The sequence below is a fragment of the Scardovia inopinata JCM 12537 genome, from assembly GCF_001042695.1.
Classification (GTDB): Bacteria; Actinomycetota; Actinomycetes; order Actinomycetales; family Bifidobacteriaceae; genus Scardovia; species Scardovia inopinata.
The window spans coordinates 1-57671 of record NZ_AP012334.1 but is presented as its reverse complement, the minus strand read 5'-3'; the positions used below and the strand labels follow the sequence as shown (position 1 = coordinate 57671).

The window sequence follows — 57671 nt, the reverse complement described above, 5'->3', positions numbered from 1 at the left end:
TCAAAGGAAATGTAGACAATCTGACGAACACCGGCAGCCAGGGCAGCATCGACAAATCCCTGATGCTCCTTGACCCGGTCAAGACTCTCCCGGGCAGAGACCATAAGAACCGTATCCACTCCCTGCAGAGCGGCACGAGTAGAAGGATCGTCTCCATAAACAAAGGGACAACGGGGGCAGCCCTCATACTGGGGAAGACGGTCCAGAGAAGCCTTACGGGCCAACATACGGAAAACATAACCACTGTCTGCCAAAAGACGGGCAACCATACTTCCTATGTGACCGCTGACCCCGGTTAAAGCCAGGGCAGGACGAGCAGTATCTGTCATAAAGATTCCTCCAGAGTAGTTTTATAATTATAAAATTTTATCTTTTTGTTATCCGTCTCAGAACCAGATCCAGTCCTTTAACAAGCCAGCACGCAATCAAGGCTCCGGCTAAAACCACCAGAATATTGCGGATTGACAGAAGGTAGCCTATTTTGGGTACATTGATAAAACCATAGGGGTATTCTCCTGTCTGCCAGCCGTAGAGAAAGATCCACCCTACCCACATCATGGGAATAAGTATACAGCGCGGAATGACCCCCTTGCCCGATAGGTCTCGAGGGCCCCAGATAAGCCATACAAACCAAGTCAGAGCCGGGGTCACTATGTGCTGCCAGGGATTAGTAATCCGCGACCAGCCCTGCAGGTGATTATAGGGGGCAATAACGGTTGCATAAACTACGGCTGTTACCAGAATCATGATCAGGGCAGACAGATGCAGCCCCTTGCGCCAAACTGTGCGTTTTGTCGGGTTTACTACCAGCATAAGGGTGACCAGGGCAACCATGATATTGGACCACATGGTGAAGTATGACAGCTGCTGGATCAGACGGCTACTCCATGTGGCTGTTACCTGAGGGTAGTAGCCGAAGAGACCAAAGCTGGCCTTTTCATCTTTAAACTTTCCCAGGGCAGACAGGGTATTGGTCAGGATAACCCCGCCCCAGGCAACTATGGTGTTAATCCACAGGGCAGGGCGGGTACCTGGGATCAAGCCCCGGCGACTGCCGGATCCTGATCTCCGTGAGGACTTTCCTGATGGTCTTCCTGTTGGCATAGGTTTCCTTCCACTGCCCCAGTTCCCCTTCCAGTTCCCCGTCGTGAGAAAGGCTTTGCAGGGGATGCCGGGAGCTGTTTCGGTCTCTGGCGGCTTGCTTGGTAGCCCTGCTTAGGCTTCCTGGATCTCCTGGCGGCCTTCCTGAGCCCAGAGAGTGTGGAAGGTACCGGGCTTATCAACCCGCTTGTAGGTATGAGCTCCGAAGAAATCACGCTGCCCTTGGATCAGGGCCGCAGGCAGACGGTCAGACCGCAGGCCATCGTAGTAAGACAGGGAGCTGGCAAAAGCAGGAACCGGAATACCGGCCTGAGCGGCCGCAGCTACCACACGGCGCCAGGATTCCTGGGCATTTTCAACAGCTTTCTTGAAGTAATCATCAAAGAGAAGGGAGCTGAAGGTCCTGCCAGAATCATATGCATCAGAAATCCGGTTCAGGAACTTGGCCCGAATAATGCAGCCTCCGCGCCAAATGCGGGCAACAGCCCCTAAATCAATATGCCAGCCATACTCCTGGGCGCCGGCATTGATCTCATCAAACCCCTGGGCATAAGCCACGATCTTGGAAGCATAGAGGGCCTGACGAACAGCCTCGACAAAGGCTTCCTTCTGATCATCTGTCAGGTCAATGGTTCCATCAGGACCAGCCAGAGGATTCCGGCGGTTCTCCTGACGCTGTTCTTTTTGTCCAGATAATCCGCGGGAAAACACGGCTTCAGCAATACCGGTCACAGGAGTGGCCAGGGAGAGAGCAGTCTGCACCGTCCAGGTGCCGGTTCCCTTCATGCCGGCCACATCAAGAACCACGTCCACAAAGGGCTTGCCGCTTGCAGCATCAGTGTGGTGCAGAATGTCAGAGGTGATCTCTACCAGATAGGAATTCAGCTCGCCCTTGTTCCACTGATCAAAAATATCTCCGATTTCCTTAGGGGTAAGTCCCAGGCCACGGCGAAGAAGATCATAGCTTTCACCAATAAGCTGCATATCAGCATATTCAATGCCGTTGTGAACCATCTTAACAAAGTGCCCGGCACCGTTCTCCCCAATGTGGGTCACACATGGTTCCCCTTCTGCCTTGGCAGCGATCGATTCAAAAATCGGCTTCAGATAGTTCCAGGACCAGTCGGTTCCACCGGGCATCATGGACGGTCCCTTCAAAGCACCTTCCTCACCGCCGGAAATACCACAGCCTACAAAATGCAGACCGTGCTCGCGCACATTCTTCTCCCTGCGCATGGTATCTTCAAAGTAAGCATTTCCTCCATCGATAATAATATCGTCCGGTTCAAAAATTCCCAGCAGATCATCAATAACGGCATCAGTTGCCCGGCCAGCGGTGATCATCAAGATAACCTTGCGGGGCTTGGCCAGAGAATCAGACAATTCCTGAAGAGTAGCTGCGGGGATAAATGAGCCTTCTGCCCCGTACCGCTTCATGAAGTCAGCAGTTTTATCAGTATGACGATTATATACGGCAACAACATTGCCCTGATGGGCCAAATTCCGGGCAAGACTGGCGCCCATAACTCCCAGGCCAATCACGCCAATATTTGCCTTCTCGCCGTCTGCAGCAGTGGATGTCAGTCTTGGTGCTGCACTTGTTTCTACCATAAGGACCTCCTACTAGTCGCTGTTCTCATTCTAATGAAAGCAGCGGAAACAGAAAACTCTTATTCTATTTTTCGGCTGTGAGAAATTTTATTCAGCTGCGGCAGACGAGCCGGCAGACGAGGAGTTGACAGCTGGGGAGCCGGCAGCTGAGGAAGTAGGCGAAACCTCATCCATTTCCTCGGTGTCGTTCTTGTGCTTCTGTGCCTTTCGGACAAGAATCTCATCCAAAGTAATCGGTCGCTTGGTTTTGCGCAGGGCAACCTGAGTCAAAGGAGGAATAGGCTGAACCTGAACGAAGAGGGGCTGAACCTCAATTCTGGGGTTAAAAGCAGCCAAACCAAACCACTTGACCGGAGAACCCGCCATATGGCGGATAGCATACTTGATTCTCAGAGACAGAGCTCCCCTGACATCCACTTTAGATTCAGGCATTAAGGCTTTGTGAATCAGCACATAGTTGATAGTGCCAATCTGTGGATCGTTATCTACCTTAGGATAAATGGTTTCCTGAGGAGGCAGGGTCCCCTGATCAATCAGCTCATGCATGATCTGATGCAGATAGGTGGATACATTTTGATTCACCTTGAATCCCAACCGCATTCGAACTCGGAAAAGAAAATCCGTGCCGAAGTTTTCTACCGAATATTCCCGGGTATAGGGAGCATCGGTCACCTGAACCGATACAGCCCACCAGGCGTGAGCCCTCTTGGGATGATCTGCAAAAATGGAGTAGAAAATATCGGTATCGAGACGACGGAGTTCGCTGTCCGAGGTTAGATAAACCAAATTATCTGCATACAAAGGAACGGATTTATCTTTATGCAGAATATTCAGGGCAGGCAGGAAGTCTTCAGGCGACATGTGCCGGCGCTGAGACCGCTCAATCCTGGTGCCTGTATCCCAGGTATACATGATGGTAAAAATCACGATAGTCAAGATGGTGGTAAACCAGCCGCCGGTGAAGAACTTAGAAAGGGAAGAGATGAAGAAGAGGGATTGAATAGCTAAGAAAACCACCCCAAAGATCAGGGCCAGGACCCGTCTCTTCTGGGCATACCACATGTAAGCCATGAGAAGAACGACAGTGGTAATCATGGTAACGGTCAGGGCCAGGCCGTAAGCGTTGGTGATACGTTCAGAATTCTGGAAAATCATGAGCACCACCAGGGTTGCCGCGCAAAGGACAAAATTCACTGTAGGGATATACAGCTGACCCCGGGTCCTGGCTGGGTACCGAACCTGCAGGTGAGGCATCCAGTTAAGGCCGGTAGCTTCCGAAACCATAGTGAAAGCGCCGGTAATCAAGGCCTGCGAAGCAATTACGCCTGCTGCTACTGACAGGATAACGGCAACGTAGCGCAGGGTGGGATTAATGGTCTGGAAGAAGGGGTTGACATTGGGAGCAGACCAGAGGGCCTTGTTGTTCTGGTTGCGGATCATCCAGGCTCCCTGCCCAAAATAATTGAAAATCAGGCAGATAAAAATAAAGGGCCAGGTGGCGTAAATATTTCCTCTGCCCACATGGCCCATATCGGAGTAGAGGGCCTCAGCACCGGTGGTTGCCAGAAAAACAGTTCCCATGATAGCCAACCCAGCCCTGTTGGCACCATTCAGATTCAGCAAGTATTCCAGACCATACCAGGGGTTAAGAGCAGCAAAAATAGACCAGTCGTTTCCAATGGCAATGATTCCCACCACAGCCATGAAGGTGAACCAGATAGCCACCACTACCCCGAAAACCCGGCCAATCCGTTCTGTTCCCCGGGACTGAACAGCAAAAAGAATAACAATAATGATTACAGTAATAGCCAAAGTTAGCTGGGGATTAACCGTAAACACATTTTCAAAAGCCCGCAGGGTCCTTAATCCTTCCACAGCAGAAGAAATAGAAACAGCCGGGGTCAAAACAGAGTCAGCTAAAAACGCAGCCCCACCAATCATTGCTGGGATCCACAACCATTTGGCAAAGCGTTTGACCATGGAATAGAGGGCAAAAATACCGCCTTCACCCCTGTTATCAATCCTCATGGCAATAAGTACATACTTGACAGTAGTGATAAGGGTAATAGACCAGAAAAGCAGGGAGAGCATACCCAAAACAGAAGTGCGGTCAACATAGCGGATCCCGCCCTGGCCGGAAACAAATGACTGAGCCAGGTAGAGAGGAGAGGTTCCGATGTCTCCGTAGACCACACCCATAGTGACAATGCACATTCCCAGAGAAATCTTATCGGGAGAGGCCTGAAGCTTATGCCACCAGCGGCCAAGGGGGGTGCGGGCCCGGGCATTCTTCAGTTCAGCTGATTTACGCGCTTCCTCCTTAGCCCGCTTTTTCTCCTCCACCTCCTCAGGAGAGATAGCCTGATCGGAGATGACAGGAGCGCTGGCAATCCCCTCACTAGGAATAATCGGTCCGGTCTCATCCAGGGCGGCGGCAACAGCCGCAGGCTTGGCTTCCTTGGAAGCCGGAGAAATCTTTTTGGATCCTGTTGAAGAACCCTCCTGAACCCCATCTCCTGTTGCGGAAGCGGTCACCGCCCGAGCAAGGCTGGTATCGTGCACCAGGTGGCGAAGACCCTTATCGCCAGCGTCATTCGAACTCACAGGAGAATCTGCCTGGTTCCGGGAATCAGACCCACCCTCACTGCTGCTGTCAGCAATAATCTGTTGGAAAGACTTCCTGCCCTGCTGCATCATATAAACTCCACCTATCTGCGCCAGACCATCCGGCATCTGTCAGCGTGTTTTGCACCTAGAGATAATCAACCCGCTACTTTATCACGGTATATACACAATCGGCAAAAATACTGCATTGCACCAGGTCTCCGGAAGTCAAAAACTCCCAATCACAGACCTCCAACCCACAGGCAACCCACAGGCAACCCACAGGAGTAATCAGCGGCCCTGGACAGGAAGATGATAGACTCTTCTGGTGTTCCCTTCTACCAATTCAGCCAGAGCTTCCAAGGGCATATCCACAGTATCCGCCATGGAAGCCAGGGTATAGGGGATCAGGTAGGGGGCATTGGTTCTTCCCCGATAGGGCATGGGAGATAAATAGGGAGCGTCTGTTTCTACCAGGATGTGATGCAGATCTATAGTTTGTAAAGCCTGACGAATCCGATCATTGCCTTTGTAAGAAACAGTCCCGGAAAAACTCAGGTACCAGCCCTGTTCCCGGGCAATCTGAGCAATTTCAGGGCCAGCGGAATATGAGTGGAAAATAGTGCCCTCAGGAGCCTTATCTTTCAGAAGGATTGAAACAACATCTTCATGAGCATTCCTGTCATGTATCTGCAGGGGCAGACCCAATTCTTTAGCCAGGTCTATATGGGCTCGAAAAGCATCAATCTGCAGGCGGCGGGCTCGGGGCCCCGTCCGGTAATAGTCCAATCCGGTCTCCCCTATGGCAACCACCAAGCCCTGATTGCTTCTGGCCAGCTGTTCCACCCGAGACAGAGCTTCATCGAAAGACAGATCATGCCAGGGCTGATATGTAATTTCCAGCCCATCAGGACCAGGGTCCCCATGATGCCCATGAAGAACAGCCTCATTGGGGTGAATCGCCAGGGCTGCATAAACCTGTCCAGAATGAGCCAGGGCCAGATCCACAGCTGCCTGCAGATGAGGGAGTTCACAGCCCACATCAATAATTCGGCCAACCCCTGCCGAAGCGGCCTGAGAGAGAAGCTGGTCAGGACTGTAAACGGGGACTGGATTCTGTCCCCGATCCCTGGCCTGCTCATCCATCTGCCGGGAAAACCCCACAACTGATACCAAGTGAGTGTGGTTATCCGTTACTGGGACAGGCAGGGCCGGGGGAGATGGGGCCCAGGATCTGTCCCTATGCTTTTTCTTAGACATGCTGATACTTCTTATGAGTTATGCCAGCGCAGATTATTCCTATTCTGCTCCTGAACCGGCAGGAATCCGGCCCCAGTCAGTAGGTCATCCCCATGGCTTCCCGAACCTGGTCCAGGGTTTCCTGAGCTATCTGATTGGCCTTCTTATTGCCTTCGTGCAGGATATCTCGAACATAATCCATGTCAGCAGCCAGTTCCTGCCGCCGCTGCCGGTGAGGAGCAAGGAATTCATTGACCGACTGGGTCACATACTGCTTCAGGGCCCCAGCACCGGCATTGCCGATATCTGAAGCAATTTCCCGAGGATCGCGGCCTGTAACCAGGCCGGCTGTTGTCAGCAGGGCAGAGACCTGAGGACGGTTCACCGGATCGAAAGTAATCATGCGCTGCGAATCTGTGGGACTTTTTTTAATAAGCTTGGCAGTCTCTTCAGCGGTAGCCCCCAAGAAGATAGCATTTCCGTATGATTTGCTCATTTTGCGGCCATCAAGGCCAGGAATCTCCGAGGCATCAGACAAAATGGCGGTGGGCTCAGTAAACACAGGTTTTGTGGGGGAATACCGTTCATTAAACCGGCGAGCTATGGTCCTGGTAATTTCTATATGAGGAAGCTGATCTTTGCCAACGGGGACAACGTTCCCCTTGCAGAATAGAATATCACAGGCTTGATGAACCGGATAGGTCAGGAGGAGACCGGTTAAAGCATGACCGGAAGCTTCCATTTCGGATTTCACAGTAGGATTGCGGTGCAACTCAGCCTCAGTCACCAGGGAAAGGAAGGGAAGCATAAGCTGATTCTCAGCGGGAACAGCCGAATGGGCAAAAATCATGGTTTTAGTGGGATCAATTCCAGCAGCCAGATAATCCACCACAAGATTAAGAACATTATCTTCAATATGTTCAGTAGTATCCCGGTCTGTAATCACCTGATAGTCAGCAACCAGAATATTAGTATGAACGCCCAAGTTCTGCATACGGACTCGCTCTGTTAAGGTTCCAAAATAATGCCCCAAATGCAGGCGGCCCGTAGGCCTGTCTCCGGTCAGCATAATGAATTTCTCTGGCTGAGCATTAAGTTCAGCCAGAGTCTGATCAGACCGCCTTTTAGCTGCTTCATAGCTGGCGCTGATTTTATTTCCCGCCGCAGTCACCTGTTTTTCCTTGTCTGCCATGAGTCAGCTCCTTATAAAATTATAAAATTAGGGCAGCAGAATAAATCCGACACCCTCAGAAACGTAAAAATCTGGTCAAGATGATGCTCTCATCATAAAAATTTCTGCAGACAACCATAGTTCGTGGTATCCTACTTGATGATGATTATATACGTATCACAGTAGCCAAGTTGGCAAAGGAGTTTTTTTATGGGCCGGGGACGTCAGAAGGCAAAACAAACAAAGATGGCTCGAAAACTCAAGTATATGACCACAGATACGGATTACAACGAGCTGGAGAAAGAGCTGTCATCCCAGGAAGCCGAAGAAACTGAAAAGGACGACAGGCAGGAAGACAGTATAAGCCAGACAGATAAGAACAGTCTGCGGGAAGATGACACCACTCCTGATTTGGATGATTATGCTGCCTGGGCAGCCGAGGCCGCCAAAAAAGCTGAATCTCAGGCTGCTAAAAAGCCTGTTCCGCATAAGCCCTTTCCCAAGATTCCTATGCCCAGTGCTTTAAAGCCCAAACCTAAGTCCAAGCCCAAGCAGGACTAAACTTTAGGTTTCACTTTAGGCTTCAAGCCTTTATACGTCGTACCGCCAGCTGCGGTCGGTCAGGATTCGAGCTAGAGCCAGGCCAATTGGTAGGCAAACTACCACGAGAACCGCCCTGAAAATCCAATTAAGAGCTGCCCCTGAGTTCAGCTGGCCCAGGTAATAGACGGCCTGATACATATACAGTCCCGGAACCATAATCACAATGGAGGGAACGGTCAGAGTAATACGGGGAAAGCCATACTGCGGCTCGATCAACCCATGCCGGACCGCAATCCTCCAGGCAGAAGCCAGGAGTCCTGCTGCCAAGGCTCCCAAAAAAGCAGCAGCTTCAATGGGAGTATGCCAGTAGTCAATGATTTCCAGGCGGAACGTGTCTGCCAAGGCACCAATCACTGCCGCTACACAGGCCATCCGCTGAGGAGAATTAAAGAGGACGGAAAACCCCCAAACTCCCCCAAATGCAGTGATGAAGCGCAGAATTAACCTCAGCCAGGGGTTCATGGAAAATTCGGCAAAACCTCCTGGAGTCAGATGAACAACGTCAGCCACAGCCCAGGCAGCTAAAGTAGCGGCAGTGATGATAGCCAAAAAATACACAGCCCGCTGAACGCCGGAAGAAATATCCAGTTTGGCAATATCCAGACCCCCGGTAATGAGAGGGAAACCAGGCACCACAAAAAGAATAGCCCCAATGTATGCAGTATCGTGAGCCAGGGCAGCTGGATAGAACATGCCCAGAAGACGCAGAGAACCAATGCTGACAAAGGCTGCGATTACTACTGCGAGGGCAGTCACAAAAAACTGATTCATATGGCGGCCGTTCAGCCGGCTGCGAACAAACTGACCACAGCCAGCTCCAATAAAGGCAGCGGCCATGTCTATTGGTCCTCCCCCCAGGAGAAAAGTAAAGGATGCGCAGGAGACCGCTGCCGCCAGTACCTGCAAGGCTAAGCTATAAAGGTGGTGACGGTACTCGATGGCGTCCAGACGCTCATGAATCTGGCGAACAGTGACAGGGGCGGGTCTAACGGTTCGGACAGATTGGCCGGGCTGAGCAGGATTGCAGCCTTCCGCAGCCGGAGCTGAAGCATCCCCCCTGTCGGCATCGCCGATAATATCAGGGATGGGGGCAATACTGCTTTTCTTTTCATTGGTCAGACGGGCAATAAAATTCTGGGAGGCATCAGCAGCCCGGTGGTACGTTCCCCGCCTTCCCAAGCTGACGCTGAGCCAATCGGTAAAATGTTCCATAAGCCAAATCCGCTCGGTATTAACCCCCACGGTAGGCAGATCAACCACCTCAGTTACCCTGTACGTCCCGTCAGAGCAAGAGGCTTCAATATCGGTTAAGTTAACATCTGCCCGCACGTAGACCCCCATTGTGGCAGCAATGCGATCCATGAGCTCTCGAACCCGGAAGCTCCCTGTTCCGCTGGCCAGGTCAAGAGCCCCTGCCCGTACAATCACGCTGGCTTTGGCGGGCAGGCCAGCTTCAGTCACCGATTTATCAAGGTCGGCTACCACGTCATCCATGTCGAGGGGGATGGAATGACTGTGAAATCTCCGGTTGTCGAGCAGTCCTCTCTGACGGATGTTTTCTTTGCTGTACTTCTGCCTATATTTTCTCGCAGAGTTGCTTATAAAATCCTTGAATCCCACTCCTTCATTGTGAAGCCTTGTGACGACAGGCCGGGAAGTGATTATAATGAGCTCTTATGACTCAGACACCAGCCTCTTTCGACCGGGCTGCAACCCGAAAGCAGCTGTTCCATCTGGCCGTTCCCACTTTTGGTCAATTGATTGCAGAGCCTGCTTTTGTTCTCATTGATACTGCCATTGTGGGCCATATTTCAACCAGTTCCCTGGCCGGTTTGTCTGTGGGATCGACCATTATCCTGACTGCTCTTGGCCTCTGCAATTTTCTTGCTTACTCCACCACCTCCCATGTGGCCATACTGATGGGAGCCGGCAAGGTCAGGGCGGGTCTACGATCAGGTATTAACGGTATGTGGCTGGCCCTGGGAATTGGGTTGATTCTTGCAGCCGGCCTCTTTGCCGGAGCCAGCCCCCTCTGTTGGGCGATTGGGGCGAGGGGCCAGGATCTGACTCAGGCTGTCATCTATACCAGGGCTGTAGTCCTGGGAGCTCCGGGAATGCTGTTGGTTTATGCGGTAAATGGTATTTTTCGCGGCTTACAGAAAGTAACCGTTACTTTGTGGGCAGCAGTGGGGTCAGCCGCCCTGAACACACTGCTTGATTTTGTCTTTATTTTTGGGGCTCACCTGGGAGTACTTGGTTCAGGTTTGGCCACCTGCCTGGCCCAGTGGGCTATGGGTCTCTTCTTGTCTGCCCTGGTCATCCTGCACGCCCGGGTTCGATCAGTACCGCTGAAACCATCAAAGGAAGGTCTGGCACAAAACATAGGCGATGGATTCCCCTTGTTTATCCGAACTCTAGCTCTGCGGGCAGCTATGGTAGCTACTGTCATGGCCGCTGCGGCCATGGGGACCCAGGTCCTGGCCAGCTATCAGGCTGTTAACTCTGCCTGGAATTTTGCCCTTAACACCCTGGACTCAGTTGCCATTGCAGGCCAGGCTCTGGTAGGCAGGTCCCTGGGAGAAAAAGATACGGTTACCACCCGTTATCTGACTTCTTTGATCGCTCAATCCGGTGCCTGGCTGGGGGTCCTGGTCGGTCTGATTTTTTTCTTCCTTGGTTTGTGGGGGCCAGCTTTCTTCAGCCCTGTTCCCCAGCTGCAGCATCTGATCAGTATCTCTATGATGGTCCTTGCCCTATTTTTCCCTCTGCAGGGCTGGATGTGGGCTTTGGATGGGATTCTCATTGGAGCCGGAGATTTTGTTTATCTGGCTAAGGCCTGTTCTCTGGCAGCTTTAGGCCAGTTCCTTGGCCTGACCCTTATGCAAGCCAGCCTGCGTCTGTTCCAGGTCCAGTCTGAAGAAATAAAGATTGTACTCCTCTGGCTGGTTTTCAACCTTATCTTTATGGGTCTGCGGGCTGGTACCAATGGCCTGCGGGCGAAGAAAGGTGTTTGGATGCTGTCAGCTATAGAAAAATCAGAAAAGAAGAACTATTAATAAACTGCTACCCAGGAAACAGCAGCCTGCCCGCTTAATCTCCTAAGATTCCATCTACGAATGATTCGGGATCGAAGTCAGACAGATCGTCCGGCCCCTCTCCCAGCCCGACCAGCTTGACAGGCACTCCCAGAGCCTTCTGAACAGAAATGACAATGCCACCCTTGGCTGAACCGTCCAACTTAGTCAGGACAACACCGGTGATGCCTATTGCTTGAGAAAAAACCCGGGCTTGTTCTAGCCCATTCTGGCCAGTAGTTGCATCCAAGACCAGAAGAACTTCATCGACAGGCAGGGTCTTTTCGGTCACCCGGCGGATCTTGCCCAGTTCGTCCATGAGATTAGCCTTATTCTGCAACCGGCCTGCTGTATCAATAATGAGCACATCGGCGTGACTATCCCGGGCTTTCTGCGCAGCTTCAAAGGCAACAGAGGCAGGATCGGCTCCCTCATGGTCACTGCGTACAACAGGAACATTGATGCGGCTACCCCAGGTTTCCAGCTGATCGGCCGCTGCTGCCCTGAAAGTATCGGCAGCGCCAAGGATAACGCTCTTCCCCTCGGCAACAAAAAGCCGAGCCAGCTTACCAGCTGTAGTCGTTTTTCCAGATCCGTTGACTCCTACCATGATGATGGCGGATGGGACAGTGGAATCATCCTTCTGCCGGTGGGCTGCAAGGGATCGATCCATGGTGGAGTCTACCAGATTCAGGAGTCTGGAGCGTAACATGGAACGAACCACTGCTGGATCTTTCTGGCCTGTTATACGGGCATCAGTTTTAAGCTGATTAACCAGGTCTTCGCTGGTATCAGCCCCCACATCAGCAAGAAGAAGAGTATCTTCCACATCTTCCCAGTCTGATTCAGACAGATTATCCCTGGTGAGGATAGAAAAGAGGACTTTTCCGAAGGGATTGGCGCTGGCCGCAAGTTCGGAGCGCAGTCGGACAATGCGAGACTGGGGTTTTTCAGGAGCTTCGAGTGTTTCTAAAACCGATGCTTCCTGTGGGGCTGCTGCTGACGGTGGATTAGCTGAGCTCTCAGAGGCCTCCGACTTTGCACCACCTGCTTCTGCTGGTACAGCGCCTGTTTCTGCTGGTAACTGAGACCCTGGAATTTGCTCTTGCCCTGTCTGCTGTTCTTTCTGCTTCCTAACGCCTGAATGCTTCACACCTACAATGATCCCGGCAGTAATAGCTGCCACGAGAAGAAGGGCCACCAGGGCTATGACAATAATTGTCTCAGTGCTCATTTCTCTGTCTCCTTACACTGTGCAGGTCTCTTACCTGGGAAATCGTGTAATATCAAAACTTATCCAGGTTATCATATCGGACAATTCTGTCGAAAGTGCTGGAGAATTCCTCATCAGCAGAAGCTGTGGACCCATCTGTACCAGAAGAAGCAGAGTCATCTGGACGGCTTTCCTTATCTGCCGATGCCCGATCGTGAGCCCCTGTTCCCGGCTCAACTGCCCTGACAGATACAGCTGTCGATCCCTTGCCTAAATAAACCGGTGACTCCATTGTTGACTCAGTCGATACCTGTTCCCGCTCCTGTCGGGCCCACTCATGAACCCCGGGCTGAGGAGCAAAAGACATTGGCTGTCCCGCAAGGCGGCCAACCTGGTTATCGGACTGATTGTCACTGTCATCGCTGTCTATATGCTCAACAGACCCAATACCGGAAGATAAACCGGTCCGCTTAGAATCACCCTGGGCTCGCCAGAGGACATAACCGAGTACTGCCACCACCACAAGCACCCAGAAGATGATTACAAAGAGACCGTTCATACTTTGTATTGTACCCACCTATCCATAAGTAATCCATAAGTAGGCGCCCATAAGGGGGATTCATCCATGAGACTTTTTACATAACCCCGCTGGAAGCGCCAATATCCATCAACCACTGGCGAATATCAGTGCACTCATCCAGGCTGACGGAGTGATCCAAAGGAGCATATTCTCTCATTTTCAGATACGTATTTTCCTCCAGAAAGGCGGCCAGAGCAGATGACTCAAATTTAGCAACCACCTCATCCTTCAGTCCATAACCATAGAAAACAGGCGGAGCCAGAGCCGTCAACTCCTTGTCTGCCGGAGCGGTACCATCAACTATAGCCGGGGCAAGGAAACCGGACAAGCAGACAGCAGCCGTATATCGCCGGGGATTGAGCCGTAAGAGGTGAACAGCCAAAGCCCCGCCCTGAGAGAAACCGAAAGGAAGAACTTTCCTCTCCGGGGGGATGGATTCCTCCACCCATAAATCAATGGCCCTGGCAGCCTGAAATATATCTCTATCCAAATCTTCTCCAGTAGGAATTGATTCATGAAACCAACTGTAGGCGCCTGGCTCATTATTCCAAGAAGAGGAAAGGTCAATCCCATCCATACCGGACAGAGGATCCTGATCGTGAGGATCCAGAAGTGTCAGAGGAGCTCGAAGGGAGGCATAGTCGCTGAAAGGAGAAATATAGCTGCTGAAAAAATCCGCAATATCCTGCTCGTTGGATCCCCACCCATGCAGGAGAAGAAAGAGAGGACGGCGGGGATTATTCAGGCCTCGTCCCCTGGACCAGAGCACATCTTCCACCCGGACCGGATCACCAAAATGCCCCCTGACCACATGTGATTCACCGCCGGGATCAATATCCCTGTAATCTGCCATAGTGCTACCATAGCAGTTCTTGACGATTGTCTTTGTCTAAAAAACTGGTCTCTCGGCTAACCATGACCGGCCTGAATACCGGAAGACAGGCGGCATAAACTCAGGCAAAACTTGGCACCGATGATTCCCGTTCATGGTTGCAACATAGCCAATTCAGAAATTTTCAAGCTTTTTCAGTAAACTAAAAGCAGAAAGTTTTTTAAGATAATGAAGCTACCGGCCTGAGTCCCCATTCAGCCGGAACAAGACAATCAAGGATACCAATTATGCTTCTTTCTGACCGCGATATTAAGCAAGCACATGATCAGGGCAGAATCAACCTCACTCCTTGGACTGAAGAAATGGTTCAGCCTGCCTCGATTGATGTTCGGCTCGACAGATTTTTCCGAATTTTTAATAATTACAAGTACACATATGTGGACCCTGCAGAAAATCAGGGGGATCTGACTCAGCAGTTTGAAGTTGACCCCGGCCAGCCCTGGATTCTTCACCCTGGCGAATTTATCTTGGGCTCGACCTGGGAGTATGTCAAGCTGGACCCAACTATCGCTGCTCGCTTGGAAGGCAAGAGTTCCCTTGGCCGTCTGGGTATTCTGACCCACTCCACAGCTGGTTTTGTGGATCCCGGTTTTGAGGGTCATATCACTTTGGAGCTGTCTAACGTGAGCAATCTGCCAGTCAAGCTGTGGCCTGGAATGAAAATTGGACAAATGTGCTTCTTCGATCTGTCCTCGCCTGCACAATTCCCTTATGGAAACGGAAAAAATGGTTCCCACTACCAGGGTCAGCGGGGACCAACTCCTTCCCGATCCTATGAGAATTTCTACCGGGCAGACGTGAGCAAATAAACAGACACCAGCAAGTAAACTGCTTGTGACATACTAAGAGCATGGCTTACAGGATTCACTATAGTCAGACCCGGGCAAAGTATCCTTCATCGGTACACCCTGTGCGCACCATTCTGCCACAGGCCATGATTACCGTCGGTCTGATTGTTGCTTTTATTGACATGTTAGCTTTGGGAACCTCAGCATCAAAACCGCTGGATACCGGAGTTGTCCGCACCGTTGCAGCTTTCCGTTTTGGACCTATGGTACTTCTGTCAAAAATCTTTACTTTCCTAGGCTCGACCACAATGACTGTGCTTTGGGTAGCCTTGGCTGCTCTCGCATTCTGGCTGACCAAGCATAAAGTTCAGGCTGCATTTATCGTCTGCTCCATCGTTGGATCGGGAATTATCACCTGGATTCTCAAGCATATCGTCAACCGGCCGCGGCCGGATATCAATTATCAGGTTGGCAAAGTGGAAGATCCCTACTCCTTCCCTTCAGGGCACACTCTTAATTCAACTGTTTTCTACGGAACATTAGCCCTTATTGCCCTGTATGCAACCATAACTACGGCACAAAAAATCCTGATTACTGTCCTCTGCACTGTGATGCCCCTCATGGTCGGTTTTAGTAGGATTTACCTGGCTCAGCATTGGGTAACAGATGTTCTGGGAGGCTTAGCAGTAGGTCTGGCCTGGTTGGGCTGTGTTGCCCTGGCTTATGCCTGGATTGCCAAACGCCAGGAGGAAAAACCTGAGGCAGACGCGCACATAAGCGGCCGACAGGCACCAGGCGGGCGCAATATAAACGGACAGAAGGAAGCGAGGCCGCATACTGCCCGGCATATTCACAGCAATCTCGAGCATTCTGGAGATTCCCACCACCCCCAGTATATTTCTTCGGGAAATACAAATAATTAAAAAATCCTTCCCCTGCGATGACCCCTGCGGCAACCCCTGCCAGAGAGCCGATCATAGAGGTTTGGACCAAAAAATATCCTCCTTCTATCTGGAAAGACAAAACTGAAAAGACAAGATTCGATAAAGGAAGACCAGCTATCTGCGACATCTGTTGGGAATATCGGAGAAAAACAAGAGCAAGCCGATCAGCAGAGAGAATATCAGGGATTCATAACTGACTGCCGAATCGAGTGGAAACTGCCAAAAAAGGAACTGTCGAATCGCCATTTAAACCGACAACAGAACAAAGAAAAATGTAAATAAAAGGGAATGCTTCACCAAGCCGGGGGCTGCTCCATCTTGAGGCCACAATGCCCATGCCGGCCAGGCAGAAGAAGGTTCGAGCCGAGGCAAAACAAGCGAGAGCAATTTCCTGATTAAAGGTGCATATTAACCCCTCCAGAACTATTACTGCCGTCAAAAAACAAGAGCAAGAGCATCAGCAATAAGAAGATTCCGGGCAGAGGTAAGCTCCAACAGCATATCTCTGCCAAACTCGTGGACAGAAACAAAAACAGATAGATTTTTTGCATTTTCCGGCCAAACACAAACCGTGACTGACTCTGCCCGCTGACAAACAGTTGCTGTCGTTCTTGCTTCCACTGGAAAATCTTCAAAATCTTTAACTAGACCATAAGCAGGGAATACTGCGATTAAACCAACGGCAGTAGCAATAGCAGCAGTCTTTCCTATCTTCAGCGCAGGTGCGGCTGTCCGTTGATTACGAATAACCGCCCAATCAATACATAAAAACCCCACAATACAATTGTGTTCCGCTTAGCCTCAACTAGTTATTAACTTAGGACATTTGTCCTGATACGCTCGCTATCTACCTCGCGGGGAGTGAAAGTCTCTGTCGTTGCGCCAAAAATAACCCCGCAGCAAGGAAGGAAGCCTTCCGGCAGCTCCAGAGCGGAAACCAGATCAGGATTCTGATTCAAGGCAGCAACGGCTCCCCAAATATAGCAGGCTCCTAGCCCCTGATTTTCTGCTGCTAACACCATATTGTGAGCAATAATGGCTGCACCTGAATAAGCCACATTCCCTTTCTGCTCAGGATCTTTAGCGCTGACCAAGACTAGTTCCGGAGCACCGTAAAGAGGATGAGCATCAGGCTTACCAAGCATTAATGCTGTTGCCAGCTCAATCTGCTTGAGTATCTGTGGATTTTTTATAACAGTCAGATGAAAATCTTCGAACCGCCCCATACCAACCGGAGCAAGCTCGGCAGCACGAAGAATCCGACTCTCCTGTGAACCAGGTACCGCTTCACCTGTGTATGTACGAACAGATTTTCTACTTTCCAATAATTCATATGCATCCATTGCATACCTCCCTATTGGCAATTTTATTAATGGTTTAGAGCTCAAGCTGCCAACCATAGTACCCTTATTGTAGTCGCTCTCTTGCGAGAGAACAACTTTTTTTCTTCTGCTTTTTCTCCTGCCTACTCTTCTCCAATCTGTCTAACCTATTCGGTTCCGCCAAATTATTTTAGGCTCCAACAGATGATGCCACTTTTTGTCAGCTGTAACCTCTTCCCCCTTGGACATATCAGCAATCATACGGATTAATATGCCTGCAACCTGGTCAAGTGGCTGCTCAGCAGAGGGGATAGAGAAAGCCTGCGCCAAGGACGAATTATCGAAACCGGTTACCACGGTTCTCTGCGGCAAGGGAATCTGAGGAGAGGTGCGCTCTAACGAAGCCATATAGCTCTGCTCAAAAAGCCTACCCATAGTAACAACTGTTCCTACGGCCAAGGTATCTGATGCGCAAACAACCGCATCTATGGCTTCATGTCGCGAAAAGAGTTCCAGAGCAGCCTGCGAACCAGCGTCAACTGATTCCTGAGTTCCAATTGACCACGAATCCAGCTCATCATCATAGAGGTGGTTGGCCAGCATAGCATCACGCCAACCGCTTTCCCGATCCTGAGCTGTACCAGTGCCGCTATCCCAGCCTAGAAAACTGATTCTCCTACAACCCTGGCGAATCAGCTTCTCCGTAATCTGCCTAATTCCCGAATAACCATTGACATCCACCCAGGGAATACGTTGAGCAGTCTCTTCAGGAAGACCCCAGGGACGGCCAAAAAGCACAAAAGGCTGATTGGTATCTAAAAGCCACTGCGGCCTGCCATCTTTCTTTTCCAGCTCATTAATAATAATGGCATCTATATCAGATTGTTCCCGAAGCTCTGCAATATGAGCAAGCTCGCTTTGTTCATCTTTACGAGGATAGAGCACAATTCTCTTATCCAACTCATTGGCATGTTCAGCGAGAAGATGCAAAAAAGCGTCGAAGATAGGAGACGGAGCGCGATTGCCTCCAATGGCAATCCCCAAAGCGATGGTGTCGGTTTGCCCGGATCGCAGACGCCGGGCAGAAGCATTGGGCCTGTAGCCCAATTCACGGATTGCATCCTGAATTCGCTTGAGCTTTTCACGAGAAACGACTTCCGGCGAATTAATGGCATTAGACACCGTCTGATGCGACACGTGTGCCAGCCGCGCTACATCCCGAATGCTCACCATATTCCCAAGCCCCGTTTCACAAAGTGCACAAGAGGTACATTGTACACCAGCAATCACTGCCGGATTGATAGTAAAAATGAACGATTTCCCCTTGTACGACATTCATCATTGCTGTCTTTTCCTATCCTAACAACATTGGTGAACGTACAAACCCCCACCCTCCAGCGTGTTGAATCTGAAGGATGGGGGTTGTCTGATCTTGGCTAATAAATCCTGGCTGATAACAACGGATTTATTAATTTATTACTACTCTTCTCTCTTCTTGGCTAGACTCCGCATAATCAGCTTATAAAGCTCAGAAGCAAGCAGCACACAAGCAGCCAGCCCTAGAGCCTCAAACCACTGATGCCAATGAAGAGGAGTTGTTCCAAAAGCAGTATTAAAAACAGGAATATAGATCACGGCAAGCTGAAGAATAATAGAGAGAGCGATAGCCCCCCAGAGCCATCTATTGGTGAACATGCCACTAAAAGCAGATTTTGTAGCTGACCGGGATGCCAGAGCGTTAAAAAGCTGAGCGAAGACCAGAATAGTAAAACCCATGGTTCTGGCCATGACCATCTGCTGCTCATGGGATCTGCCTGCAACTGTCGCCAGGGCGGGACCATCAGTGAATATTCCGCCCGGAAGATAGAGATCCATGCCGATCAAGGTAACAATAGCCATTACAATTCCAATGAAGGCTATATCTCCCCACATGGGTCCGTCGATAACTCTTTCCGTTGTTTTGCGCGGCTGACGGGACATGACATCATCAGTCTGTCCGTCAACCCCCATGGCCAGGGCAGGTGCTGCGTCAGTCAGAAGATTAATCCATAGAAGCTGGGTTGCTAACAAAGGAACAACCACACCTCGTGATTGAGGAGAGGTAATCCCCAGAAATCCTGCGAAAACAACGCCAAAGAAAACAGTGAAGACTTCACCTACATTGGAGCTCAGCAGATAGCGAAGGAATTTGCGAATATTATCAAAAATAACCCGTCCTTCCTTCACTGCCTCCACAATGGTGGAAAAGTTGTCATCAGCCAGAATCATCTTGGCAGATTCCTTGGTAACTTCAGTACCAGTGATTCCCATGGCCACACCAATATCAGCAGATTTGACAGCAGGAGCATCGTTCACACCATCTCCGGTCATAGCTGCTATATTCCCTTGTTTCTGCAGAGCTTCGACAATCCGCAGCTTGTGCTCCGGAGCAACCCGGGCATAGACAGACACTGTGCTGACAGCCTTGGTGAATTCTTTATCATCCATGGAATCAAGCTGATCGCCGGTAAGGGCAGGAGGATCATCAGCTGAAATGACCCCTAAATCGGTAGCAATACGGCTGGCGGTCAAGGGATGATCGCCCGTAATCATGATGGTCCGAATTCCTGCCCTATGCGCTTCAGCTATAGAGCTGGCAACCTCTGTACGGGGAGGATCAATGATTCCTACCATACCAGTCCAGATATATCCTTGTTCAATCACATCTGCCTGAAGGGAAATATCGGGAACATCGCCGGTGGAATCAGTTCTGATCCCCTCAATCTGCCCCAGGGACCGTACATGCAGAGGTCGGTAAGCCTGGCCTAGAGTGCGGTAGGCCTGGGACGACAGGTCTTCCACCCGGGCCAGTATGTCCTGTCTGTCTCCTTCGGTCATCCGCCGAACAGCACTGCCCACCAAAATATGAGAACAATGGGCCAGAAGAACATCAGGTGCCCCCTTGGCCAGGGCGGAGAGCTCATTGTTGCTGGACTTATCGCGGAAAATAACAGTCTGCATTTTGCGTTCAGAAGTAAAAGGAATCTCCCCTACCCGTTCATAACCCTGGAAATGATCCAAAGCTTTAATTTTACGGGCAGCAACAATCAGAGAAGCTTCCGTGGGGTCTCCAATAATTTCCCAGCCAGCATTACTCCCGGTCTGAGACCTATGAGCACCACGCAAATCAATGGAACCCTGTGTTCTGCCACCGTCTCTTGAATCACGGGACCTGCCGGAAGAAGAAGCCTCCTGAAGCCGGTCAGGTGACACTCTGCGAAGCTCGGCATTGTTGGCCAAAGCTCCGTCAGCCAGAGCCATCACAATTTCATGGTGGAGATCGCTGTTAGCAGGAATCTGCGAACCATCCACAGACGACAGCTGACCCACGGGCGCGTAGCCGGAACCGGTTAAAACGGCTTGGCCGCTGAGGGTGATGACCGTCTGCACTGTCATTTCATTACGGGTCAGAGTCCCTGTTTTATCTGAACAGATAACAGAAGCAGACCCCAATGTTTCCACCGATGAAAGCTTCTTTACAATGGCATGATGTTTGGCCATTCTTTGCACGCCCAGGGCCAAAACCACTGTCATAATGGCAGCCAGACCTTCAGGAACAGCAGCAACAGCAAGGGAAACGGCCAGGAGAAGAGAATCAATCACATCCTGACCCGACCTGAATCCTTCAATTATCCACAGGGCGGCCAAGACAACAACCGCAATGATCACGACAGCCAGTCCCAGGACTTTAGTTACCCGATCCATCTCCTTCTGCAGCGGAGTAGCATCTTCCTCAGTCTGAGAAAGCATATTGGCAATCTTACCAACCTGAGTCTGCATGCCGGTACTGGTTACAATAGCCCGTCCGGTGCCTTGAGTAACCGAGGTGCCGTTGAAGACCATATTGGTTCGATCTCCCAGGGCCTTTACCGCATCCAAGGCCTTGGATTCCTTAGCAATCGGCAGAGACTCACCGGTCAAGGAAGCTTCAGCAATCCGCAGACTAGCTGTGGTGAACAGGCGGCCATCAGCTGACACCGTATCGCCTTCGCCCAACACCAGCACATCCCCGGGAACGATTCTAGCGGTGGTAATGGTTTGTACCCGGCCGTCGCGCAGCACTGTCGACTGTGGAGCCGTCATCTTGGCCAAAGCTTCCACGGACTGTTCTGCCCGGGCTTCCTGAATATAACCCAAAATCGCATTAATAATAAGAATCAAAACAATAACAATACAGTCAAAAGGCGCTGGCTCTGCGGTCTGCGGGCTGGTTTTGGATTCCACAATCCAGGCTATAAAAGATATGACCGTAGCGGCCAAGAGCAGATAAACCAAAGGATCTTGAAACTGCTGCAAGAACTTCTTCCAGGCAGGATCTTTGGGAGCAGAAGCCAGCTGATTGGGACCGAATTTCTGCAGTCTTCGTGCAGCTTCCGCTGAGCTCAAGCCCCTAGTAAGATTGGTGTTCAGCGCTTCTTCAACACTCTGAACCTGCATAACAGAAGGATCAGAATCAAGGTGTGCTGCATTAGAATTGACAGACCCAGGCAAGGTATTTTCTAAAACCTTGTCCTCGAGTACGTCTTCATCACTGGGAATGCCAGCCATTGTTTCTCCATGGTAATGCCGCGGAGTAGTCAGCATCCAAGAGGTAAACCCATACCTGCATGCTGCGCGGATATGAATACGTAGGTCCCTATTCTAGTTGTTGACTGTGACTGTTCTCCCTCCATCGTTTCCAGTTTTAGGGTTCCGGGAGGCTCATTGCTACAATAGAAACAAGAAAAGAGGAACTATGGAACAGATCTACCCTATCTATCAGCACTATCAGGACCCCTGGGCGCCCAACCAGCCCATGATACCTGCGACAAGAGTCATGGTTCAGCAGCCCAGAAACAATAATCAGCTGCCTCGCGATCGTGGTATTTTTCATTTTACCAATCAAATAAATTATTTGCGCACAGTTAAGGGTTACCAGTGGTGGAGGCCTCTATTCACCCTCTTTCTTGTTCTGGGCTGGGTTGGTCTGGCCCAATATGTAAGCCTCTATCTGTTGATAAGTCTGAACTGGGATGTATCCGTCGCAAACCCTGATCTCTTCCGGAATATGACTTTAACTATGGATAATCCTCACTGGATAATTGTCCTTTCTACTTTTGGTACCACCGCCCTATCCTTCTTGCCCCCAGTAATCTTTGGAACTATTCTGGGAGATGGCCGACCTATAAATACTGTGACCAACCGCTTTGGGAAAATGCGATGGAAGGTGCTTTTCATTTGTGCAATCCCTGCATATTTCTGGACGTTCATCTTTATATGGGGCCCCAGTCTGCTGTCCGGCGGGTACCATGGTCTTCCAAAAGGAATAGATACAATAAATTTTATCCTTGATTTTCTTGTGATTATGACCATTATTCCTCTGCAGTGCGCAGCTGAGGAATACCTGTTTAGAGGTCTTATTTTACAAGCTTTCGGACGATGGATACCCCAGCGATTTGTGCTCCTTGCACCTATTGTTCCCGGTCTGTTTTTTGCCTCTATGCACACTCAGTATCATCTATGGGGTAAGGCCCAGATCTTTTTCATGGGATTAATCATGGGCTACCTGGTTCTTTTTACTGGGGGGTTGGAAGCTGGCATCGCTTTTCACAGCGCCAATAACAGCATGATAACTTTGGGATATCTTTTTGGTGTTTTCACCGCAGGCGGATCAGATGAATCCAAAATTAGTGTCCCCGAGCAAGCGGCAAATTTGGCTCAGGATATGGCCATGATCACCCTTTTTGCCCTCAGCGTTCTACTTCTTAACCATTTTTTGGGTTGGTATAAGCAGGCAACGGTTGCTCCCTATACATTGAAAGTGTTCAGGAAGGCCCCTCAGCTGCACCTGGCACAAACTCCTCTTCCTCCCTACCCTTACTACCCAGCGTATCAGGGAGCTCCTGCATATTCTCCGGCCTATCAGGGATATCAAAACTACCCAGCCTATCAGGCTTATCCGGCTTACAGCGGGTATCAACCCCAGTACCAACCCCCGTATCAGCAACCCCCGTACCAACAGCAGCCTTATCGGGCACAGCCTTACCAGGCCTACCAGTACTATCAGCCGTATCAGTCCTATCAGCCTTACCAGGGATAAATCTGCCCTCAGCAGCCTCCCGACTGCCCCCTCCCAGGTGCAAGCATAAAAGCCTCAAAACATAAAAAGAAATGGGCGTTGACGAGTACTATCTTTCGCGTACTATAAAGACTATGGTTTCACAACAAGGTCCTAAAAAAGGTTCAGGCGGCAAGCATCGTGCCAAGCTACGGGGGCATGGTCCCACACCTAAGGCGGAAGACCGCGTCTATCACAAGGCTTACCGTGCCAAAAAAGCCCTTGAGCGCCGCAAAGCTGCTGATCCCAGACTGGCTGCACGCAGACGGGTTGCCAAATTTACCTCTGATTCCGATGATTTTGTTATCGGCCGCAATGCAGTTCTGGAAGCTTTGAAAGCCCATGTTCCCTCCAGCGTCCTCTATATTCTCAACCGAATTGAGCATGATGACCGAACCCGCGAGATTATCCGTCTGGCCGGTCTGGAAGGGTTGAAAATTTTAGAGGCTGACCGTCTGGAAATGAATAGGATAGCCCGCAGCGTCAATCATCAGGGAGTAATCATCAAGGTAGCTCCTTACCACTATAAGTCTCTGCAGGAGTTGGTAGACAGGGCAGAGGCGAAAGCTCAAGCCCTGGGATCAGCATCAGCAAAAGCCAAAGCTCTGGCACAGCCGCTTTTTATTGCCCTGGACGGAGTTACAGATCCGCAGAATCTGGGTGCGGTTATCAGATCTGCCGCTGCTTTCGGGGCCAGCGGAGTCATACTTCCTGAACGCCGCAGTGCTTCTGTGACCGCAGCTGCCTGGAAGGTATCGGCCGGCGCTGCTGCGCATATGCCAGTTGCCCGGGTGGTTAACCTGACTAAAGCTATCGACAGTCTCAAGGAACGAGGCTTCTACTCCATTGGCTTAGATGGTGGCGGCACCGCTCAAGTGGGATACAGCGGATTCGAAACTGATCCTCTGATTGTTGTTCTGGGGTCTGAAGGCAAAGGAATCAGCCGGCTTGTGCGGGAACAGTGCGATGCCATAGTTTCTATCCCCATGACATCTCTAGTAGAGTCTCTGAATGCCTCTGTGGCAGCAGGAATTGCCCTCTTCAGCGTTCACACTACCCGCGCTCAAGCACAGTAATGGAGCGAATGCCAGCAGATATGCACAGACCATACCATACATTTAGCCAGCTGCTTTAGCCCATGACCACCATAGGTCAGCTGGCCGCCCAGACGGCTGCATCTGGGTCATCTTCCGGATTGTAACCGTCTTCGTTTTGCTGGTAGCCGTCAGCCCCATAATTGTCAGCGTCATCCACCACGCCCGAATCCTGTTCTTCAGTGATGGCCTTCATAACCTGAGTATCAATCTTATAATCAGACAGATAATCATCGATGTAACTTTGAATTGCTACCCCCATGGATACATCGTGGCCGGCTCTTTCGGCCAGATACCAGCGATGAGTCAAGACTTCATGGAAGAACTGAGCGGGCTCAATCTGATTGCGGTACTCAGCAGGAATCATACGGACAGTAGGCTCAAAAACCTCCCGCATCCAATCAGTAGCCACAATTTCTATAGGCTCATCCTGTCTCCAGGTTGATGCTCTGTAGGCATCCAGGTCATTTAGCAGACGCCTGGCCTGATTTTCCTGCACATCCAGGCCGGTCAACCGCAGAAGTTTTCGGGAAGCATAGCCGGCATCCACCACCCGGGGTCTTACATGAACATGGGCTCCATCCTCATCAGTGGTCACTTCCAGCTCATCAACATAAAATCCCAGTTCATTGAGGTCATTGACCCTCTTCTCGATTTTCCACATCTCATCAGGGCCAAAAGTATCGGTACCAGTCAGGGCTTGCCAAAGGCTGTGATAGCGCTCAACCAGGCGGTTTCCGACCTCTACCTCATCCACCTCGCTGGGTAAGAGGGCACCAGCCTGCAGATCCATCAGCTCACCAATAATATTGGTTCTGGCTAAGTCAATGTCGTATTCCCTCTGCCCTTCAGTTAAATTGCCATAAAGAGCACCGGTTTCCGCATCCACCAGTACTGCAGTGAAAGAGTCTGCATCTCGCAGAAAAAGTACGTTTGACAGGGAAACATCCCCCCAGTAAAAACCCTGCAAATGAAGACGAACCAGAAGAACCGCCAGGGCATCAATCAGGCGCTCAGCCGTGTCTTCCCTAATATTGCGGGCAAATAATGCACGGTACGGCAGGGAAAATTTGAGCTGTTCCGTTACCAGAATGGATTCCAACGGCTCCGACCGGGAATCATGCCTGCCGGAGACAACAGCCACGGGCTTAACTGCCGGCAAGTCAAGCTTTTCAAGGCTTCGCAACATCTCATATTCCCGTTGAGCCACGGCCATGTTGATTTCTTTCATAGCCATGACCGAATCACCCACACGAACAAAGCGGACAACATGCCGGGAAATTCCCCGGGGAAGGTTCACCAGAAGATCCTTCGGCCACTTCGCCAAAGGTAAGTACCAGGGCAGGGTAAACATCTGAGGATTAGCAGTTGCAGCTGTAATAGTAAGGGCCTTGGGCTCACCTGATGAACCCCTCCCTGCTGTGCCACTGGCAGAGGATGAGGTTGTACTGTCTGTAAGTTTGCCGGAATGAACAGAAGTAGCATTCATCAAACGGGGATCCAGGGACTTTTCCATACTATTTATCATAGCCTCATAGAAGATAATACGAACTTTGCTGATTCAATAAGAAGTCCCGGTCGCTCTTATAAGCGGCTGGGACTTCTTTTTCATTTGACAAACTGTCGTGAAAACTGGTGTAACTTACCTACTTGTTTAGTTCAATTTGTCTAGTTTAACAGACTTTCCTAGTTCAAACGCAGCTCAGTGGCCGGGGAGAACAGGTGCATCTTGGTAGGATCAATGTGAATGCGCACAGTGTCGCCTACCTTGGGCAGCTGGCGGGGGTTCACACGAACTGTTGTCATCTTATTCTGATCAGACATCATGGTGGCGTCAGAAGCATTTTTTTCACCAGTTACGATGTTGCCATAGATATAGCCGTCAGAACCCAGATCTTCCACGTTAACAACCTCAAGCTGGAAAGCATCGGGATCTGCTTCAGAAGCCAGAGAAGCATCTTCAGGACGGAAGCCAAGAACAATCTTGCCTTCATCCTCAGGAGTCAGCTTGTTAACAACTTCAGCTGGCAGGGTGATGGTGTCATCGCCAATCTGAGCCTTGCCATCAACTACTGGGTGAGTGTTGATATTCATGGAGGGAGAACCGATGAAGCCTGCAACGAAGACATTAGCCGGGCGATCATACAGCTCGGTAGGAGCACCGACCTGCTGAAGAATACCAAGCTTAATGACTGCGATGCGGTCACCCATGGTCAGAGCTTCGGTCTGATCGTGAGTCACATAAAGGGTGGTAACACCCAGCTGACGCTGCAGGGCAGCAATCTGTGTACGGGTCTGTACACGGAGTTTGGCATCCAAATTAGACAAAGGCTCATCCATCAGGAAGACCTTCGGCTTACGAACGATTGCACGGCCCATAGCTACACGCTGACGCTGACCACCAGACAGAGCCTTTGGCTTACGATCCAAATACTCAGTCAAATCAAGAATCTTGGCAGCTTCTTCAACGCGCTTGCGAATCTCAGCCTTGGGAGTGCCGGCGATCTTCAGAGCGAAGCCCATGTTGTCTGCAACTGTCATGTGAGGATACAGTGCATAGTTCTGGAAGACCATAGCGATATCGCGGTCCTTAGGCTGCATATTGGTGACGTCTGTATCCCCAATAGTGATGCGGCCCTTGTTGACTTCCTCCAGGCCGGCAAGCATACGAAGAGTCGTAGACTTACCGCAACCAGAGGGACCAACGAGAACGAGGAATTCGCCATCCTTGATATCCAAATTCAGATCATCAACAGATGGCTCTGTGTTGCCTGGATAAATTCGGGTCACATGTTCGAATTTTACTTCTGCCATAACTTTCCTTTCATAGGCAGGTACGTGCCTAACGATCCGTTGTGAGAGGTTTCACTTTGTTTGTTATGACCAAGACACACTCGTCCTAACGTCGGAGCACATCACTGGTCCGCTGGTTCACGAAAGTACTCTTCCTTGAGCCACTGTCCACTATACACGAGGAAGAAGAAAATGCAAAACGTTTCATGGTGAAATTGAAAATTTTATGCACTTTTTTAGCAGCCTGCCTCTTGACCTGCCCCCTCCTTTAGAATAGAAGAACTATGTCGGATTTAAATACTTTCAATCTGGAACCCGGAAATAATGTGGGTGGTTATACCCTGGTCTCACGCCTGGGAGGCGGAGCTATGGGCACTGTTTGGCGAGTCAGGGATGACGGCGGACAGATATACGCCATGAAAATTCTGCGCGATTCCTTTGCCCAAGAAGACAGTAATAATCCAAACTCAACCGATGCCAGGGAAAGAGCCACCGCTCGAGAAAGATTCCGCAGAGAAGGGCTGGCTCTGCAAAAAATCAAGCATCCAGGAGTCTGCCAGATTGTTGATATGGAACTTGACGACTCCCTTGCTTTTATTGTGACAGAACTGGTAGAAGGCTTAAATTTGCGCGATGACGTCCGCGACAACGGCCCCTATGTGGGAGAAGACCTAGCCCGTCTGACCAGTAAGCTTTTGGATGCGGTGGATGCGGTCCATGCTGCAGGTATTATCCATCGCGATATTAAGCCGACCAATGTGATGATTTCTTCCCGGGGTCCTGTTTTGGTTGACTTTGGAATCGCCATGGGAGAAGGCGAATCTCATGTGACCCGCACCGGCCTGGTTATGGGGACTCCCGGATTTATTGCTCCTGAAATTATTGAAGGAGCCGAGTCCGATGAAGCGACTGACTGGTGGAGTGTAGCTAGTGTTCTGGGATTTGCTGCCATGGGAGAGCCAATTTATGGAACCAAACCCATGATGGCAGTGCTGGAGCGGGAAGCCGCCGGAAACGCCAATCTGGCAGGACTGCCTCCCCGTACTACCTATATGCTTCGCCAGGCTTTGAACCCAGATAGAAACAAACGATGCAGCGCTCAGGAACTTCTGAGAGTTATACAAGAGGACGCTGCCCAGGGCGCTTGGGACAGTATGACTGATACAGATAGCGGAGATTCAGCCAGCACAGGTCCAAGAGAAAATTCTCAGGGACAGGTGGTGCCCCCTTTTTACACAAGGGGTAATGATGCCTCTCCCACTGAAGATGGCCAGACCCAGCCCCTTTATACCGCAGTTCCTCTGAATCCCCGGAAATTATGGACAGATCCGGTACCCAATCCTCAAGATTCTTCCAGAACCCAAGTCCTCCCTTCGGAACCAGATATGGCAGCTACCCGGATAATGTCATCCGCAACCCTGCCGGGCAGCACCCGCATTCTGCCTGCCTCTGCCCAGTCAGCCGATGTCACCAGTCCTCAGCTTCATTATTCTTCTCTGTCCTCTCCAGAATCCCAGGAGACTTCCGTCCTGCCTAATACCTCCTCCCTACCCGAGACTTCCGTCTTACCCGGGACTTCCATCCTGCCAACAACTCCACCAACCTCTGTTCTCCCTACAGTTTCTGGTCCAACAATCCAGCCAAATCCGGATCTTTCTTCCGCACTTGGGCTTCTGACAAACCCAGAAATTCCCACCATTCCTGCTTTCAACGTGCTCTGGTGGTACAGGCGCCACAGCTTCCTTCCGCTTGTACTAACTACTATTCCTATGACATTTCTGGCATCTGGAGCACCAATGGTAGCAGTCCTGATCGGTTTCCTTATTCTCTGGATTTTCGCTACCGTTGGTTATAGCGCCAGAGCCCGCGAGCGCAGACGAGAGAGGAACGGAGGAATCTTCAAAAAATCTGACTCGGCTCTTACCGCTTTGGGATTGCCCTGGAATATTATCAAAGGCTTCCTTTCTGCCGTAGGGTCAGCTCTGATAGGTTTTGTTGTGTCGCTTGCAGCAGGTCTGCTTTTGTCTCTCTTTTTTGGTCTCCCCTCCAGCGGTAGCAGCGCTCACCTGGCACTAAGTCTGCCTGACCGAAATTTTATCCTCCCTCTCCCTGGCGACTCAGCTTTCTCCTTGTCTGGACTGACTCTTACCCTCTCTTTCCTGACTGGATGGTTCTGCTGCCTGTCTAGTCATCTGGCTTCCATTATTCGCGTCGGTTTTGGCTCAACCAGAAAAGCTGACATTCCTGGATATCCCTCTAGATCGGGATCGGAGACCAGGAGATGGGAAAAGAAAACTCTTTTAGCCCTCGTTCTTCTTGCCATCCTGATTGTTGTTGCTATCATCTACGCTGGGTCCGGCTCTATTGACTGGACTCCCCTGACTGTGACCTATTAGATATAACTGTGACCTACTTAACCCCGGTTGCGGTCTGGCTCATAAAGTCTGTCTCATAAATACTGAACAAGTACAGAGAACTACAACAAAATTTTATATCATTCCTGACATCAACAATCCCTCCCAGCAATATTGAATGTTCAGGAGTCAGGTATCGTGTAGACTGAGGACAGATTGACATGACTGCTGACTGTCACCAGATTAACTATACAGATCTGATGGCTATCGAAGGACAATAAGGAGCAGCAATGGCACAGACCAATAACAACTGGCAGGAAACCAAGCGCAAGGAACGGATTAAATCCCGCCGTAGACAGCGGGAGGCGGCCCTGGAAAGGGAGCGACTCATTCAGGAGCAGCGGGACCGTGAGCGCAGACAGCAGACTATTATTGGCGCTGTAACCGTTGCTATTATTGTGATTGCTGCCCTGGTCATTGGCGGTGCCCTTATTTATAACAACTATAAGAAGAATCATCAGGATGTTGCCAGTGGTCGACAGGAAAGATATGCAGCCGTACAGGCTGTGAAAGTAAAGCCTTCCTATGCCACTTCCGAAGGGGGATTTGTTCTGTCTAAAAACGGGATTGGAAAGAAGGCCGCCGGTGCTCCCACCGTGGAAGAATATATGGACTTTATCTGCCCTGGCTGTGGCTCTGCCAATCGTGCCCTTGACGCCACTCTGATAAAAATGGTGGATGCCGGTCAAATCAACCTGGAAGTTCATCCTGAAGGATTCCTCGATGCCTCTTCCACTGACAACTATTCCACCCGAGCTGCCGCAGCAGTAGTTTATGTGCTGGAAAATGATCCTAATCACGCCCTGCAGTTTATTACGTCCCTCTTCAGTTCAGAAAATCAACCTGGGGAAGCAAGCAATTATGTACCTGTTACCAATGCTAAAATTCAGAAGATTGCCCGCTCTGCCGGAGTTGATGCCACAGTAGCCAAGAAGAGCACCAGCGGAAAGTATACTGCCTGGGTTCAGGCGATGGCCAAATACACTCCTTACCGGTCGGAACTGTGGAATGTCTCCGGTAGCAACAAGGGAGCCATGACCACTCCCACCTTCCGGATCAATAAGCATTTCTGGGATTACTCTGCTTCCAGCAAGAGCGGATCCGATTGGAAAACTCTTTTTCTGCATGCCATTGGCATGAATAAGGCAAATATTGGTGTGACAGGTAAGCTTCCTTCCATCGGGGCCAGTGGTAAGCCGATTGCCTAGCGCGTCCTGAACCATCCATCGAAGCATGGCATACGTTATACAGCAGTCGCATTTGTTGAGCCGTGTTCCTCTGTTGCGACATTTCTTTGTTGCGATATGAATGCAAGAGGTCGGCGTGTTTTCCTGCCAATCCGCTATTGTATATTAAGTCGCAGGGTTTAGCCCTCTAATCTAGACCCTGCGCACTGCCTCCTTAGCTCAGCCGGCTAGAGCAGCTGATTTGTAATCAGCAGGTCGACGGTTCGAATCCGCCAGGAGGCTCTTCTTTACTCTTTTTCTCCGCAGGAATAACGCTCATCCAGGTTAGATATCTGTTTCTGGTAGCTGAGAGAAATATCATCGCGCCGCTGCTCCACCGCACGGACTTGCTGACGATAATTTTCTACCTCATTGTCACACATATCCTGAAAACGTCTGACTGAAATACCAACTTCTGCCCGATCAGCCTCAAATCCTTGAGGCAGAAGGCCTTGATAGATGCGATCTCCTGTCCGATATATCTCCTGTTGAGCCATATCAATACCTAAAGATGCTTCCTCCATGAGTCTATGAAGATCGGATTTTATGCGGTCAGAGTCTTTTGTGCATTTTTCTAGTTCTCGATTTTTTTGATGAATAAGCTCATCGCGCCGCTGCTCGTAGTATTCTTTATTCACTGCTTTTCCTATTCTATTGAGCTTTTTCATTTTTACTTTATTTTTACTTTTTAACGAAAGGCCGCCATCTTATTTGGCAAATGCCTTGGCACTGTTCCGATCAGCCTCCTGTAGAGAGTTATCGATATCAGTAATCCCCTTGCCGTCCTTCGCAATGAGCTGAGAGAAAGTTGTCGCGGCAGTCATTATTTCTTTGGACAGTTTTTGGTAGGTCTCACTGCCAGGAACAGGCGCAAAAGTACTGAGCTTCTTGGCCTTAATATGATCATACCCACGTATTCTTCTGACTAAATTTTTTGATGCTTCCTCTGCTGAAGTTGTACTGCTTCTTTTAGTTCCGCCACCATGGCTATCAATCATACTTTTCATAAAGATGACTACCTCCATTCTTCAGCACTCGCGATAGGCAATGTACCTAATCCAGCTTGCACCACCAAAAATACTGATATCACTGAGCCAACTCCCAAGCATCAACAGACGAATCATGCTGATACTCTAACTTAAGAAACTCCCAATGAGTCCACGCTAAACTAACCTTCCCAGTACGCGTATTCCTCACACGAGCAGGCTTAGCAGTCCACGAGATAAAAGCAGACACCCATTGTGGCACCACTATTCTTCCAGGAAAACTCGTATACCGCACTTTAGAATCCAATTCATACGAAGGACGATATAACCACTCCACCAACCTATCAGCCGAAACATCCACACCAGAATACCGACCATACACAGAAACAATACCAGGAAGCAACCGCCTACCCTCACCAGTAAGCACAAACCCATAACAAGTAAAACCATCACCACAAACAAAAGAACGAACAGAGACCACATCACCCAAACCCGAACTCTCATGCCCATTCAACAAAGATCGAAAACCCCTCAACCCCTCAGTAAAACCATCAACCAGCACATCCACCTCACCCTGAACCCGGGCATGCTCCCGCGCAGCAACACTCCGAGACCGCACCACACCACCAACACTAACACCAACAACCACAGCACCAATCAACAACACAGCAACCACATACCGCCACCAACGAGACCACCACGCACCAGACACCATCACTTCACTAACTCCCAATCACTATACACAACAACACCTTTCTGCTTATCCTTCAAAAACATCCACCGAGAAATATCTAAAACCTGCACCTTCCCAGTACGCGTATTCCTCACACGAGCAGGCTTAGCAGTCCACGAGATAAAAGCAGACACCCATTGTGGCACCACTATTCTTCCAGGAAAACTCGTATACCGCACTTTAGAATCCAATTCATACGAAGGACGATATAACCACTCCACCAACCTATCAGCCGAAACATCCACACCAGAATACCGACCATACACAGAAACAATACCAGGAAGCAACCGCCTACCCTCACCAGTAAGCACAAACCCATAACAAGTAAAACCATCACCACAAACAAAAGAACGAACAGAGACCACATCACCCAAACCCGAACTCTCATGCCCATTCAACAAAGATCGAAAACCCCTCAACCCCTCAGTAAAACCATCAACCAGCACATCCACCTCACCCTGAACCCGGGCATGCTCCCGCGCAGCAACACTCCGAGACCGCACCACACCACCAACACTAACACCAACAACCACAGCACCAATCAACAACACAGCAACCACATACCGCCACCAACGAGACCACCACGCACCAGACACCATCACTTCACTAACTCCCAATCACTATACACAACAACACCTTTCTGCTTATCCTTCAAAAACATCCACCGAGAAATATCTAAAACCTGCACCTTCCCAGTACGCGTATTCCTCACACGAGCAGGCTGTTGACCCCAAGCAAGAATATGTTTAAGGTCATTATTAATGCCCTTTTTAACCACTAAACCTGGGCTATTCAACTGGTCAAGGAACCATTGAGCGTTATAATCAGACTGATTCGCCTGATTATACTGCTTAAGATAATGTGAGAGTAGGGTGGGGTCCATCCCCCACCTTAGAACTATTTTATGAGTCATATTGCTCTTCCCCTTAGTCCGTATGCTAAGATGAGCATCCTTAAACATGTCGTATTTATCAACCAAATTAGCTAAACTGGTGTACTTATTTGCGGCTGTCTGACCATTATATTCTTTAAGCTGCTTCTCATATTCATCAAAAGCACTTATAAAATTTCTTAATTCTTTAAAAGTTATACTAACAATTTCTGGTACACCTGTGAAGCTAAAAGCATCATCATAAAGATGATCAATTGTATCTTTTTCAATCTCTCCAACCAGTACATCTTCGAAAACCGGCTTCTTATGATCCGGATGGGCAATGTTGGATGCCAGAGTATAGCAGTCTTTCGGATTACCCGTCAGATGCATACCAGAACTATACACCTCGGGAAAATCATGAGAAGACCATTGCATCTCCCTGAGAACCCTGCTTGCCTTTTTATCATCTAATCCATTAACTGTTGCAAGCACCGCGCGTGCATTATTTTGCGAATATTGATTATTAGACGATTTTTGCCCGAATATTTCGACAGTAAATTTAAGCTTATTGCCAGCATTAACTTTAATTCCATGACTTACTAGCTGAAAACATTGCATCCAAACAGCATCAGTAGTATATTCATCTAATCGGATAGGCCTGCCATCAGCATTCACTGCTAATCTATTACGATTATCCATATAGTCATTAACCTGCGCCATAAAAGAGGAGGGCATATACTTAGTCCAATCCCAATTCCTCTTTTGAAGTACGGTCGCTTCTTTACCATCACTAGACCAGATTTTCTGGCTTTTTGCGTATCCAGAGGTTCCTCGCCCAGATTCATGCATTTGAGAGGCCAAAACAGCCTGCATATTCTTTGCACGCTGGGCAGCACTAGCATTCGGATCAGTACCAATCTTATTAAACGAATCCGCTGTAGCAATTATTATTTGTTGACTGAGCAAAGGCGCAGGTATGCGCCCCAGTGCACGAAAGAGCACAAGATTTGGTTTGTGCGTCGCCGCATCATATAGTTCATTCACTGTTATTTTTCCGTCCTTAACAGCATCCTGATATGCCTTTAGCCCTTTGCCATGTAAATAGTCAGCTAACAACATTTTAGTAGCTCCGGCACTGACCTTCATCAAATCATTCACCCATGTCATACTCGCGTAGCTATTATGAACAGCTGCTTTCTGTGATTTAGCCATGGCTATTAATGTTGGTTCTAATGAATTTGCTAGAGTATAAAAAGATTCTGATTTATGTATATACTCTTCAACAAGATGTAGTTTACGCTCATACTCGTTTATTTCATGCTGCTTAGACTGCACTATCGATTCACACATATTTTCCCACGCCGAACCTATGGAACCGCCCAGCACCTCAGTAAAAAAATGATTATGCGAACGTTCCTCCCACTTATTCTTCTCCTGAATGGCATAAAAACGGGCACTGTTTAATCTTCCAGTATCTACAGACCCATCCTGTTCTGACGGTTCTAGCTGCTCTGCAGCTTTTAAATTCTGAGCGCATCCTGATGACAAAGCTTGCATAAACAAAGCCTGCGACTGAACATATGCAGCATGCTTTTTTATACGCTGATTGATTGCTCTATATGCTTCTCCATCCAAGCCTGCAAAGGTGAGATCGAGATTCCCCATATATTCCGCAATACGACGTGCTTGTGCAGCTTTCGTATTCCACTCTTTCGTATCCTGAGATAAAGCTTCCTTCAAACCGTTAATATCAATCCTCATAAAAACATCTTCTCGCTTAAAGGTACCAGAACTTTTTGTGCAGTTTTTTGCTATTCCAGCATAGCTTCATCACTGGCATGCTCATAGAGATTGGAATCATTAAATTCGAAAGGTACAGAGCCTGATTCTCCTTATCTGTGTACAGTCTGGTAATAATTCTGCGCATATGCCGATAATTCTTTTAATGCTTCTACGATACCGCTTAGTACCAATCTGTCAACGTTGGTGTCAAATTGGTGACAAATCTAGTGAGTAAGACCCTGCAGATGGGATTCCATTTCTGCAGGAGTACCCACGGCCACAATATGCCTATTGTCAACAAGAATTACCTGATCCACATACTGCAAAATGTCAGAATCCAGGCGGTGCGACACATAGACAAAACCATCAAGCTCATCTGCCAGTCTTTTTTCAACTTGCTTCACTGTTTTCATATCTAACCCGGCAGTTATCTCATCAAGCAAGCCAAACCGAGACTTGTAAGCGAAGAATCTGGCCAAAAGAATGCGCTGTTTTTCTCCGCCAGAGAGAGAAGTCAAGCTGAGTTGTCACACGAATAAGGCTAAATGAATCCTCGAATTTGGCTTAGTCTCTAGAAATTAGGCCTGATTCCTGTAATGTCGGCTTTTCCTGCACTTCTCGATTTATACAATCTTTACATGAATTGTATTCTTGCACAATTCGTTATATATCCAATATTTTAATAATCCAAGAAAAAGATATATCTTCTTTTACCCTTCACCCAACTGCACACTTCGGAAGAAAATAATCATGAAAAACCGCAGAAACTAGCGGAAATTGAAAAAGCGATAGTGCAGTTGGGTGAAGGGCTTTTCCCTATAAATCCCACAATTCACATTTTTTCGTAAAAGTGGGCAACACTTGATTGTCTAAAACCTCATAAATCTCATAAAATATAACAAATCCATAAATTTCTTCTTATTTTTGGCCTAACCTTTATTTATTTTCCGCACATGTTTTTATTTTTTACGAATATTCCTTATCTCAATAATTGATAAACTCGATTTGTTTTGTATGTTTACGCAGGTATAGTGCATGAATACCATACTTTTTTCTGGTATTTATTTCAGAAAGTCTTTGACTTTCTGTTTAGATATTAGTGCAAAAGCAGGTAGATGTATATAAAATCAAACCATTTTGCTGGAGGTGAGCCTTATGAGCATAGTCATTCGTACTGCGAATGTATTTAATATCACGAATAATCAGGTATTAAAAAATACATTGTTCTGGGTAGGTGAATATGGTTTGATTTTTACCTTCTTACCTGAGCTGGCAGCATAAGCAGGAGAAGAAGAATTTTTATAAATTTTCTCACTTATCATACGATCAGGTATACGATCAGGTATCTTCACAGGGGATAAGAGCTTCACACGCTAACAAATCTCACAGGGTACCACGCGTCATACCTGATTTAGGGTGTATAAGTGTTTGATATTTGTCACACCTGGCATATCTGCCATATCAACAATCGAACCATTCCAAGATCTGAAGATCAGTTCAGAGTCAAGGTATACAAGAAAGAAAGGAATAAAAATGACAAACCTCTTGAGCTTTCTCTATGTTATGGTTACCCTCTTTATTGGCGAGTGGATATCCAAACGCACAAAATCGTGGGTCCCCTCCATTTTTGTAACCGCTATATTTTTTGTGATCGGTTTCTGGACCTTTATTCCCAAGACAGTGGTGACGGACGCCTCATACGGAACCGCCTTCGTGAATATAGCCATTGGCATGCTCCTGGTTCATCTGGGTACGCTGATGAACATCAAGAAGCTTATTCAGCAGTGGAAAGCCGTCTGTATTGCTCTCCTGGGAGTGGTAGGAACCATGCTTTTCACCCTGACCTTGGGTGTGCTCTTCTTTGGCAAACAGCTGGTTTTTTCCACAGTGCCCACGCTGACAGGAGGGTTAATTTCCGCAGTGCTCATGACCCAGGGATTAAAGGCAGCTAAAGCCGCTGCCATCGTTGCCTTCCCCGTGACCATGTTTGTCATCCATGAAATCATCAGCTTCCCCCTCATCTCTTCCTGCCTGAAGTCAGAAGGGCATCGGCTGCAAAAAGTCTATCGGAAGAATCCGCAGGAAGCCAAGGAAATTGTGGCTGCAGACACTACGACTACCTCCACGTGGTCCCACTTCTTCACACCCGGTGAGCAGTATGATACTCCTGCATTCGTGATGGCTAAGGTTGCTCTTATTGCCGTCTTCAGCTTCTGGGTGGGAAATCTGACTCACAATACTATAAATTCCAACGTTCTTTGCCTGATTTTTGGGGTGATCTTCCACGCTTTAGGTTTCCTTGACGATGATGCCCTCAATAAAGCCGGCGTCTTTAACTGGCTCATGTATGGTCTGCTGGCATACGTTTTCGCCCAGCTAAGTACGGCAACTCCAGGGACGATTGCTAATATTCTCCTCAAAGTTTTGGTTCTGATTGTTCTTGGCCTCCTGGGCATGTTCTTGGCCTCCTGGCTGTTGGCTAAACCCTTTGGCATGAGCCGACCCATGGCTTTTGCCTGCGCCCTCACTGCCCTCTGCGGATTCCCGGCCGATTATGTGCTGACTACTGATGTGGTCAATAACATTTCCACAGATGACGATGAGAAGGCCTTTCTGCTCAACAGTATGCTGCCTAAGATGCTGGTCGGTGGTTTTGCAACGGTTTCGGTGGCATCGATCTTTGTTGCCGAACTTTTCCTGAGATTTTTGTAAATATTTTATAAATTAGTAAGTAATGAGGTAGGCCCAAAGGTTAGATACAAAAAGTAAATCCGCGATTCCCTCCAATTGATGATTTGCATCTGGCCTTTTCGGGCCTACCTGCCATTGAGCGAGTCAACTTGCCATCGAGAGTGGAAATTAACCCCAGATTAATCCCAGATTAACCTCCAGGGGAATAATAATTAATCAATAATCAATAATTAATTTGAGGAGGAAGAGCATGTATATGCTTGGCGGTCCACGATGGTCGAGAAATATAAGGATTACCTACAATAATAAAACGACGTAACCGGTCTCTTTCATGGGAAATTCCAATGCGAGCAGTTGCAGCAACTTCAAAATCCGGAAACGCATTTGGCGGGTCAACGTGTACAGAGCCGGATGATGGCATGCAGCCAGAAAAATCCTGGATTACCTCAAGTGGAGCCATATGCAGATCATGCCCATAAAGACTCTTATCAATGCCCAAAGCCTGGCATAATTTTGCAGGACCGTTGGTAAGTCCCACTCCAGGAACAGGTCTGTTTCCACGCATAAACTCTATACCGGAAACCGGCTCAACTGCTCGGATCAAAGCCCCAGCTCCATATCCATCCTGTCCGCAGGAAATATTCATACAAAAATATCGGCCATGAATTTGATAAATATAGGCATGCCCAGAAGGCCCAAAGAGAGCCTTGTTCCGCTCACTCTTGCCATGAAAAGCGTGGCTTGCCTGGTCGTCCTGATCATAGGCCTCAGTTTCAACTATACGAACGACTGCCGCCGGATGCCGATTCTGATTATCATTATCAGGATAGCGAATCAGCAGGCAACCCAAAAGATGGGAAGCAACATAATCTGCATCGCGGTCAAGAAAATCAGGGAAAACACCGCATCCGGGGGAATCGACACTGACACCGCCAAAGGATGCGCGAGAATCAATTGAATCAGGAAAGGCTCCATGCCCTGAGGCGGCTGACATCAGTTAAACCCCACGAAATAATTGGTCAAGGCATATCCCCCGCGAACCATAGCCCTTCCCAGCGGTCCCGGCATATTGATCGCCCGGCAGAGGATAGTTTTACGAACGTCATGGCAAATCTGCGGTGAATATTCATACAAATTATCCCACATCAAGGCTTTGCGGGAATAATTATTCTTCTTCCTCGACAGGATCAGGAAAATCGATGTAACTACACAATTGATAGACAAAAAATGAATCATATATTTATACAAACCTCGGGAAACAGTGGAAGCGTCGGGAGTAACATGAACCATGAGTGAATTGACCCGAAGGAGCTGATCAACTCTTTTAATCATAGTTTCTTTGGCAACAGACTGGCCTTGGCGTCCAATAAAATAACGGTAAAAATCTACATTTAAATATGTCATCGTTTTGATATACGGCAAGGGTTGATAAGCATAAATAAAATCAACATAAAAAGTGTGCTCAGGCAGCTTTAATCCTGCCTGGCGGACAACTTCGGTCCTGTATATAATGGCATGCATCAAAAGATATTGATTCATATAAAAGGTTCTCAAATCATCCCAGGTAAGCACCTTGTTGGGAGTAATTGCATGTTTATAATTTATTACAGTTTGAATATCTTCAGATTTCTTCTCATAAACATAATTGGTTAATACCATATCAACCGGAGTCATATTCATAGTTTGCAGGCGCAGAAAGCTCAAAACCTTGGCGTAGGCTGTCGGATCCAGCCAATCATCTGCATCAACAATCTTCAGGTACAGTCCATGGGCGGCAGCGATACCAGTATTTACTGCCCCACCGTGACCCTTGTTCTTTTGGTGGATAACCCTGACAACCCCGTCTGACTGGCGGGCGAGCGCATCTGCGAGCTCAGGAGTAGAGTCTGTTGAGCCATCGTCCACAATGATGATGTCAATATCGGCTGTACTTTCGCAGTTCAGCAGAGAATTGACACAACGCCGTAGGCAACCCTCGACATTATAAGAAGGTACTACAATAGACAGGGTTTTCTGCCGAATAATAGGAATTTCAGGATGAGGAGTCAGATTTTGATCTGTCTGCTGAGAATCCGGTAAAGTCATATAAATTGTAGTCCCGTCGCCTTGTGCCATTCATGGCCTTTTATATGCTACGTCCCCGGCCAGACTAGATCTGGTATTCTAACCTCTACTTATCTCACAAATAAGCTGCGGAATAAGCATCCTGCTGGCAGCGGGGAGGTAGCATTTTTCTATTTTCCATGTAGTCCTAGTACCCCAGACAGCTCGGGTTGCCCGGGAATCCAGGTATCCAGTTGTTACCCAGAGCAGATCTATCTATCCCTGCTGCTCCAGAGAAGTAGATTGCTCTTTCGCCTCCTGCTGAGCTTTCTTGATCTGATCTTCATGCTCCTTGCTCTTGGGCATAATCCACCACTTGAGCAGGGGGTAAGAGACAATAACAGCGGCCAGAGTATTCACCACGGAAGCTACTGTGGAGGAAACGGCATCATTCCAGCCCCAACTGTGGCAGAGAGAAGTCACCCAGCTGGGAAGGGTCAGATTGACTACCACAATGATTACAGCCAGAATGGCATACTTCCAGGCAGCCTGCCTGAAGGAAGAATCAGACTTGAAAACCCACTTCATCTGAACAAAGAAGTTTACAACCTGAGCTGCCACTTCTGCAATGAGGAAGGTAATAAACCCTCCCAGACCATTGGATTTTGCATCACTGTAGTTGAAAATCAGGAAGCTGAAGGGCTGGGTCATATGCAGGCCGTGCACAAAAATGGCTGTACAGACCCACACCAAGACAAAGCGAGTGATGGTGGAAATATTAGACAAAATACTAAACAGAATGAATTCCCATAAATTGGGGTATGTGTCAATCCACCGCCGGAAAGGACCCTTAGCCTTGGCCTGATCAGACGGCTGGGCCTGTCCTGGTATCTTTCCCGGGTCAGACGCCCCGCCCACGTCAGTATGTGCATCACTCATTTTTCAATGTCCTCCTGAGTTTTTTTATTGTCTTTTTTGTTGCGGAAGTAGCCGGAAATAAGATGACCGATTCCCCTCCACAAATGTTTATTGGGTATGTCAAGGATTCCTCCGGTCACCATATCAGGACTGATTCTGCCTCCGGTCATTTTGGCCATGGCCCGGGGAGGCATATTCAGCACGAAAAGTATGTTCAAATCTGGTGAACCCGTTTTTTTAACAGCTTTATCTTCTTTGCTCTGCAAGACCTTAACCACCTTGCGGGCAAGCCAGGAACGGGAATAAGCCCAGGACGATATGGCGTCGTTGGACTGAAAAACCCCGCTGTTAGTGTGTTTGCTGACGGTATGTCCCAATAGATAAGAGACCTCAGAATCAGTTACATGCCTGATATCAGCACCGATATAATGTCCCCACTGCTCAGACAGATGGCCTGGTTCTATGGTTCCCTGAACGACATGAGTAGCATGCAGACAGAGAGTGTTGGCATCAGATCCGATCCAGATATCCCAGGCTCCTGCTTCAACCTGCCAGGATGCGGTTCCCGGATCAAAGTGGCGGAAAGTATAGAGATCAAAGTCAAAACGAACCTGCTTGCTTTCGCCCGGCTCCAGATGAATTTTAGAGAAGGCCTTGAGCTCCCGGGCAGGGCGCAGGATACCGGAGGTAGCCTGATTACGGCCAATATACATCTGAGGAAGAGCATCGCCTGCAATCTGAGATGAATTCCTGACAGTGAAGGTTACTCCATTACCATCCACCTGAAGCAGGCTGTACTCGAAAGTAGAGTAAGACAGACCATATCCGAAAGGATAGCGAACGGGAACATGGGCAGTGGTGTAATAGCGATAGCCAATAAAGGGACCTTCCTTATAGACCGAGTCCCTGTCTGTAACCGGAAAATTGCCAGCAGAGGGCACATCCTCATAATGCAGGGGCCAGGTCTCGGCCAAATGGCCGGAAGGATTGACTTCTCCGGTTAATACCTTAACAGCTGCAGAAGCACCGGCCTGACCCGACAGGCCAATATAGAGGGCAGCAGATGTCCCTTCCAGCCAATCAGCCTCTACGGCCGAACCAGCAACCACGACAGCAATCACCGGCTTCCCTACCCGTTTCAAGTCGGTCAGCAGATCAATCTGAGCCTGAGGAATCTTAAGGGTACTACGGTCCAGGCCCTCAGACTCAGAACGCTCATCCAAGCCCATGCAGACGACAACTTGGTCAACCGTATCCTGCCGGGCAAGCGAAACAGCCTGAGCAATCAGATCTCTTCTCAAAGCCCCCTGCCGGTCATAGCCCTGGGCATAGCCCATAAGAGAAACCTGACTGGATTTCTTCAACTCATCCAGAAGATTATCCACCTGGGTTGCATTAACCTTCGATGAGCCAGAACCCTGATATCGGGCAGTTTCAGCCATGTCTCCAATCACAGCCAACCGGCTTCCCTTCTTAAGGGGAAGAGCCCTCTGACCATCAGCTACTGCCTCATTTCGCAGAAGAACCAGAGATTTCTCTGCTATCCGCCTGGCCGCCTCATGATGATCCCTGATCTGCTGCTCACTCAGGTAAGATCCGGGAGTTGAAGTCTGAGTTTTATCAATCAGATCCATCACTTCCTGAGCGCGGGCTGTCAGATCGTCCTCACTCAGATCTCCCTTTTTCACAGCATCAACAAGTTCCCGCGTCGAAGCCAGGCCGGAAGCCGGCATTTCCAGGGAAGCTCCAGCCTTTGCTGACTTGACAATATTGTTAGAGCCACCCCAGTCAGAGACCACCATACCCTTGTAGCCCCATTCACCGCGGAGAATATCTTTCAGTAGATGGCTGTTTTCGTGAGCATAGACCCCATTAACCATGTTGTAAGAAGTCATCAGAGTCCAAGGATGAGCCTGCGTAACTGCTATTTCAAAAGCAGTCAAATAGATTTCCCTCATGGTTCGCTCATCAACAATGGAGTTGGAGGCCTGGCGGCGTAGCTCCTGGCTGTTGACGGCAAAGTGCTTGGGACAGGCAGATACCCCTTGAGACTGGACTCCTTTTATAAAACCAGAAGCCAGGTAGCCGGCCAAAAGAGGATCTTCAGAATAGTATTCAAAATTGCGGCCGCACAAGGGGTTTCGCTTCATATTGATACCGGGACCTAGCAAAACCTGGACACCCAGGGTTTTGGCTTCTTCCCCTAAGGCTGCCCCCATTTTTTCTACTTCTTCAGGATCCCAGGAATTAGCTACTGTTCCTGCTGTAGGAAAACAGGTAGCAGGTTTGGAAGCCCCCAGGCCCAAATGGTCTCCTTCCCCAGTCTGACGCCGCACTCCATTAGGACCATCAGAAAGGACGATGGGTTTAAGACCGACTTTCTTAATCCGACGGGTCTCCCATTCAGATTGACCTGACAGGAGGGCGGCACGTTGTACTACCGTCAAATCTTGTGCACGCAAGCTCATATATGTTCTACCTTTCATAAGCAGATTAAGCCTCAGCAGCTTAAGCTTCAGTAACCTGGACCTCAGCAACTTTGGCTGTCCTGCGGCGCTTGAAGAAGCGGCGGAAGGCCAGGAACTCAAGCAGGAGAACGAGCAGGGCCACAACCGCAATAGCAGCATACACAGCCTGCCTCCACCAAGAAGCATCCATGCTGGGCTGGCCGTTCTTGTAGAGCCAACTGTTAACGGCGGTGTAGAGAATGTTGTGAGAAGCTGTCCTCATCAGTTGAACAGTTGCCGGATCATCAGTATTGGTAATGAAATTGCTGGTCTTGGTTGTTGCCAACATGGCATCATTACCACCCCGGATGCCCTCATCACCGTTCATGTATCCACCCATGAAATAATCGGTTTCCACGAATCCACGGAAGCCCCATTCTTGGCGGAGAACATTGTTCAGCAGGTTGGGGTTGGAGGCTGCCCAGCGGGGACCAATGTAGTTGAAGGAAGACATGACAGCGGTGGCGCAGCCTTTCTTTTCGGCAAGCTCAAACTGTTTCAGATAAATCTCACGGATGGCCTGCTCATTGGACCAGGTGCAGATCATGCTGTTGCGGTTGGTTTCCTGGTCGTTGAGGGCAAAATGCTTCATGAATGAGTAGACACCCTTATCCTTCGCTCCCCTAATCTGGTTGGCAGCCATGGTACCGCCCAGAACAGGATCCTCAGAGAAGTACTCAAAGTTGCGGCCTGCAAAGGCAGAGCGATGAGTGTTCATTGCTGGTGCATACCAGCCTGTCACATGCATTTCCTGAGCCATCTGACCAATAACATCGCCGTAGCGCTTGGCCAAGTCGGAATTGAAGGTATTGGCAACTGTGGTAGATGAGGGGAAGCCAATGGACCCAACACCGGTAAAGTTATTATTCAGGGCCGCAGGACCATCAACATCGTTCTGACGGGGCTTCTTAATACTGGTAATTTCAGCATTATTATAGCCGGCCATGGCAATCAGATTATTCATATCAGAAACAGTCAGTTCATCCAGGAGTTTGTTCCACAGGGGGTCGTCATAAGACTTACCATACAACTGGTAAAGATATACACGGTTCTTAGCCCCGGTAACAGGCATAGTGGCAGAAGAGTTGTTTGTGGGAACCTTGTAGTTGGCACCCATAAACTGCTTCTTATACTTGTCTGGCATGACAGTGGACTTCGGCTTGGCAGCGGCAGTCTTGAAGTTGGCAAAATGATCTTTGCGGGACAGGTAAGTAACATCGCCAGCAGCATTGTCAAACTGATTAGTTACATCAGCCTTATCAGAGGACCGATGGTTCCCCTTGCCATAGGTTACCGTTGAATCCACAGTAATGGACTTTTCATCAATCTGATTGTGAGAATCTTTATTGATGGAAATTCCATACCTGCCGGATTCCAGAACATATGCCTTAGCTTTCTGATAATCATAGGAGACCATGTCTTCGAGCTTGAAGGAGATCTTCACCTTCTGAGACTCGCCTGTATTCAGCTTTCTGGTTTTGATGAACTTAATGAGATTGGTGGAAGATTTCTCAATTCCTCCGTTAGTGTAAGGGGGATTATAGTAAACCTGAACCGTATCCTTACCAGCAGTTTTACCTGTGTTCTTAACGGTGACAGTAAAAGAAACTGTATCATCGTTGACTTCAGGAGTAGTCATGGTTTGCTTAAAGGAGGTGTAACTCATACCATAACCAAAGGGGTACTGGACAAGGGAATCATAATTGATGGCCCCTTCTGCAGCAGCAGTTTCGTAATACCGATAACCCACATAAATTCCATCAGAATAATTGACATAGGAAGGAATGCCGTTGGCGAAAATGCTGGGGCTGGCGAATTCCTTCATGTTGCTGTACTGCATGTTGCCAAAATTGTTCCACCAGGGAGTCTTGGTAAAGTCCTTGACAAAGGTATCAGTTGTGCGGCCGGAAGGATTGATCTTACCGGTCAGGACTTCGCCCAGGGCCTTAAAGCCGGTCTGACCGGCCGGAGGGCACCAGAGGACTGACTTAATCTGGGGGTGAGAGGAAACAAAACTCAGGTTCAGGTCATTGGCTCCGTTGTAGACTAACACAACTTTTTTGAAGTTTCTGGTCACATAAGACACCAGATCTTTTTCAGTCTGGCTCAGGTCCAGGTAGCTGTCCCCGGCTTTGTAGTCAGCATAATCAGAAGAATTATTGATGTAATGAGAGCCAGTGATGCCAAACTTGCCAGCTTTGACAGTGGTTCCGGCTTTGCCAATCTCAACCTTGCCCATATCAGTAGGAAGATCAGCTCCTTCTCCGCCAGAGCGGGCAATAACCAGAACAGCAGTGTCAGAGTAGGACTTGGCTTTGTTCAGCATGGAATCAGAATAGGTCTTGACTGCCGGTTCAGGCAGGGTCCAGTCCTGGCCAAACATGCCGATAGACGGACGATCCTTGCGATACTTGGTATAGAATTTGCTCAAGTCTGTATTATAAGAAATTCCAGCATCTTTCAGGCCCTGCAGGAGGGATGTGGTGGCATAGCTGGAATTCATAGAACCGGAACCAGTGCCTCCATAAATGGGATTAGTGGAACCCCAGCCAAAAACATTGACTTTTTTGGTTGACAGGGGCAGTTGAGAATCCTTATTCTGCATCATGACAATACCCTCGCGTTGAATGTCAACAGCAAGGTCGCTTGCCTTTTTGATGCTGAATTGTGACAAAGTGTACTTAGGAGTTGTCGCAGAAGCAACAATAGTATTCAGAGGGCCATAGATCATAGAAGCGATAGCAGCAAAAGCTGCAATCAGAGCAATGATCCAGGTCTGGGAATGAATCATCTTCTTGGCTGCTACATTCTTGACCGTTTTCTTGTTAATGAAAACAGTCAGCAGGATAGCCGCAAGAAGGACAACACCAATGATAATGAGCTGGGTTTGAATGGACTTCAGAACCCGGATAACATCCTCTGGGTTGATGCTAAGCATAGCCCTTTCCTTTCATCGATTTATACCGCCGCATCCACGCAGACCACGACGGACTCAAATTTCTCTACTGTGAGCCTGCTGCCCTCAGACATCTGTCTTTGACGCCGGAAACAGAGCAAACCCTACATCTTTTAACTGTAAAGGAGGAAAAATAAACGACTCGCAGACCCAGACTTTCTGCCGCATAAAATAAAAGAAATTCTGCACAAACAGCACTTTAACCGGCACAAACAGCACGCTAGACACTCTGGGCGGGCTGGAGCAAACATCCACAACAAACAAAAGCCCTGCAGCCACAACTGCAGGGCGACGATTTTCAGCAGGGAACCTTAACAGCCGGCCAGCCGGCCATCAGTCTCTGACCATCGGCTCTTGGCAAAACGGTTTTAGTCATCTCCCAGAGTCACATGAACCCCGCCAACCAGTCGGCTGGACACGTTGTAAAGGAAAGCACCGATTGCAGCCAGAACACAAATGATGACGATTTCAAAAACAGACAGGATGGTAACAGCGCCCAAAACCCGGGGCAGACTGATCATGTCGGTAATGTTAAAGGAAGAGCTTAGTTGAGTTCCCAGGTTGTTAACGGCGTCAAAAAGACCAGCAGCATTCATGATAAACCAGATAAGAGCCACAGCAACTAGCTGAATAATGGCTCCGGCGATAGAAAGCATAAAGGTGATCTTGGTGACTGACCAGGGATCTACCCGGGTGACAGACAAATTCATCCGCCGTGCTCTGGGAACACTGGCCTTATGGGAGGATCGAGCTGATGAGTTTGATGCTGAAGAGGCATGGCTACCGGAAGCATTGGCAGATCCGGGAGCATCTGCACGATTTCTGTTTACCGAATTACGGATAGGAAAAGGTTCAGCCGACCGGGACTGGGTCGACGCTGCCCGGGGGGAAGCCGCCGCTGCGTATGAGGCAACCTCCTGAGCATCATGAGCCGTGTATTCAGTTTCTGCGTTGGCAGATGCTGCTGCAGCTGCCTGAGCGTCAGCTTCAGCATTCTGCTCTGTCTGTGATCCAGGATTCTCGTTTGTCATATTATCTCCTACTCAGCTGAGCTCTCGCCAGCCTTGTTTTCTACCTGTTCTACCGGTTCCTGTGACTTCAGAATACCATCATCACTACCGTTTGAACCATCGCTGTTTAAACTCCTTGAGTTCTCAGACCCCGATTCAGACCCCGATGGTTCATCCTGATCTTCTGTTTCAGCGTTGCGTGCAACGGAGATAATTTCATCACCCTTATCCGGCTTAGCTAAGGTCACACCCTGAGTATTGCGACCAGTACGTTTGATTTCAGAAACATCGGATCGGATTACTTTACCGGATTTCATAATAGCCATGACTTGATCATCTTCAGCAACCACAATGGCACCAATCAGATTCCCCCGACCTTCTACCAGATTAATAGCTTTTACCCCATAGCCATTGCGACCCTGAAGCCTATATTCAGACAGGGCTGTCCGCTTGGCGAACCCTTCATTGGTCACTACGAGAAGATCAGAATCAGTCCCCTGAGGAACCACATCCATGCTCAGGAGGAGATCATCTCCCGGCTTCCCACGGAACTTCATAGCCTGAACACCTGCGGTCTGACGCCCCATAGGACGAAGGGTCTGATCATCAGCGGAGAATTTAACACTCATTCCCTTCTGAGAGACCACAATAATTTCATCATCATCGTTGCAGAGGGCAGCACCAATCAGCTCATCAACTAGTGGTACCTGATTACCTTCCTTATCTGTACGGAAAGCGCCTTCAATCTCCCGCAAACGAACAGCAATAAGGCCGCCTTGCCTGGCAGAATCGTATTCATCCAGCCTGGTTTTCTTAATCTTTCCTGACCTAGTAGCTAAAACCAGATAGGAAGCAGTCTGATAATCCTTAATGGACAAGACTTGCTGAATTTTCTCATCTGGTCCCAGTTGCAGAAGATTAGCAACATGCTGACCCTTGGAATCGCGGGATCCTTCTGGAACCTCATACCCTTTGATTCTGTATACCCGGCCCTGGTTAGTGAAGAAAAGAAGCCAGTTGTGAGTACTAGTCAGGAAGAAATGATCAACCACATCATCCTCGCGCAGGCGGGTTCCTTTAATACCCTTGCCTCCCCGGTGCTGCGCACGGTATTCATCTGCTTTAGTCCGCTTAATATAGCCAGAATGTGTCACTGTTACCACAACGTTTTCTTCCGCAATCAGATCTTCCACATTCATTTCGCCAGAGAAGGGAAGGATTTTAGTCCTGCGATCATCCCCATATTTATCGACGATCTCATCCATCTCATCGCCCACAATTTTTCTCTGCCGGTCGGGCTTGGCTAAAATATCATTGTAATCTTCAATTCTGCGCAGGAGTTCTTCGTGCTCATCAATGATCTTCTGCCTTTCCAGAGCAGCCAGACGACGCAACTGCATGGCCAGAATGGCATCGGCCTGAATTTGATCGACATCTAGCAGGTCCATCAGGCCGTTTCTGGCTTGTTCCACATCAGGTGAGCGGCGAATCAAAGCGATGACCTCTTCAATCATATCCAGTGCCTTCAGATAGCCCTGAAGGATGTGATCACGCTCTTCAGCCTCTCGCTTCAAATACCGGGTTCGCCTTTCCACAACCTGAAGCTGGTGATTGATCCAGTGACGAATAAAGGCATCGAGGCTGAGCGTTCTGGGAACGCCATCAACCAGAGCCAGCATATTAGCCCCAAAAGTTTGCTGGAGTTGGGTATGCTTATACAGATTGTTGAGGACCACTTTAGGAACAGCATCACGCTTGAGAACCAAAACCAAGCGCTGGCCTGTCCGACCTGACGTTTCGTCTCTCATGTCAGCAATGCCCTGAATCTTGCCGTCACGAACAGCTTCCTTAATGGAAGAAGCCAGGCGGTCAGGATTGACCTGATACGGAAGTTCTGTTACAACCAGGCAGAGGCGGCCATTGATTTCTTCAGTGTTGACCACGGCCCGCATGGTAATCAGTCCCCGGCCTGTCCGGTAAGCCTGTTCGATTCCCTTATGACCTAGAATGGTTGCTCCGGTTGGAAAATCAGGTCCTTTAATAATTGCTATCAGATTATTCAGCAGCTCTTCCCTGCTGGCTTCAGGATGGTTGAGGGCCCAATGCACCCCTTCGGCTATCTCTCTCATGTTATGAGAAGGAATATTGGTAGCCATACCTACAGCAATTCCAGCAGACCCGTTGACCAAAAGATTAGGGAAACGGCTGGGCAACACTGTTGGTTCCTGGGTTTTTCCATCATAGTTAGGAACAAAATCGACAGTATCTTTATCAATATCCCTGACCAGTTCCATAGCCAATGGGGCCATACGACATTCTGTATAACGCATGGCCGCAGCCGGATCATCACCAGGAGATCCGAAATTACCCTGACCGTCTACCAGCAGGTAGCGCATGGACCAGGGCTGGGCCATACGAACAAGAGTGTCATAAATAGCGGCATCGCCGTGAGGATGATACTTGCCCATTACATCGCCGACGACGCGGGAGCATTTGTTGTAACCCCTGTCAGGCCTGTATCCCCCATCGTACATGGCATAAATTACCCGGCGGTGAACCGGCTTCATCCCATCCCGGACATCAGGCAGGGCCCGCTCCACAATAACCGAGAGAGCATAAGCCAAGTAAGATTCGCGCATCTCCTGCTGCAGATCCATAGACTTAATTCTGGTTCCCTTCAAGAGTCCAAAATCTTCAGCCGTGGCCTGAGGGCTCAGCGGTTCCAAGGAATCATCTGTCTCATGGGCCTGATCAAAAGAGTTATTCTGTGAATCCTGAGCGTCCGAGTTCTCAGAAGTGATGTTCTTATCGTCTGCCACTGTTCTTTTCCTTTACCTTACCTTAAGCATCAATGAAACGGGCATCATGAGCGTTGCGCTGAATGAAGAGCCTGCGGGGTTCGACTTCTTCTCCCATCAGCATGGAGAAGGTTTCATCGGCCTGGGCTGCATCGTCAATATGAATCTGTTTTAAAATACGATGGTCAGGATCCATAGTGGTTTCCCATAGTTCCTGATAGGTCATCTCCCCTAGACCCTTATAACGTTGAATTCCTTCTCCTTTAGGAAGCTGACGGCCCTTAGATCGTCCTTCTTCCAGCACCCGGTCGCGTTCAGCGTCCGTATAGACAAAATCATGAGGACCCTTAGTCCACTTGAGCCGATAGAGGGGAGGCATAGCCACATAAACATAGCCTTCCGTAATCATAGGTCTCATATAACGGAAGAAGAGAGTCAAATTCAGGGTAGCAATATGAGCCCCATCCACATCGGCATCAGCCATGATGATGATTTTGTGATAGCGCACTTTGCTAATATCAAATTCTTCCCCATATCCTCCGCCAATGGCTGTAATCAGGGATTCAATGGTGTCAGACTTCATCATGCGGTCTAAAGAAGCCCGTTCTGTATTCAAGATTTTCCCTCTCAGAGGCAAAATAGCCTGCGTTAAGGGGTTACGGCCCTGAATAGCGGAACCACCTGCAGAGTCGCCTTCCACAATAAAAAGTTCGCATTCAGATGGATCTGATGACTGGCAATCCTTGAGTTTATCGGGCATACCGGCAGATTCAAAGATAGATTTCCGTCGAGTAGATTCACGGGCTTTTTTGGCAGCCAGACGGGCACGAGCGGCTTCCATCCCTTTCTGAATGATGGATTTGGCTTCAGAAGGATGGGCATCGAACCAGTCTGTCATCCTCTCGGTCATGACTCTTTGAACAAAGGTCTTGGCAATGGCGTTGCCCAACTTTGTTTTAGTCTGTCCTTCGAACTGAGGAACAGTCAGCTTGACTGACACTACAGCCACTAAGCCTTCCCTCACATCATCACCAGACAGATTATCGTCTTTTTCTTTCAGAATTCCCTTGTCCCTGGCATAACGGTTGACCAAACCAGTCAGCGCAGCCCTGAAGCCCTCTTCATGAGTTCCGCCTTCTGTTGTTGAAATGGTGTTGGCAAAAGTATGAACGGATTCAGAATAAGCAGAAGTCCATTGCATAGCAATTTCAGCTGAAATCCCCTGATGGGTATCTTCAGCATCAATATCGATGATGTCGTTCTCAATGGGATTGGCATTTTTTGCCTTAACCAAATAATTGACATAATCTTTGATTCCATTGACATACTGATAGGTAACGGTTCTATGCAGTTCTTCCACTACATTATCACCGTCAGATGCAACCTCATCACCAGCCTCGTCAATCGACCTCAGATCAGTTAAAGAAATCTTCAGCCCCTTATTAAGAAAAGCCATTTGCTGGAAGCGAGACCGCAGAGTTTCAAAATCATAATCTGTAGTATCAAAAATAGCCGGATCAGCCCAAAAAGTGACTGATGTTCCTGTAGTTTCTCCCTCATTCATAGGCTTACCCTGCTTCAAAGGAGCAAGAGGTTTTTGATTCACATACGTTTGAGTCCAGTGATATCCCTGCCGCCGCACTTCAACGTCCACCCGAGTAGACAAGGCATTAACAACAGAGATGCCCACACCATGAAGGCCTCCAGAAACGGCATAGCCGCCGCCGCCGAATTTTCCACCGGCATGAAGTTTGGTCATCACTGTCTCCACTCCGGACTTGCCCTCACCCGGCACTTCATCGACAGGAATACCACGGCCATCATCAACAACCTGAATGCCGTTACCGCTCAAAATGGTTACTTCAATATGGGATGCATACCCAGCCAGAGCTTCATCAACCGAATTATCAACAATCTCATAGACGAGGTGATGCAGACCCCTGGGCCCTGTGGAACCAATGTACATGCCCGGACGAATACGAACAGCTTCTAGGCCTTCCAGAACCCTTAAATCACTGGCATCGTAATGCTCAGGCTTCATTTCATCATCCAGCTGTTCACCGTTGCTGTTCAGCGGAGCATCTTCTTTCTGCTCAGTCACAGCAGTCTGTTCCTCCTGCGGATCAGTTGGATTAGTCATGTCCTCGTCGGCCACTGCCGTCCTCCTTAACTCCCACAGTCACACCATCCGTTTTCCGATGACTCTGGGGTTTCCGTAAACAATCATTGGCGCTAAAAAGCACAAAAAGGGCTCTTAAACGCATTAACCTGCAATATATATAGGGTACCAAAAGAAGGGGACGTTATCCGTTTCTTCCGGCCTGTGAACGACCGTGGAATCCCCGGTATTTTTTTCGAGCAGTTTGAGGGCCGGTAATCTTAATAGCATCGATAGGCAATCCGGGCAATCTTTTCCCGATAACCTTTTTCAGGTTAGGAACCATATAAGTTAACTGAGTAGCCCATACAGGAGAATCAGCCTTGATGATCAGTAATCCATTCCTGTATGACCCTACTTCTGTATGCGATCCTATGTGTTCCCCCACAACTAGAGACCATTGGTTATGAAGCTTGGCCAGCATAAGATTTTTCTTCCAGACCCCATCCTGTCCGGAGAAAAGTTTTTCCAAAGCGGATCCCAACTGCTTAGGATCTCGTCCTTTTTGTCCAAAACTATCCCTGGCTTTTTCGTTGCGAAGAGCATAATCAATTTTGGGTTTGAAAAGCCTTTGATATCGTTCGTAAACCTGGTTGGGAAGAACTTGTGCCGACAGATGCAACCGTTCACAAACAGGAATTTTATTAAGCCTCATAAGAAGTCTCCCCACTGGAAAACTCCCCGGTGATAGTTTCTTCCCTATCAGCATCAGCCTTTATTTCTTCTACGTTGCACAAATTTACCTCTGCCTGGCTGTTGGAAATAAATTCCAGAGGAATATCATTTTCAGATGCAGCCGTTACCAGGACCTGTTCCTGCTGCTGGGAAAAATCAACAATTTTTTCCCTTCGGGAGGTATCCAGCTGAGAAAAAACATCGTCTAAAATCAGAATAGGTTTGCCGGCTCCTGCAGAAACGCTGCTTTCAGAAAGCAGGTTTTCAGAAAGCAGCTGGAAAAGAGCCATTTTCAAGGCTAAAGCCATAGTCCACATTTCTCCGTTGGAGGCATATTCTTTAGCAGGCATGCCATGAAGGGAAAAATCCAGATCATCCCGGTGCGGCCCTATCAAATTCCTTCCCTGCGCCAATTCTCCCGGGAAGAGTCGTTGAAAATGATTACTGATTAAGGTGAAAGGATCGTCTGATTGATCAAAAATTTCAGCAAAAGAAGGATGATAGGCTAATTGCGCTTTGTGCTCAGAACCGGCCAATTGTGCATAAATTTCAGAAAAAAGTGGAGAAAGTTTTTCCACAATTTTTTGTCTCATAGTCGATAAGCTCAATCCAGTTGAAATAAGTTGCCCCGTCCATATTTCTAACCCGGTGTAATCATCAGCAGAACTTTCGCGCTGGCCGGAGCCCATATTTTTCAACAGTGCTACCCTTTGACGGGCTATATGGGAATATTTTTGAGACAAATCATAATACTCAGGTATTAACTGAATACCGGCATCGTCAAGAAAACGGCGGCGGCGGGATGGATCCAAAGATAGAAGCCATTGATCTTCAGGGGCAAAAACAACAGTTTTGATCTGCCCTACTATATCTCGCATATACAGGGATGAGTTATTATTAACCCTGACTCGATTGGCTCCCCTGATAGGAATTGTTACTGTAAAGCGTTCTGTTTGTCTGGCGGATTCCTGTCTGAAGGATCCTTGTTTAGAGGATCCTGCTTGAGATGGAATTTCCAGATTAGCTCTGATAGTTGCCTGTTTATACCCACGTTGAATTAAAGGCTGGGAAGAGTTTACCCTATGACTGCTGCTTGTGGATAAAAACTCGATTGCTTCTACAATGTTAGTTTTCCCCAGGCCATTGTGACCGTAAAGGACATTGACAGAATCTGTCAGATCAATAAGACAGGTATTCCAGGACCGATAATGATCCAGGGCGAGTCGGGAAATATACACAATCAGTAATACCAAAAAAGATGCGTGTTAATAATGCCTTATCCTTTAATCAACGAAACGAACAGGAACTAGAAGATATCGGTAATCAAGCGATTCTTCCCCGTCCTGATCCTGCTGACCATTGAATTCCACAGCCTTAGTGGGAGAAATCATCTTCATGCGCACATAAGGTTCATACACAGCGCTGAGACCTTCCACCAAGTAAGCTGGGTTAAAAGCAATGGTTATAGGATCCCCATCCATGTCAACAGACAAAGTTTCTTTCGCCTGGGATTCATCGGCAGAACCTGCGGATAGGGTTACCTGATTATTCTCAAAACTCATACGGATGGGAGCATTACGCTCTGCAACCAGAGAAACACGGCGGATAGCATCAATGAGGGCATTTTTATCTAAAACAACGTGAATAGGATAATCGGCAGCAAAAAGGCGGTCAACTGAAGGGAATTCACCATCAATCAGCTGAGCAGTTGATATCTTTCCTGCATTGTCAAAGCCGACCAGGGTAGGAGAATCAGGATTAAAGCCTACAACTACGTTCTGTGAAGTATCTAGAGACCGGGCTACATCTCTCAGGAGCGTTCCCCTTACCAGAAGAGAGGTATCAATATCGTCTGCTGAGGGAGACCAGGCAAAAGTTGATCTGGACAAACGAAAACGATCAGTGGAAGTCATCTGAACTTTTCCATCAGAAAAAATCATTTTCACGCCTGTCAGTACGGGTCTGGATTCTTCTCGAGAAATTGCCACCGTTGCCTGAGCAACAGCATGGGCAAAGGTATCAGCATCGACAGATCCTAGTGCATCTGGAATCTGAGGAAGCTCGGGATAGTCAGACTGTGGCATTAAAGGAAGAGAGAAGGTTGACTGACCTCCACTGACAGTCAGTTTCGCCCCTGACGTTGACAGGTATATCTTCCCTACAGGCAGAGCTTTGCCTATATCAGCTAAAAGTTTGCCCTGAACAACGGCAAGACCGGATTCATCAACTCCAGCTTCGATATGATGACGGGCAGAAACCTCGTAATCAAAGGCAGATAGTTGAAGGAGCCCATCAGCTGCTTCAAGCTTAACTCCGGTTAAAATAGGGGTAGCTGGTCTGGCAGGAATGACTCTAGTAGTCCAGGAGACAGCTTCAGAGAAAGCGGATGAATCAATTTCGACCTTCATCGATACCTCAATTTCAGACTGTTATTACACTACTCATTACCTAAGCTCAAGCTGTTCACTGCTTAAGATTCGTAGTATTTATATCTTATTTTATCTATTATCTACTAGCCTATAGTCTATTCCGGTATGCGAACAGACAGGAGGTACGAGTTGCGCAGACGGGAGCTAAGAAAAAACTAAAACTAGAACGACGAAGTATATAAATAACATTAGTAGTCGTAGTAGGGGCTGTGGAAACTGTGGACAAGCTGGCATATCGCACTCATAGCAAGTGTGAAGGTCTCCCTAGGATGGTGCACAAACAGTTGATAAAATGTGGATAAGTCTGAGATTGTACACAAGGAAATTATTTCCTCTTTTTTATCCCTCAAATGCTTGATATTATTCACTTTTTACCCTCACCTTATCCACTGAAAATTGAGGATTATTCACCTGCTTAGCCCATACGTGTGGAAAGTGCTGTGGATAACTTTCTTCACAAATGACTATCCTTCTTAAAAAGACTAACTTTAAAAACCTGACATTCCTGACTTCGTGGACATGAAATAAAAATAAGAAATAAAAATAAGACGTCCGACTCTAATCAGGACTTTTAGTTTCTTAATTTCTTAATTAAGGGAATTACTCTGCTTAATGTGCATAGTGATATCATTAACATTGTTATACAGAGTTCTCTTTTTGCCCATCTCGACAGCGACTTTTTTACAGGCATGCATAACTGTAGAATGATCACGACCGCCAAAAATCTCGCCAATGTCAACCAGGGAAAGACTAGTCATTTCACGGATTAAGTACATGGAGACCTGACGAGCTTCAGCTACATTTTTTGTGCGGGAAGGCCCCACAATATCATCAAAAGTTAGAGTGTAATGCTGGGCAACATTGGTTATAATGCTGGTCGGAGTTACCTCCACATCAGAGTTGAAAAAATCATGGAGGGTTTGCTCAGCAAGTGTCCTGGTAACCTGCTGATCATTCAAAGTAGCTATTGCAGTAACTCTGGTAAGAGCCCCCTCGAGCTCACGAACACTATCAGTTATTTTATCAGCTATATAATCAAGAACGTCATCGGGTACTGCAAGATTGCTGTTGGAAACTTTTAAACGAAGTATGGCCACACGTGTTTCTTTTTCCGGTGGGGCTACATCCACTACCAGCCCTTTATTAAAGCGAGTTCTCAAACGTTCGTTAAAACCCTTCAAATTGTTGGGGGCCACATCTGAGGCAATAACAATCTGCTTGCCTGTGCTGGTCAATTCATTGAAGGTGTGGAAAAACTGTTCCATTGTTTCTGAGCCGCGAAAAAACTGAATGTCATCGAGCAAAAGAACGTCAACATTGCGGTATTTTTTAGTAAAATTCGCCAGGGCAGCCTGTTTGCGGGCCCCTGCTGCCAAGGCACTAACAAAATCATTAACAAATTCTTCAGCAGTGACATATCTGACTGTCATAGTCGGATCTTGTTGAAGAACATAATTGCCAATGGCATTCAACAGATGAGTTTTCCCCAATCCGGAACCCCCATAAATAAAGAGAGGGTTATAGTCTGCCGTCCCTGGTGCTTCTGCAACTATGACAGCAGCTGATTTAGCAAAACGATTGGAAGTTCCCTGAACAAAAGTATCAAAGGTAGCAAAAGGGTTGAGATGAGTCACTGCATTTCTGGCTTCAAGATTCTTTGATACTTCCGCGGAGCCAGCTGATATGCTGCCTTGATTGCTTTTCCTGATGTGATCAGAGACTGGGGAAAGGGAAAGGGATGCCTGGGTAGGAATTGCATGCTGACCATAATGAGCATGCTGATAAGTTCTTCGATCTGGCTTAACGCTATCCACTTCATTTCTTCTGAACTCATTCTGTGGATTCTGTCGCTTCTCTTGTGAAAGATCGGGCAGAGATTGATCCTGAACAGCATGGTCGGCAGGGGAGAAATTTGGGTGCGCCTGTATAGTACCTTTCTTGTTATTGGTGTCATTATCTGCCTGGTTTATCTGATCTGCCGCCTCTGCCTGATCGTTCTGAGACCATGCATCTTCTGGTTTTTCTACCTTAATGACGAAGGTCATGGTTTGTCCGGCTACAGCAGAGAGACATTCAATAACATCAGTATGGAGTTTGTTTTCAAGAATGGACCGGGTTGATTCTGAATTGACACTAAGAATAATCATATTGTCGAAAAGACCCAGGGCGTGAATCTCGTTAACTAAACGAGTGTCTCTTGGACTCAGGTATCCCTGCGACTCCATGTATTCCTGGGTAAAGGACCAGAGGCGCTGAGCGTCAAACTCAACGGCATTATGACTATCAGTCATGATCCCCCCCATCAT

The 57671-nt window shown here is 48.5% G+C and carries 43 protein-coding genes and 1 tRNA gene (1 of these 44 running past the window's edge); 10 read left to right on the top strand and 34 right to left on the bottom strand.

Going from position 1 to position 57671, the window contains the following annotated elements; all coding sequences use genetic code 11:
- The 6 genes from SCIP_RS00220 to trpS form a co-directional block, all read right to left on the bottom strand.
- Nucleotides 1-329, bottom strand: the start of a protein-coding gene (locus SCIP_RS00220) for an SDR family oxidoreductase (protein WP_006292476.1). It extends 532 nt beyond the left edge of the window; the window shows 329 of its 861 coding nt (coding positions 1-329); its start codon is at nucleotides 327-329; its stop codon lies beyond the left edge, outside the window.
- Nucleotides 330-366: 37 nt separating this feature from the next.
- On the bottom strand, nucleotides 367-1104 hold the full coding sequence (locus SCIP_RS00215; protein WP_006292475.1) for a Pr6Pr family membrane protein: 738 nt from the start codon (nucleotides 1102-1104) through the stop codon (nucleotides 367-369).
- 111 nt (nucleotides 1105-1215) lie between these two features.
- Complete coding sequence (gene gndA, locus SCIP_RS00210; protein WP_048349239.1) at nucleotides 1216-2712, bottom strand: NADP-dependent phosphogluconate dehydrogenase; 1497 nt, start codon at nucleotides 2710-2712, stop codon at nucleotides 1216-1218.
- A gap of 87 nt (nucleotides 2713-2799) precedes the next feature.
- The gene (locus tag SCIP_RS00205; RefSeq protein WP_081442780.1) at nucleotides 2800-5445 is read right to left on the bottom strand and encodes a KUP/HAK/KT family potassium transporter; all 2646 of its coding nucleotides are present in this window, start codon (nucleotides 5443-5445) and stop codon (nucleotides 2800-2802) included.
- A gap of 162 nt (nucleotides 5446-5607) precedes the next feature.
- The gene (locus SCIP_RS00200; protein ID WP_006292472.1) at nucleotides 5608-6576 is read right to left on the bottom strand and encodes a TatD family hydrolase; all 969 of its coding nucleotides are present in this window, start codon (nucleotides 6574-6576) and stop codon (nucleotides 5608-5610) included.
- A gap of 76 nt (nucleotides 6577-6652) precedes the next feature.
- Nucleotides 6653-7747, bottom strand: a complete 1095-nt coding sequence (gene trpS, locus SCIP_RS00195) for a tryptophan--tRNA ligase (protein WP_006292471.1) — start codon at nucleotides 7745-7747, stop codon at nucleotides 6653-6655.
- Nucleotides 7748-7936: 189 nt separating this feature from the next.
- Here trpS and SCIP_RS00190 point away from each other — a divergent pair, with 189 nt between their 5' ends.
- A complete protein-coding gene (locus SCIP_RS00190; RefSeq protein WP_006292470.1) occupies nucleotides 7937-8287 on the top strand; it encodes a DUF3073 domain-containing protein in 351 nt (116 codons plus the stop codon).
- A 30-nt stretch (nucleotides 8288-8317) separates the two neighbouring features.
- Here SCIP_RS00190 and SCIP_RS00185 read toward each other — a convergent pair whose 3' ends face one another.
- On the bottom strand, nucleotides 8318-9823 hold the full coding sequence (locus tag SCIP_RS00185; protein WP_006292469.1) for a threonine/serine exporter family protein: 1506 nt from the start codon (nucleotides 9821-9823) through the stop codon (nucleotides 8318-8320).
- Nucleotides 9824-10005: 182 nt separating this feature from the next.
- Here SCIP_RS00185 and SCIP_RS00180 point away from each other — a divergent pair, with 182 nt between their 5' ends.
- Entirely contained in the window at nucleotides 10006-11385 is a 1380-nt protein-coding gene (locus SCIP_RS00180; protein WP_006292468.1) for an MATE family efflux transporter, read from the top strand.
- Nucleotides 11386-11419: 34 nt separating this feature from the next.
- Here the strand turns inward: SCIP_RS00180 and ftsY are convergent, their stop codons facing one another.
- The 3 genes from ftsY to SCIP_RS00165 all read right to left on the bottom strand — a co-directional run bounded on the left by ftsY (nucleotide 11420) and on the right by SCIP_RS00165 (nucleotide 14049).
- Nucleotides 11420-12637: a signal recognition particle-docking protein FtsY gene (ftsY, locus tag SCIP_RS00175; RefSeq protein WP_040590370.1), complete on the bottom strand. Its 1218-nt coding sequence runs from the start codon at nucleotides 12635-12637 to the stop codon at nucleotides 11420-11422.
- Between the two features lie 52 nt (nucleotides 12638-12689).
- The gene (locus tag SCIP_RS00170) at nucleotides 12690-13175 is read right to left on the bottom strand and encodes a hypothetical protein (RefSeq protein WP_040590369.1); all 486 of its coding nucleotides are present in this window, start codon (nucleotides 13173-13175) and stop codon (nucleotides 12690-12692) included.
- A gap of 76 nt (nucleotides 13176-13251) precedes the next feature.
- Nucleotides 13252-14049 carry an alpha/beta hydrolase gene (locus tag SCIP_RS00165; protein WP_006292465.1) on the bottom strand — a complete coding sequence of 266 codons (798 nt, stop codon included), beginning with the start codon at nucleotides 14047-14049 and terminating at the stop codon, nucleotides 13252-13254.
- A 266-nt stretch (nucleotides 14050-14315) separates the two neighbouring features.
- On the opposite strand from SCIP_RS00165, the gene dcd reads away from it, so the two are divergent.
- Nucleotides 14316-14897 (top strand): dCTP deaminase, encoded by a 582-nt coding sequence (dcd, locus tag SCIP_RS00160; protein ID WP_006292464.1) that lies wholly within the window; start codon nucleotides 14316-14318, stop codon nucleotides 14895-14897.
- Nucleotides 14898-14938: 41 nt separating this feature from the next.
- The gene (locus tag SCIP_RS00155; protein WP_115672856.1) at nucleotides 14939-15799 is read left to right on the top strand and encodes a phosphatase PAP2 family protein; all 861 of its coding nucleotides are present in this window, start codon (nucleotides 14939-14941) and stop codon (nucleotides 15797-15799) included.
- 456 nt (nucleotides 15800-16255) lie between these two features.
- Here the strand turns inward: SCIP_RS00155 and SCIP_RS00150 are convergent, their stop codons facing one another.
- The 4 genes from SCIP_RS00150 to SCIP_RS00135 all read right to left on the bottom strand — a co-directional run bounded on the left by SCIP_RS00150 (nucleotide 16256) and on the right by SCIP_RS00135 (nucleotide 21618).
- The gene (locus SCIP_RS00150; protein ID WP_006292462.1) at nucleotides 16256-16597 is read right to left on the bottom strand and encodes a hypothetical protein; all 342 of its coding nucleotides are present in this window, start codon (nucleotides 16595-16597) and stop codon (nucleotides 16256-16258) included.
- 35 nt (nucleotides 16598-16632) lie between these two features.
- Nucleotides 16633-17163, bottom strand: coding sequence for a nitroreductase family protein (locus SCIP_RS00145; RefSeq protein WP_006292461.1), 531 nt, complete (start codon nucleotides 17161-17163; stop codon nucleotides 16633-16635).
- Between the two features lie 141 nt (nucleotides 17164-17304).
- Nucleotides 17305-18375 carry a LacI family DNA-binding transcriptional regulator gene (locus tag SCIP_RS00140; RefSeq protein WP_040590368.1) on the bottom strand — a complete coding sequence of 357 codons (1071 nt, stop codon included), beginning with the start codon at nucleotides 18373-18375 and terminating at the stop codon, nucleotides 17305-17307.
- Nucleotides 18376-18621: 246 nt separating this feature from the next.
- Nucleotides 18622-21618 (bottom strand): cation-translocating P-type ATPase, encoded by a 2997-nt coding sequence (locus SCIP_RS00135; protein ID WP_231288001.1) that lies wholly within the window; start codon nucleotides 21616-21618, stop codon nucleotides 18622-18624.
- A 298-nt stretch (nucleotides 21619-21916) separates the two neighbouring features.
- Between SCIP_RS00135 and SCIP_RS00130 the strand changes: the two genes are divergently transcribed.
- Together SCIP_RS00130 and rlmB are read left to right on the top strand one after the other, a co-directional pair.
- On the top strand, nucleotides 21917-23260 hold the full coding sequence (locus SCIP_RS00130) for a CPBP family intramembrane glutamic endopeptidase (protein WP_050752352.1): 1344 nt from the start codon (nucleotides 21917-21919) through the stop codon (nucleotides 23258-23260).
- A 113-nt stretch (nucleotides 23261-23373) separates the two neighbouring features.
- Nucleotides 23374-24354 (top strand): 23S rRNA (guanosine(2251)-2'-O)-methyltransferase RlmB, encoded by a 981-nt coding sequence (rlmB, locus tag SCIP_RS00125; RefSeq protein ID WP_006292457.1) that lies wholly within the window; start codon nucleotides 23374-23376, stop codon nucleotides 24352-24354.
- Nucleotides 24355-24430: 76 nt separating this feature from the next.
- On the opposite strand, the gene SCIP_RS00120 is transcribed toward rlmB, so the two are convergent.
- A complete protein-coding gene (locus SCIP_RS00120) occupies nucleotides 24431-25888 on the bottom strand; it encodes a DUF4032 domain-containing protein (RefSeq protein WP_040590367.1) in 1458 nt (485 codons plus the stop codon).
- A 170-nt stretch (nucleotides 25889-26058) separates the two neighbouring features.
- Entirely contained in the window at nucleotides 26059-27186 is a 1128-nt protein-coding gene (locus SCIP_RS00115; RefSeq protein WP_006292455.1) for an ABC transporter ATP-binding protein, read from the bottom strand.
- Nucleotides 27187-27449: 263 nt separating this feature from the next.
- On the opposite strand from SCIP_RS00115, the gene SCIP_RS00110 reads away from it, so the two are divergent.
- The 3 genes from SCIP_RS00110 (at nucleotide 27450) to SCIP_RS00100 (ending at nucleotide 31048) form a co-directional block, all read left to right on the top strand.
- Nucleotides 27450-29561 carry a serine/threonine-protein kinase gene (locus SCIP_RS00110; protein ID WP_006292454.1) on the top strand — a complete coding sequence of 704 codons (2112 nt, stop codon included), beginning with the start codon at nucleotides 27450-27452 and terminating at the stop codon, nucleotides 29559-29561.
- 248 nt (nucleotides 29562-29809) lie between these two features.
- On the top strand, nucleotides 29810-30787 hold the full coding sequence (locus SCIP_RS00105; protein WP_006292453.1) for a DsbA family protein: 978 nt from the start codon (nucleotides 29810-29812) through the stop codon (nucleotides 30785-30787).
- A gap of 187 nt (nucleotides 30788-30974) precedes the next feature.
- Nucleotides 30975-31048, top strand: a tRNA-Thr gene (locus SCIP_RS00100).
- A gap of 5 nt (nucleotides 31049-31053) precedes the next feature.
- Here SCIP_RS00100 and SCIP_RS00095 read toward each other — a convergent pair.
- The 6 genes from SCIP_RS00095 to SCIP_RS00070 form a co-directional block, all read right to left on the bottom strand.
- Nucleotides 31054-31473: a hypothetical protein gene (locus SCIP_RS00095; protein WP_006292452.1), complete on the bottom strand. Its 420-nt coding sequence runs from the start codon at nucleotides 31471-31473 to the stop codon at nucleotides 31054-31056.
- A gap of 39 nt (nucleotides 31474-31512) precedes the next feature.
- Nucleotides 31513-31803 carry a hypothetical protein gene (locus SCIP_RS00090; protein ID WP_144427337.1) on the bottom strand — a complete coding sequence of 97 codons (291 nt, stop codon included), beginning with the start codon at nucleotides 31801-31803 and terminating at the stop codon, nucleotides 31513-31515.
- Between the two features lie 88 nt (nucleotides 31804-31891).
- Complete coding sequence (locus SCIP_RS00085; protein WP_048349238.1) at nucleotides 31892-32506, bottom strand: hypothetical protein; 615 nt, start codon at nucleotides 32504-32506, stop codon at nucleotides 31892-31894.
- The gene (locus SCIP_RS08250) at nucleotides 32506-33123 is read right to left on the bottom strand and encodes a hypothetical protein (protein ID WP_006293872.1); all 618 of its coding nucleotides are present in this window, start codon (nucleotides 33121-33123) and stop codon (nucleotides 32506-32508) included. Before SCIP_RS08250 ends, SCIP_RS00085 begins: the two co-directional genes overlap by 1 nt.
- A complete protein-coding gene (locus SCIP_RS08245) occupies nucleotides 33123-35159 on the bottom strand; it encodes a hypothetical protein (RefSeq protein WP_006292449.1) in 2037 nt (678 codons plus the stop codon). The genes SCIP_RS08250 and SCIP_RS08245 overlap by 1 nt, the downstream gene beginning before the upstream one ends.
- A gap of 245 nt (nucleotides 35160-35404) precedes the next feature.
- Nucleotides 35405-35698: an ATP-binding cassette domain-containing protein gene (locus tag SCIP_RS00070; RefSeq protein WP_006292448.1), complete on the bottom strand. Its 294-nt coding sequence runs from the start codon at nucleotides 35696-35698 to the stop codon at nucleotides 35405-35407.
- Between the two features lie 1015 nt (nucleotides 35699-36713).
- Here SCIP_RS00070 and SCIP_RS00065 point away from each other — a divergent pair.
- A complete protein-coding gene (locus tag SCIP_RS00065; RefSeq protein ID WP_006292447.1) occupies nucleotides 36714-37892 on the top strand; it encodes a hypothetical protein in 1179 nt (392 codons plus the stop codon).
- A gap of 202 nt (nucleotides 37893-38094) precedes the next feature.
- Here the strand turns inward: SCIP_RS00065 and SCIP_RS00060 are convergent, their stop codons facing one another.
- From SCIP_RS00060 to dnaA, 12 genes are all read right to left on the bottom strand, one after another.
- Nucleotides 38095-38865: a DNA-3-methyladenine glycosylase gene (locus tag SCIP_RS00060; RefSeq protein WP_006292446.1), complete on the bottom strand. Its 771-nt coding sequence runs from the start codon at nucleotides 38863-38865 to the stop codon at nucleotides 38095-38097.
- Nucleotides 38865-39956: a glycosyltransferase family 2 protein gene (locus tag SCIP_RS00055; protein ID WP_006292445.1), complete on the bottom strand. Its 1092-nt coding sequence runs from the start codon at nucleotides 39954-39956 to the stop codon at nucleotides 38865-38867. The genes SCIP_RS00060 and SCIP_RS00055 overlap by 1 nt, the downstream gene beginning before the upstream one ends.
- 234 nt (nucleotides 39957-40190) lie before the next feature.
- Nucleotides 40191-40853, bottom strand: coding sequence for a GtrA domain-containing protein (locus SCIP_RS00050; protein WP_006292440.1), 663 nt, complete (start codon nucleotides 40851-40853; stop codon nucleotides 40191-40193).
- A complete protein-coding gene (locus SCIP_RS00045; RefSeq protein WP_040590353.1) occupies nucleotides 40850-43300 on the bottom strand; it encodes a glycoside hydrolase family 3 C-terminal domain-containing protein in 2451 nt (816 codons plus the stop codon). Before SCIP_RS00045 ends, SCIP_RS00050 begins: the two co-directional genes overlap by 4 nt.
- A gap of 40 nt (nucleotides 43301-43340) precedes the next feature.
- Entirely contained in the window at nucleotides 43341-46277 is a 2937-nt protein-coding gene (locus SCIP_RS00040; protein WP_006292436.1) for a glycoside hydrolase family 3 C-terminal domain-containing protein, read from the bottom strand.
- 386 nt (nucleotides 46278-46663) lie between these two features.
- Nucleotides 46664-47326 carry a DUF3566 domain-containing protein gene (locus SCIP_RS00035; RefSeq protein WP_006292434.1) on the bottom strand — a complete coding sequence of 221 codons (663 nt, stop codon included), beginning with the start codon at nucleotides 47324-47326 and terminating at the stop codon, nucleotides 46664-46666.
- A gap of 8 nt (nucleotides 47327-47334) precedes the next feature.
- Nucleotides 47335-50031 carry a DNA gyrase subunit A gene (gene gyrA / locus SCIP_RS00030; RefSeq protein ID WP_006292432.1) on the bottom strand — a complete coding sequence of 899 codons (2697 nt, stop codon included), beginning with the start codon at nucleotides 50029-50031 and terminating at the stop codon, nucleotides 47335-47337.
- A gap of 115 nt (nucleotides 50032-50146) precedes the next feature.
- Nucleotides 50147-52258, bottom strand: coding sequence for a DNA topoisomerase (ATP-hydrolyzing) subunit B (gene gyrB / locus SCIP_RS00025; protein WP_006292431.1), 2112 nt, complete (start codon nucleotides 52256-52258; stop codon nucleotides 50147-50149).
- Nucleotides 52259-52406: 148 nt separating this feature from the next.
- Nucleotides 52407-52916 (bottom strand): DUF721 domain-containing protein, encoded by a 510-nt coding sequence (locus tag SCIP_RS00020; RefSeq protein ID WP_006292430.1) that lies wholly within the window; start codon nucleotides 52914-52916, stop codon nucleotides 52407-52409.
- Nucleotides 52906-54174 (bottom strand): DNA replication/repair protein RecF, encoded by a 1269-nt coding sequence (gene recF / locus SCIP_RS00015; RefSeq protein WP_006292429.1) that lies wholly within the window; start codon nucleotides 54172-54174, stop codon nucleotides 52906-52908. The genes SCIP_RS00020 and recF overlap by 11 nt, the downstream gene beginning before the upstream one ends.
- A 45-nt stretch (nucleotides 54175-54219) precedes the next feature.
- Nucleotides 54220-55344, bottom strand: coding sequence for a DNA polymerase III subunit beta (gene dnaN, locus SCIP_RS00010; protein WP_006292428.1), 1125 nt, complete (start codon nucleotides 55342-55344; stop codon nucleotides 54220-54222).
- 608 nt (nucleotides 55345-55952) lie between these two features.
- Nucleotides 55953-57656, bottom strand: coding sequence for a chromosomal replication initiator protein DnaA (gene dnaA, locus SCIP_RS00005; protein WP_040590741.1), 1704 nt, complete (start codon nucleotides 57654-57656; stop codon nucleotides 55953-55955).
- Between the last annotated feature and the right edge of the window lie 15 nt (nucleotides 57657-57671).

Excerpts from the sequence above, each read along its gene's own strand:
- SCIP_RS00035 (WP_006292434.1), bottom strand. The coding sequence starts at position 47,326 with ATGACAAACGAGAATCCTGGATCACAGACAGAGCAGAATGCTGAAGCT.
- SCIP_RS00045 (WP_040590353.1), bottom strand. The coding sequence starts at position 43,300 with ATGAGCTTGCGTGCACAAGATTTGACGGTAGTACAACGTGCCGCCCTC.
- dcd (WP_006292464.1), top strand. The coding sequence starts at position 14,316 with ATGCTTCTTTCTGACCGCGATATTAAGCAAGCACATGATCAGGGCAGA.
- SCIP_RS00190 (WP_006292470.1), top strand. The coding sequence starts at position 7,937 with ATGGGCCGGGGACGTCAGAAGGCAAAACAAACAAAGATGGCTCGAAAA.
- SCIP_RS00040 (WP_006292436.1), bottom strand. The coding sequence starts at position 46,277 with ATGCTTAGCATCAACCCAGAGGATGTTATCCGGGTTCTGAAGTCCATT.
- SCIP_RS00110 (WP_006292454.1), top strand. The coding sequence starts at position 27,450 with ATGTCGGATTTAAATACTTTCAATCTGGAACCCGGAAATAATGTGGGT.
- SCIP_RS00055 (WP_006292445.1), bottom strand. The coding sequence starts at position 39,956 with ATGACTTTACCGGATTCTCAGCAGACAGATCAAAATCTGACTCCTCAT.
- ftsY (WP_040590370.1), bottom strand. The coding sequence starts at position 12,637 with ATGAGCACTGAGACAATTATTGTCATAGCCCTGGTGGCCCTTCTTCTC.
- SCIP_RS00180 (WP_006292468.1), top strand. The coding sequence starts at position 10,006 with ATGACTCAGACACCAGCCTCTTTCGACCGGGCTGCAACCCGAAAGCAG.
- SCIP_RS00170 (WP_040590369.1), bottom strand. The coding sequence starts at position 13,175 with ATGAACGGTCTCTTTGTAATCATCTTCTGGGTGCTTGTGGTGGTGGCA.
- dnaA (WP_040590741.1), bottom strand. The coding sequence starts at position 57,656 with ATGACTGATAGTCATAATGCCGTTGAGTTTGACGCTCAGCGCCTCTGG.
- SCIP_RS00065 (WP_006292447.1), top strand. The coding sequence starts at position 36,714 with ATGACAAACCTCTTGAGCTTTCTCTATGTTATGGTTACCCTCTTTATT.
- SCIP_RS08250 (WP_006293872.1), bottom strand. The coding sequence starts at position 33,123 with ATGGTGTCTGGTGCGTGGTGGTCTCGTTGGTGGCGGTATGTGGTTGCT.
- SCIP_RS00115 (WP_006292455.1), bottom strand. The coding sequence starts at position 27,186 with ATGGCAGAAGTAAAATTCGAACATGTGACCCGAATTTATCCAGGCAAC.
- gndA (WP_048349239.1), bottom strand. The coding sequence starts at position 2,712 with ATGGTAGAAACAAGTGCAGCACCAAGACTGACATCCACTGCTGCAGAC.
- dnaN (WP_006292428.1), bottom strand. The coding sequence starts at position 55,344 with ATGAAGGTCGAAATTGATTCATCCGCTTTCTCTGAAGCTGTCTCCTGG.
- SCIP_RS00090 (WP_144427337.1), bottom strand. The coding sequence starts at position 31,803 with ATGATTGATAGCCATGGTGGCGGAACTAAAAGAAGCAGTACAACTTCA.
- SCIP_RS00060 (WP_006292446.1), bottom strand. The coding sequence starts at position 38,865 with ATGTCAGCCGCCTCAGGGCATGGAGCCTTTCCTGATTCAATTGATTCT.
- SCIP_RS00140 (WP_040590368.1), bottom strand. The coding sequence starts at position 18,375 with ATGGTGAGCATTCGGGATGTAGCGCGGCTGGCACACGTGTCGCATCAG.
- SCIP_RS00145 (WP_006292461.1), bottom strand. The coding sequence starts at position 17,163 with ATGGATGCATATGAATTATTGGAAAGTAGAAAATCTGTTCGTACATAC.
- SCIP_RS00135 (WP_231288001.1), bottom strand. The coding sequence starts at position 21,618 with ATGCAGGTTCAGAGTGTTGAAGAAGCGCTGAACACCAATCTTACTAGG.
- SCIP_RS00215 (WP_006292475.1), bottom strand. The coding sequence starts at position 1,104 with ATGCCAACAGGAAGACCATCAGGAAAGTCCTCACGGAGATCAGGATCC.
- SCIP_RS08245 (WP_006292449.1), bottom strand. The coding sequence starts at position 35,159 with ATGAGGATTGATATTAACGGTTTGAAGGAAGCTTTATCTCAGGATACG.
- SCIP_RS00095 (WP_006292452.1), bottom strand. The coding sequence starts at position 31,473 with ATGAAAAAGCTCAATAGAATAGGAAAAGCAGTGAATAAAGAATACTAC.
- SCIP_RS00155 (WP_115672856.1), top strand. The coding sequence starts at position 14,939 with ATGGCTTACAGGATTCACTATAGTCAGACCCGGGCAAAGTATCCTTCA.
- SCIP_RS00130 (WP_050752352.1), top strand. The coding sequence starts at position 21,917 with ATGGAACAGATCTACCCTATCTATCAGCACTATCAGGACCCCTGGGCG.
- SCIP_RS00120 (WP_040590367.1), bottom strand. The coding sequence starts at position 25,888 with ATGGAAAAGTCCCTGGATCCCCGTTTGATGAATGCTACTTCTGTTCAT.
- SCIP_RS00200 (WP_006292472.1), bottom strand. The coding sequence starts at position 6,576 with ATGTCTAAGAAAAAGCATAGGGACAGATCCTGGGCCCCATCTCCCCCG.
- SCIP_RS00205 (WP_081442780.1), bottom strand. The coding sequence starts at position 5,445 with ATGCCGGATGGTCTGGCGCAGATAGGTGGAGTTTATATGATGCAGCAG.
- SCIP_RS00165 (WP_006292465.1), bottom strand. The coding sequence starts at position 14,049 with ATGGCAGATTACAGGGATATTGATCCCGGCGGTGAATCACATGTGGTC.
- SCIP_RS00105 (WP_006292453.1), top strand. The coding sequence starts at position 29,810 with ATGGCACAGACCAATAACAACTGGCAGGAAACCAAGCGCAAGGAACGG.
- rlmB (WP_006292457.1), top strand. The coding sequence starts at position 23,374 with ATGGTTTCACAACAAGGTCCTAAAAAAGGTTCAGGCGGCAAGCATCGT.
- SCIP_RS00050 (WP_006292440.1), bottom strand. The coding sequence starts at position 40,853 with ATGAGTGATGCACATACTGACGTGGGCGGGGCGTCTGACCCGGGAAAG.
- SCIP_RS00185 (WP_006292469.1), bottom strand. The coding sequence starts at position 9,823 with ATGGATGACGTGGTAGCCGACCTTGATAAATCGGTGACTGAAGCTGGC.
- trpS (WP_006292471.1), bottom strand. The coding sequence starts at position 7,747 with ATGGCAGACAAGGAAAAACAGGTGACTGCGGCGGGAAATAAAATCAGC.
- SCIP_RS00020 (WP_006292430.1), bottom strand. The coding sequence starts at position 52,916 with ATGAGGCTTAATAAAATTCCTGTTTGTGAACGGTTGCATCTGTCGGCA.
- SCIP_RS00085 (WP_048349238.1), bottom strand. The coding sequence starts at position 32,506 with ATGGTGTCTGGTGCGTGGTGGTCTCGTTGGTGGCGGTATGTGGTTGCT.